Below are 52,272 nucleotides of genomic sequence, written 5' to 3'. Positions count from 1 at the left end.
GTGTTCTGCCCCCGGCTCGCGGACTTGGGCCGCACCCCTTGGCAGGGAAAATCCTTCGGGAGATTTTCGTGAAAGGGATGCGACACGCCCGACCGCGTGGGTCGGAGCAGGACGCGAACCTACCGGGTTCCAGAGCGTTACGAGAGACAGGACTACGAAGCAGCCATGGCGGGACAGAAGATCCGCATCCGGCTCAAGGCCTACGACCACGAAGTCATCGACTCCTCGGCGAAGAAGATCGTCGAGACGGTGACGCGTACTGGTGCGTCGGTCGCGGGCCCGGTGCCGCTGCCCACTGAGAAGAACGTGTACTGCGTCATCAAGTCGCCGCACAAGTACAAGGACTCGCGCGAGCACTTCGAGATGCGCACGCACAAGCGCCTGATCGACATCCTCGACCCGACGCCCAAGACCGTTGACTCGTTGATGCGCCTGGACCTTCCGGCCGGCGTTGACATCGAGATCAAGCTCTGAGAGGCGCGGAAGAGATGGCAAAGCAGATCAAGGGTGTCCTGGGCGAGAAGCTCGGCATGACCCAGGTCTGGGACGAGAACAACCGTGTCGTCCCGGTGACCGTCGTCAAGGCCGGGCCCTGTGTTGTTACCCAGGTCCGTACGAATGACTCCGACGGCTACGAGTCGGTCCAGATCGCCTTCGGCGAGATCGACCCTCGCAAGGTGAACAAGCCCCTCAAGGGCCACTTCGCCAAGGCCGACGTGACCCCGCGCCGCCACCTGGTGGAGCTCCGCACCTCCGACGCGAGCGAGTACACGCTCGGCCAGGAGGTCACTGCCGAGGTGTTCGAGTCCGGCGTCAAGGTTGACGTCACGGGCAAGAGCAAGGGCAAGGGCTTCGCCGGTGTCATGAAGCGTCACAACTTCAAGGGCCTCGGCGCCGGTCACGGCACCCAGCGCAAGCACCGCTCGCCTGGCTCCATCGGTGGCTGCGCCACCCCGGGTCGTGTGTTCAAGGGCATGCGGATGGCCGGTCGCATGGGCAACGAGCGGGTCACCACCCAGAACCTGACCGTTTATGCCGTTGACGCGGAGAAGGGCCTGCTCCTGATCAAGGGCGCGGTTCCTGGTCCGAACGGCGGCCTCGTCCTGGTCCGTACCGCGGCCAAGGGGGCCTGAGGTAACTGATGAGCACCGTTGACATCCTTTCGCCGGCAGGCGACAAGGCCGGGACCGTCGAACTCCCCGCGGAGATCTTCGACGCCAAGGTCAGCATTCCGCTGATCCACCAGGTCGTTGTCGCCCAGCTGGCCGCTGCCCGACAGGGCACGCACAAGACCAAGACCCGCGGCGAAGTCCGTGGTGGTGGCAAGAAGCCGTACCGCCAGAAGGGCACCGGCCGCGCCCGTCAGGGTTCGACCCGTGCGCCGCAGTTCGCCGGCGGTGGCGTCGTCCACGGCCCGCAGCCGCGTGACTACTCGCAGCGGACCCCCAAGAAGATGAAGGCCGCCGCCCTGCGCGGTGCCCTCACCGACCGGGCCCGTCACTCTCGTATCCACGTCGTTTCCGGCCTGGTCGAGGACGCGGTGTCCACCAAGGCCGCGAAGACCCTGATCGGCAAGATCAGCGAGCGCAAGAACGTGCTCCTGGTCGTCGAGAGGGCCGACGAGGCCGCGTGGCTGTCCGCCCGCAACCTGCCCCAGGTGCACATCCTGGCGCCGGGCCAGCTGAACACGTATGACGTGCTCGTCTCCGACGACGTGGTCTTCACCAAGGCCGCCTTCGAGTCCTTCGTGTCTGGCCCTTCCAAGGCCGCTGACGACGAGGGGAGCGAAGCCTGATGGCCGAGATCACCAGCAAGACCTTCACGGACCCGCGCGACATTCTTGTCAAGCCCGTGGTCTCCGAGAAGAGCTACGCGCTGCTCGACGAGAACAAGTACACGTTCATCGTGGCGCCCACGGCCAACAAGACCCAGATCAAGCAGGCCGTGGAAGCGGTCTTCTCGGTCAAGGTCGCCGGGGTGAACACGATCAACCGTCAGGGCAAGCGCAAGCGCACCCGCACCGGTTTCGGTAAGCGCGCGAACACCAAGCGCGCCATCGTGACCCTCGCTGAGGGCGACCGTATCGACATCTTCGGCGGCCCGGCCTCCTGACGGAGGTCGAGTCGTCCAGGATCCGGAATTCTTCCGAGGACTGAGAGACAATGGGTATCCGCAAGTACAAGCCGACGACCCCGGGCCGTCGTGGCTCCAGCGTCGCCGACTTTGTCGAGATCACGCGGTCCACGCCGGAGAAGTCGCTGGTCCGCCCGCTGCACAGCAAGGGCGGCCGTAACAACGCCGGTCGTGTGACCGTTCGCCACCAGGGTGGTGGCCACAAGCGCGCCTACCGCGTGATCGACTTCCGTCGTCACGACAAGGACGGCGTGCCGGCCAAGGTCGCGCACATCGAGTACGACCCCAACCGCACCGCCCGCATCGCGCTGCTGCACTACGCAGACGGCGAGAAGCGTTACATCATCGCGCCGCGTGGCCTGTCGCAGGGCGCTCATGTCGAGAACGGTCCGGCCGCCGACATCAAGCCCGGCAACAACCTGGCGCTGCGCAACATCCCGGTCGGTACGACCATCCACGCCATCGAGCTGCGGCCCGGCGGCGGCGCGAAGTTCGCCCGCTCCGCGGGTGCCTCCGTGCAGCTGCTGGCGAAGGAGGGCTCCATGGCCCACCTTCGTATGCCGTCCGGTGAGATCCGTCTGGTCGACGTCCGCTGCCGCGCCACCATCGGCGAGGTCGGCAACGCCGAGCAGTCGAACATCAACTGGGGCAAGGCCGGCCGTATGCGCTGGAAGGGCGTTCGCCCGACCGTCCGCGGTGTCGCGATGAACCCGGTCGACCACCCGCACGGTGGTGGTGAGGGCAAGACCTCCGGTGGTCGCCACCCGGTCAGCCCGTGGGGTCAGAAGGAGGGTCGTACTCGCTCGCCGAAGAAGGCAAGCAGCAAGTACATCGTCCGCCGCCGCAAGACGAACAAGAAGCGCTAGGAGCGGGTTTAGATGCCGCGCAGTCTCAAGAAGGGGCCCTTCGTCGACGACCACCTGATCAAGAAGGTGGACGTCCAGAACGAAGCAGGCACCAAGAACGTCATCAAGACCTGGTCCCGTCGCTCGATGATCGTCCCGGCCATGCTGGGCCACACGATCGCGGTGCACAACGGCAAGATCCATGTCCCGGTGTTCGTCACCGAGTCCATGGTCGGCCACAAGCTCGGCGAGTTCTCGCCGACTCGCACCTTCCGCGGCCACGTCAAGGACGACCGGAAGTCGAAGCGCCGCTAACGCGGGGTGGAACTGACTATGACTCACACCGAAGGGACAACCATGGAAGCCAGGGCCCAGGCGCGGTACATCCGCGTCACGCCCATGAAGGCCCGCCGAGTGGTGGACCTCATCCGTGGCATGGATGCCACGGAGGCTCAGGCGGTCCTGCGCTTCGCCCCGCAGGCCGCGAGCGTGCCGGTAGGCAAGGTGCTTGACAGCGCCATTGCCAACGCCGCGCACAACTACGACCACTCCGACGCCTCTTCGCTGGTCATCAGCGAGGCGTATGTGGACGAGGGTCCGACCCTGAAGCGGTTCCGGCCGCGTGCCCAGGGACGTGCCTACCGGATCCGTAAGCGGACCAGCCACATCACCGTGGTCGTCAGCAGCAAGGAAGGAACCCGGTAATGGGCCAGAAGGTTAACCCGCATGGGTTCCGGCTCGGTATCACCACGGACTTCAAGTCCCGTTGGTACGCCGACAAGCTGTACAAGGACTACGTCAAGGAAGACGTTGCCATTCGTCGCATGATGACGAAGGGCATGGAGCGGGCCGGCATCTCGAAGGTTGAGATCGAGCGCACCCGTGACCGCGTCCGCGTGGACATCCACACCGCACGTCCGGGCATCGTCATCGGCCGCCGCGGCGCCGAGGCCGACCGTATCCGCGGCGAGCTGGAGAAGCTGACCGGCAAGCAGGTCCAGCTGAATATCCTCGAGGTCAAGAACCCCGAGGTGGACGCTCAGCTGGTGGCCCAGGCCGTCGCCGAGCAGCTGTCCTCCCGCGTCTCCTTCCGTCGCGCCATGCGTAAGAGCATGCAGTCGACGATGAAGGCCGGCGCCAAGGGCATCAAGATCCAGTGCGGTGGCCGTCTCGGCGGCGCCGAGATGTCCCGCTCGGAGTTCTACCGCGAGGGCCGCGTGCCCCTGCACACGCTCCGTGCGAACGTCGACTACGGCTTCTTCGAGGCCAAGACGACCTTCGGCCGTATCGGCGTGAAGGTCTGGATCTACAAGGGCGACGTCAAGAACATCGCCGAGGTGCGTGCCGAGAACGCCGCGGCCCGTGCCGGCAACCGTCCGGCCCGTGGTGGTGGCAACGACCGTCCCGCCGGCCGTGGTGGCCGCGGTGGCGAGCGTGGCGGCCGTGGCCGCAAGCCGCAGCAGAGCCCGGCTGCCGAGGCCCCCAAGGCCGACGCCGCCGCCGCTGCTCCGGCCGCTGAGGCGACGTCCTCTTCTACCGGCGGAACGGAGGCCTGACCGAAATGCTGATCCCCCGTAGGGTCAAGCACCGCAAGCAGCACCACCCGAAGCGCAGCGGAATGTCCAAGGGTGGCACGCAGGTTGCGTTCGGCGAATACGGTATCCAGGCGCTGACGCCCGCGTACGTGACGAACCGCCAGATCGAGGCCGCTCGTATCGCGATGACCCGTCACATCAAGCGTGGCGGCAAGGTCTGGATCAACATTTACCCGGACCGTCCGCTCACCAAGAAGCCTGCCGAGACCCGCATGGGTTCCGGTAAGGGTTCCCCCGAGTGGTGGATCGCGAACGTCAAGCCCGGTCGGGTGATGTTCGAGCTGTCCTACCCGAACGAGAAGATTGCGCGTGAGGCGCTTACCCGCGCTGCTCACAAGCTTCCGATGAAGTGCCGGATCGTTCGGCGCGAGGCAGGTGAGTCGTGATGGCGGCCGTTACCAAGGCGTCCGAACTGCGCGAGCTGGGCGGCGAGGAGCTTGTCGCCAAGCTTCGCGAGGCCAAGGAAGAGCTGTTCAATCTCCGCTTCCAGGCGGCGACCGGTCAGCTCGAGAACCACGGGCGGCTGAAGCTCGTCCGCAAGGACATCGCGCGGATCTACACCCTGATGCGTGAGCGCGAGCTGGGCATCGAGACGGTGGAGAGCGCCTGATGACTGAGAGCAACGTGACCGAGACGAACACCGACCGCGGATTCCGCAAGACCCGTGAGGGCCTGGTCGTCAGCGACAAGATGGACAAGACCGTCGTCGTCGCTGTCGAGGACCGTGTGAAGCACGCGCTGTACGGCAAGGTCATCCGCCGTACGAACAAGCTCAAGGCGCACGACGAGCAGAACGCCGCCGGCATCGGCGACCGCGTCCTCCTGATGGAGACCCGGCCGCTGTCCGCCACGAAGCGGTGGCGCATCGTCGAGATCCTCGAGAAGGCCAAGTAAATCCCTCCGAGGGGATTCCCTCGGAATAGTTCCGCCAGGCTCGGTGGGGCTCCGTGAGTGACTCGCGGAGCCCCACCGGGAACCGGCAGACGATCAGGAGATAGACGTGATCCAGCAGGAGTCGCGACTTCGTATCGCCGACAACACTGGTGCAAAGGAGATCCTTTGCATCCGTGTTCTCGGTGGTTCGGGTCGCCGCTACGCGGGTATCGGTGACGTCATCGTCGCCACCGTCAAGGACGCGATCCCCGGTGGCAACGTGAAGAAGGGTGACGTCATCAAGGCGGTCATCGTTCGCACCGTCAAGGAGCGCCGCCGCCAGGACGGCTCGTACATCCGCTTCGACGAGAACGCCGCCGTCATTCTGAAGAACGACGGCGACCCTCGCGGCACCCGTATCTTCGGCCCGGTGGGCCGTGAGCTGCGCGAGAAGAAGTTCATGAAGATCATCTCGCTCGCGCCGGAGGTGCTGTAAGCATGAAGATCAAGAAGGGCGACCTGGTTCAGGTCATCACCGGTAAGGACAAGGGCAAGCAGGGCAAGGTCATTGTGGCCTACCCCACGCAGGACCGTGTTCTCGTCGAGGGTGTCAACCGGGTCAAGAAGCACACCAAGGCCGGTCAGACGGCTCGTGGTTCGCAGACCGGTGGCATCGTGACCACCGAGGCCCCGATCCACATCAGCAACGTTCAGCTGGTGGTGGAGAAGGACGGCAAGAAGGTCGTCACCCGCGTTGGCTACCGCTTTGACGACGAGGGCAACAAGATCCGCGTTGCCAAGCGGACCGGTGAGGACATCTGATGACTGCCACCACCAACGCGCCGCGTCTGAAGCTGCGCTACCGCGAGGAGATCGCCGGCAAGCTGCGTGAGGAGTTCTCCTTCGAGAACGTCATGCAGATCCCCGGCCTCGTCAAGATCGTGGTCAACATGGGTGTGGGCGACGCCGCCCGCGACTCCAAGCTGATCGAGGGCGCCATCCGCGACCTCACCACGATCACCGGGCAGAAGCCGTCCGTCACCAAGGCCCGGAAGTCCATCGCGCAGTTCAAGCTGCGCGAGGGTCAGCCGATCGGCTGCCACGTCACCCTCCGCGGTGACCGCATGTGGGAGTTCCTGGACCGTACGCTGTCGCTCGCGCTGCCGCGTATCCGTGACTTCCGCGGCCTGTCCCCGAAGCAGTTCGACGGCCGTGGCAACTACACCTTCGGTCTCACGGAGCAGGTCATGTTCCACGAGATCGACCAGGACAAGATCGACCGGGTCCGGGGCATGGACATCACCGTGGTCACCACGGCGACCAACGACGACGAGGGTCGTGCCCTCCTTCGTCACCTCGGCTTCCCGTTCAAGGAGAACTGACCGTGGCGAAGAAGGCTCTGATCGCTAAGGCCGCCCGCAAGCCGAAGTTCGGTGTGCGCGGTTACACCCGCTGCCAGCGCTGCGGCCGTCCCCACTCCGTCTACCGCAAGTTCGGCCTGTGCCGCGTGTGCCTTCGTGAGATGGCCCACCGTGGCGAGCTGCCGGGCGTGACCAAGAGCTCCTGGTAATTCCCTTTCTGGGAATTACCCGAAGCTCTCGGTAAGCAACTGGTTGGCGGGAGCCCTCCCCCACATGCCGTAGGCTTGTGGGGTTGGGCGCCTGCCGTCCATTACGTCCGCGGGCAAAGCCCGCTCAACGACGCTTACTACGCCGTAGGTCCCCGCACCGCACCCGTCCCGGCTCTGATCGGGGAGAGGGATGGCGCATACAGGAAACCCCGGCGAGAGAGGCCGAAGGCCAATTCATGACCATGACTGATCCCATCGCAGACATGCTCACGCGTCTGCGTAACGCGAACTCGGCATACCACGACGACGTCGTGATGCCGCACAGCAAGATCAAGTCGCACATCGCGGAGATCCTCCAGCAGGAGGGCTTCATCACCGGCTGGAAGGTCGAGGACGCCGAAGTCGGCAAGAACCTCGTCCTGGAGCTGAAGTTCGGCCCGAACCGCGAGCGTTCGATCGCCGGCATCAAGCGCATCTCCAAGCCGGGTCTGCGCGTGTACGCGAAGTCCACCAACCTGCCGAAGGTCCTCGGCGGCCTGGGCGTGGCGATCATCTCCACGTCCTACGGTCTCCTGACCGGCCAGCAGGCAGGCAAGAAGGGCGTAGGTGGGGAAGTCCTCGCCTACGTCTGGTAGTCGGGAACGGAGGAAAAGCTCATGTCGCGAATCGGCAAGCTCCCCATCCAGGTTCCCGCCGGTGTGGACGTCACCATCGATGGCCGTACGGTCGCGGTGAAGGGCCCCAAGGGCACCCTCTCGCACACCGTTGCCGCGCCGATCGAGGTCACCAAGGGCGAGGACGGCATCCTTCAGGTGCTGCGCCCCAACGACGAGCGTCAGAACAAGGCCCTGCACGGCCTGTCCCGCACGCTGGTGGCGAACATGATCACCGGCGTGACCCAGGGATACATCAAGGCGCTCGAGATCAGCGGTGTCGGTTACCGCGTCCAGGCGAAGGGCTCCAATCTGGAGTTCGCCCTGGGCTACAGCCACCCCATCCTGATCGAGGCCCCCGAAGGCATCACCTTCAAGGTCGAGACGCCCACGAAGTTCTCCGTCGAGGGCATCGACAAGCAGAAGGTCGGCGAGGTCGCCGCGAAGATCCGCAAGCTGCGGAAGCCCGACCCGTACAAGGCCAAGGGCGTCAAGTACGCCGGCGAGGTTATCCGCCGCAAGGTCGGAAAGGCGGGTAAGTAAGCCATGGCATACGGTGTAAAGATCGCCAAGGGTGACGCGTACAAGCGCGCCGCCATCAAGCGTCGCCACATCCGCGTCCGTAAGCACGTCTCCGGTACGCCGGAGCGTCCTCGTCTGGTCGTGACGCGCTCCAATCGCAACATCGTCGCGCAGGTCATCGACGACATCGCGGGCCACACGCTCGCGTCGGCGTCGACCCTGGACACCTCGATCCGCGGTGGCGAGGGCGACAAGAGCGCCCAGGCCACGCAGGTCGGCGCCCTGGTCGCCGAGCGTGCCAAGGCCGCCGGTGTCGAGGCCGTCGTGTTCGACCGTGGTGGCAACAGGTACGCCGGGCGCATTGCCGCTCTGGCTGACGCCGCCCGCGAAGCCGGGCTGAAGTTCTAAGCCCCGGTTCCGGGACTAACGGACGTAACAGAGAGAGGTAAATCCAATGGCTGGACCCCAGCGCCGCGGAAGCGGTGCCGGTGGCGGCGAGCGGCGGGACCGGAAGGGTCGCGACGGTGGCCCTGCCGCCGAGAAGACCGCTTACGTTGAGCGCGTTGTCGCGATCAACCGCGTTGCCAAGGTTGTGAAGGGTGGTCGTCGCTTCAGCTTCACCGCGCTGGTCGTGGTGGGCGACGGTGACGGCACCGTAGGTGTCGGTTACGGCAAGGCCAAGGAGGTGCCGGCCGCCATCGCCAAGGGTGTTGAGGAAGCGAAGAAGAACTTCTTTAAGGTTCCCCGTATCCAGGGCACCATCCCGCACCCGATCCAGGGCGAGAAGGCCGCGGGCGTCGTCCTGCTCAAGCCGGCTTCCCCCGGTACCGGCGTTATCGCCGGTGGCCCGGTGCGTGCCGTGCTCGAGTGCGCGGGCGTCCACGACATCCTGTCGAAGTCGCTCGGCTCGGACAACGCGATCAACATCGTGCACGCGACCGTGGCGGCCCTCAAGGGCCTGCAGCGTCCCGAGGAGATCGCGGCCCGCCGCGGTCTGCCCCTCGAGGACGTCGCCCCCGCGGCTCTGCTGCGTGCGCGTGCGGGAGCGGGTGCGTAATGGCTCGCCTCAAGATCACGCAGACGAAGTCGTACATCGGCAGCAAGCAGAACCACCGCGAGACCCTGCGTTCGCTCGGGCTCAAGCGCCTTCACGACGTGGTGGTCAAGGATGACCGTCCCGAGTTCCGCGGCATGGTGCAGACCGTCCGCCACCTCGTGACGGTTGAGGAGGTCGACTGACATGGCGGAGCAGAAGCCGCTGAAGGTCCACAACCTCCGTCCTGCCCCGGGCGCCAAGACCGCCAAGACCCGTGTGGGTCGTGGTGAGGCGTCCAAGGGTAAGACCGCAGGTCGTGGTACCAAGGGCACCAAGGCCCGTTACCAGGTTCCGGAGCGCTTCGAGGGTGGGCAGATGCCCCTCCACATGCGTCTCCCGAAGCTCAAGGGCTTCAAGAACCCGTTCCGCACCGAGTACCAGGTCGTGAACCTGGACAAGCTCGACGCTCTCTACCCCGAGGGCGGCGAGGTCACGGTGGCCGATCTGGTCGCCAAGGGTGCGGTCCGCAAGAACAGCCTCGTCAAGGTCCTGGGCCAGGGCGAGATCTCCGTGGCGCTGCAGGTTTCGGTTGACGCCGTCTCCGGCTCCGCCAAGGAGAAGATTGCCGCCGCCGGCGGCACCGTCACCGAGCTCGTCTGAGACAACTCGATGACCTGAACACCCGACCGGGGATGCCTCTCAAAAGGGGCATCCCCGGTTGGTCGTTCCACGGTGGGCACTGTCGCCGGTAAGGTGGCGTGCATTGTTGGTGTATTGAAGCCGGGGGCTCGCCCCCGGACCCCCGCCGCGCGGTGTGTCCGCAGGGGTTCCCCGCGCGGTTTCGCTTGTCCCTTATCCGTCGATCCTCAATACCGTCACCTCTGACGCAGTAGCGCGGGGGTCGCAGGAGGCACCGTGCTCACCGCGTTCGCCCGGGCGTTCAAGACGCCCGACCTGCGCAAGAAGCTGCTCTTCACACTCGCCATTATCGTGCTGTACCGGCTCGGGGCACATATCCCCGTACCGGGTGTCAGTTACGAGAATGTCCAGACTTGTGTTGACGCGGCCCAGAAGGGCAACAACAGCCTGTTCGGTCTGGTGAACATGTTCAGCGGCGGGGCGCTGCTGCAGATCACGATCTTCGCGCTCGGCATCATGCCGTACATCACCGCGAGCATCATTCTGCAGCTGCTGACCGTGGTCATCCCCAGGCTGGAGGCCCTCAAGAAGGAGGGTCAGTCCGGCCAGTCGAAGATCACTCAGTACACCCGTTATCTGACGGTCGCCCTCGCCGTGCTGCAGGGCACCGGCCTGGTCGCGACCGCGCGCAGCGGCGCGCTGTTCAGTGGCTGCCCAGTAGCCACAGAGATCGTTCCCGACCGGTCGATCTTCGTCACCGTCACGATGGTGATCACCATGACCGCGGGTACCGCGGCGGTCATGTGGCTCGGTGAGCTCATCACCGACCGCGGCATCGGCAACGGCATGTCCATTCTGATGTTCATCTCGATCGCCGCCGGGTTCCCCGGTGCGCTGTGGGCCATCAAGCAGAGCGGCACGCTCGCCAAGGGCTGGATCGAGTTCGGCACGGTCATTCTGATCGGCTTCGTGATGGTGGGCCTGGTCGTCTTCGTCGAACAGGCGCAGCGCCGGATCCCCGTGCAGTACGCGAAGCGCATGATCGGCCGCAGGTCCTACGGGGGTACGTCGACGTACATCCCGTTGAAGGTGAACCAGGCGGGTGTGATCCCCGTCATCTTCGCGTCGTCGCTCCTCTACATCCCGGCGCTGGTGGCGCAGTTCTCCAACTCGAGCTCGGGCTGGAAGACATGGATCGAGGCGCACTTCGTCAAGGGTGACCACCCGTACTACATCGCGACGTACTTCCTGCTGATCGTGTTCTTCGCCTTCTTCTACGTGGCGATCTCGTTCAACCCCGAAGAAGTCGCCGACAACATGAAGAAGTATGGTGGCTTCATCCCGGGTATCCGGGCAGGTCGACCTACTGCCGAGTATCTGAGCTACGTGCTCAACAGGATCACTTGGCCGGGCTCGCTGTACCTGGGGCTGATCGCTCTTGTCCCGACGATGGCGTTGGCAGGCTTCGGCGGTGCGAACCAGAACTTCCCGTTCGGCGGGACAAGCATCCTGATCATCGTGGGTGTGGGTCTGGAAACCGTGAAGCAGATCGAGAGCCAGCTTCAGCAGCGTAATTACGAAGGGTTCCTCCGCTGATGCGAATCGTCCTCGTCGGACCGCCCGGTGCCGGCAAGGGAACGCAGGCTGCGTACCTCGCCAAAAACCTGTCGATCCCGCACATCTCCACGGGTGACCTGTTCCGCGCCAACATCAGCCAGGGCACCGCCCTCGGCAAACAGGCGAAGGCATACATGGACGCCGGGAACCTTGTGCCCGACGAGGTAACCATCGCGATGGCGCTGGACCGCATGGCCCAGCCGGACGCCCAGAAGGGTTTCCTGCTGGACGGCTTCCCGCGCAATGTGTCGCAGGCGGTGGCGCTGGACGAGGCGCTGGCGGCGGATGGTGTGACGCTGGACGCGGTCCTGGACCTGGAGGTCCCGGACGAAGAGGTCGTGAAGCGGATCGCCGGCCGGCGTATCTGCCGCAATGACAGCGCGCACGTCTTCCACGAGACGTACAGCCCGCCGGAGCGCGAGGGTGTCTGCGACGAGTGCGGCGGCGAGCTGTACCAGCGGGACGACGACTCCGAGGAGACGGTGCGGACCCGGCTGGAGGTCTACCACACGCAGACCGAGCCGATCATCGACCACTACCGGGCCCAGGGCCTCGTGGTCACGATCTCGGCGCTCGGTACGGTCACCGATGTGACCAAGCGTGCGATGGAGGCGCTTCAGCGGGACCGGGCCGCGCAGTCCTGAAGCAAGGTGTGACCAGTACGGCCGTGGCGTCCCTCGGGCACCACGGCCGTACTGTTGAACGGGGCACAATCAGTTGTAAGAACGTCACCAAGAGTCATTGAGAGTCAGGCGGAAGGCGCAGTCATGGTGGAGATCAAGACTCCCGAGCAGATCGCGAAGATGCGCGAGGCGGGACTGGTCGTCGCCGCCGTGCACGCGGCCACGAGCGAGGCCGCGGTGCCCGGCGCCACCACAAAGGATCTGGACCAGGTGGCCCGCAAGGTGCTCGCCGACCACGGCGCGAAGCCGAACTTCCTCGGGTACGGCGGGTTCCCCGCGACGATCTGCACCTCGGTGAACGATGTCGTGGTGCATGGCATCCCCGACGAGAAGACCGTCCTCAAGGACGGCGACATCATCTCCATCGACGCCGGCGCGATCATCGACGGCTGGCACGGTGACGCGGCCTTCACGGCGTTCGTCGGCACCGGTCACGCCCCGGAGCTGATCGAGCTCTCCCGGGTGACCGAGGAGTCGATGTGGGCCGGTATCGCGGCGATGCGCAACGGCGGCCGGCTGGTCGACGTGTCCCGGGCGATCGAGACGTACATCCGCCGCCAGCCCCGTCCGGGCGGCGGCAAGTACGGGATCATCGAGGAGTACGGCGGCCACGGCATCGGTACGGAGATGCACATGGACCCGCACCTGCTGAACTACGTCTCCCGCAAGCGCGGCAAGGGCCCGAAGCTGATCCCCGGCTTCTGCCTGGCGATCGAGCCCATGGTGTCGCTCGGTACCCCCCGCACGGAGGTGCTGGAGGACCAGTGGACGGTCATCACGACCGATGGCACCTGGTCTTCGCACTGGGAGCACTCGGTGGCTCTCACGGAGGAAGGCCCGCTGGTCCTGACGGCCCCGGACGGCGGCAAGGCCAAGCTGGCGGAGCTCGGCGTGACGGCGGCGCCCGACCCGCTGGCTTAAAAATCTCCGCCGGTGGGCAAACTCCACGGATTCGTCTTTTCAGATGTGCTGCCGTAGACTGACGCGTCGGCTCTGGTGTACCCGTGTGTCCGCATGCGGCTGTTGGAGTCGATCAAGGTAGCCGATTCGAAGGGCGAAGCGTGGCCAAGAAGCAAGGTGCCATCGAAATTGAGGGCACCGTGATCGAGTCCCTCCCGAACGCCATGTTCAAGGTGGAACTCCAGAACGGTCACAAGGTCCTCGCGCACATCAGCGGCAAGATGCGGATGCACTACATCCGAATCCTTCCCGATGACCGGGTCGTGGTGGAGCTGTCTCCGTACGACCTGACGCGTGGCCGGATCGTCTACCGATACAAGTAGATCTTGCTGACACCCCTTAGTCGGGGTGCCGGCACTGACCCGGAGAACCTCAATCCCATGAAGGTCAAGCCGAGCGTCAAGAAGATCTGCGACAAGTGCAAGGTGATCCGCCGTCACGGTCGGGTCATGGTCATCTGCGACAACCTGCGCCACAAGCAGCGCCAGGGCTGACGCACGACCGCCTGCCTCTCGCAGTACTTCGCGCGACGCGAGCAACTCGTTAATACGCAGTGTCCGACCCCCCTGCGGGTGTCGACACCTCCGGCGGAGGCCGGAGACCCGGACTCGTCCCTGCCCAGGTGCGGGGACGGTCATGTCCGGGACAGACACTGTGGAAGACCTCCGACATCAACAGGAGCCATGAATGGCACGCCTCGCAGGCGTTGACCTCCCGCGCGAAAAGCGCGTCGAGGTCGCCCTCACCTATGTCTTCGGCATCGGGCGCACCCGGTCCAAGGAGACGCTCGCCGCCGTCGGCGTCGACGCGAACGTCCGCGTTCGCGATCTGGCCGAGGAAGACCTCGTCAAGATCCGCGAGTACGTCGACGCCAACCTCAAGACCGAGGGTGACCTTCGTCGCGAGATCGCCGCCGACATCCGCCGCAAGGTCGAGATCGGCTGCTACCAGGGTCTGCGTCACCGCCGCGGCCTGCCGGTGCACGGTCAGCGCACCAGCACGAACGCTCGTACCCGCAAGGGTCCGCGTCGCGCCATCGCCGGCAAGAAGAAGCCGGGCAAGAAGTAGTCCTCAGCGGACGCTCACCAGCGGTCTTCGCTGTAGGACCGACCACCTCCACGCAGGAGTAAAGACATGCCTCCTAAGGGCCGTCAGGGCGCAGCCAAGAAGGTGCGCCGCAAGGAAAAGAAGAACGTCGCTCATGGGCACGCCCACATCAAGAGCACGTTCAACAACACGATCGTCTCGATCACGGACCCCTCGGGCAATGTGATCTCCTGGGCCTCCGCCGGCCATGTCGGCTTCAAGGGCTCGCGTAAGTCCACTCCCTTCGCCGCGCAGATGGCCGCCGAGTCGGCTGCCCGTCGCGCGCAGGAGCACGGCATGCGCAAGGTCGACGTCTTCGTCAAGGGCCCCGGCTCCGGCCGTGAGACCGCGATCCGCTCCCTCCAGGCCACCGGCCTCGAGGTGGGTTCGATCCAGGACGTCACCCCCACCCCGCACAACGGCTGCCGCCCTCCGAAGCGCCGCCGCGTCTGACCCTGTCCCCGTCACCGGGGCAGCAGGGGATTGGCCCGCCGGCGCAGCCGGCTGAAGGTCACGTACGGGCGGTACGGCGCTTCGGTGCCGTACCGCCCGTACCCTTGTTTCGTTGGCATCAAATAGTGGGTGCCAAGACTGGAGGCATTTCTCATGCTTATCGCTCAGCGTCCTTCGCTGACCGAAGAGGTCGTCGACGAATACCGCTCGCGGTTCGTCATCGAGCCGCTGGAGCCGGGCTTCGGCTACACGCTCGGTAACTCTCTGCGTCGTACGCTCCTCTCCTCGATCCCCGGTGCCGCTGTCACCAGCATCCGGGTCGACGGTGTCCTGCACGAGTTCACCACCGTGCCGGGCGTCAAGGAGGACGTCACCGACCTCATCCTCAACATCAAGCAGCTGGTCGTCTCCTCGGAGCACGACGAGCCGGTCGTGATGTACCTGCGCAAGCAGGGCCCCGGCCTGGTCACCGCTGCTGACATCGCCCCGCCGGCCGGTGTCGAGGTCCACAACCCGGACCTCGTGCTGGCGACGCTGAACGGCAAGGGCAAGCTGGAGATGGAGCTGACCGTCGAGCGCGGTCGCGGCTATGTCTCCGCCGTACAGAACAAGCAGGTGGGCCAGGAGATCGGCCGTATTCCGGTCGACTCCATCTACTCCCCGGTGCTCAAGGTCACGTACAAGGTCGAGGCGACCCGTGTCGAGCAGCGCACCGACTTCGACAAGCTGATCGTCGATGTCGAGACCAAGCAGGCCATGCGGCCGCGCGACGCCATGGCGTCCGCCGGTAAGACGCTGGTCGAGCTGTTCGGTCTGGCCCGCGAGCTCAACATCGACGCCGAGGGCATCGACATGGGCCCGTCCCCGACGGACGCCGCGCTCGCCGCCGATCTCGCCCTGCCGATCGAGGAGCTGGAGCTCACCGTTCGGTCGTACAACTGCCTCAAGCGCGAGGGCATCCACTCCGTGGGTGAGCTCGTGGCGCGTTCCGAGGCCGACCTGCTCGACATCCGTAACTTCGGTGCGAAGTCGATCGACGAGGTCAAGGCGAAGCTGGCCGGCATGGGCCTGGCGCTCAAGGACAGCCCGCCCGGATTCGACCCGACCGCCGCGGCGGACGCCTTCGGCGCGGACGACGACGCGGACGCCGGTTTCGTGGAGACCGAGCAGTACTGAGCCCCGTGTCCGGCACCGCCGGGACCGGCTTGATTTCTCTTCCGCGGGGCGGCCGCCTCGCGGGAACTGACATCGGTACCTGACACGGCCGGTGCAGATATGAAGGAGTAACACCATGCCGAAGCCCGCCAAGGGCGCCCGTCTGGGCGGCAGCGCTGCGCACGAGAAGCTGCTTCTCGCGAACCTCGCGAAGTCGCTCTTCGAGCACGGCCGCATCACCACGACCGAGGCCAAGGCCCGCCGCCTGCGCCCGATCGCGGAGCGCTTCATCACCAAGGCGAAGAAGGGCGACATCCACAACCGTCGCCAGGTGCTGCAGTCGATCACGGACAAGAGCGTCATCCACACGCTCTTCACCGAGATCGCCCCGCGGTACGAGAACCGCCCCGGTGGTTACACGCGCATCACCAAGATCGGCAACCGTCGTGGCGACAACGCCCCGATGGCGGTCATCGAGCTGGTCGAGGCCCTGACCGTGGCGCAGGAAGCCACCGGTGAGGCCGAGGCGGCGACGAAGCGCGCGGTCAAGGAAGACGCCCTCAAGAAGGACGAGGCTCCGGCCGAGACCGTCGAGGACGCCAAGCCGGCCGCCGAGGCCGAGTCCAAGGACGCCTGAGCGTTCTGACGGCTGACGGACGGGCCCGCTCCCTCACGGGGGCGGGCCCGTTCCGCTTTGAGAGGATCGACAGGTGAGCGAGGACATCGAGGGCCCCGCGCCCGGACACGTACGGGTGCGGCTGGATCTCTCGTACGACGGCAGGGACTTCTCCGGCTGGGCGAAGCAGAAGACCCGGCGCACCGTCCAGGGGGAGATCGAGGACGCGCTGCGTACGGTGACACGGTCCTCGCGGACGTACGACCTGACGGTCGCCGGGCGCACGGACGCGGGGGTGCACGCGCGGGGGCAGGTCGCGCATGTGGATCTGCCCGACGAGGTGTGGGCCGAGCACCAGGAGCGGCTGCTGCGGCGGCTCGCGGGGCGGCTGGGGCACGACGTACGGGTCTGGCGGGTGGCGGAGGCCCCGGCGGGCTTCAACGCGCGGTTCTCGGCGAGCTGGCGGCGTTACGCGTACCGGGTGGTGGACCACCCCGGCGGCGTGGATCCGCTGCTGCGTGGTCATGTGCTGTGGCACGACTGGCCGTTGGACGTGGCGGCGATGAACGCGGCGTCGGCCGGGCTGCTGGGCGAGCACGACTTCGCGGCGTACTGCAAGCGGCGCGAGGGCGCGACGACGATCCGTACGCTCCAGAAGCTGGAGTGGCAGCGGGACGCGCACGGAGTGATTACCGCGACCGTGAGGGCGGACGCCTTCTGCCACAACATGGTGCGCTCGCTGGTGGGCGCGCTGCTGTTCGTGGGGGACGGGCACCGGCCCGTGGAGTGGCCGGCGAAGGTGCTGGCCGCGGGGGTGCGCGACTCGGCGGTGCATGTCGTACGGCCGCACGGGCTGACGCTGGAGGAAGTCGGCTATCCGGCCGACGCGTTGCTGGGCGCGCGCAATCGCGAGGCCCGCAACAAGCGGACGCTGGGCGGCGGGGCCGGCTGCTGCTGAGCCCAGGCGCGCCGTCGGTGCGCAGGACGGCGGTGTCGGTGGGGCCGGCCGCGGCCGGCCCTACTGCTCGACCGGGGCCGTCGCCGCGGCCGAGGCCTGGGTCTTGCCGCGCTGGTGGATCTGACGGAAGGTGAACTCCGCTATGTCGTCACCGGTGGTGAAGACGTCCTTGCTCGCCTTCGTGACGTTCTTCCCGTCGGTGAAGCCGCCGACCGTGAAGTAGACGTACCTGCCGTACGAGTTGGTGGTCTTGCGGCAGACCGAGGGGGCCCGGCAGAACGTCCCGACGCCGGTCCCGGAGAGCGAGGCCAGACCGCCCTTGCGCTGGTCCACCTCGTTCTTGGCCTTCAGCGCCTGCGCCTCCTTCTCGAAGACCGCGACACCGATGGTGACGGCGACGCCGTCCTTGCTGTACGTGGCGCGGATGACCCGGTCGCAGCTGTTGGAGGCGAGGACGGAGCCGAGCGTGCCCTGCGTCGCCGCGGCGCAGTTGGTGGTGCTGCTCGTGGCGCCCTTCTGGTAGACGCGGCTGCCCATCGTGAGCTTCCGGCCCGGGAAGAGGGTGTCGGCGCTCAGCGGCGCCTTGTCCTTGTCGGCGCTGGAGACGAAGTCCTTGGGGTTCGGCGGCGGCAGCGGCGCGACCGAGGAGAAGGACGGCTCGGGCTCGGCGGACTCGCTCGGCAACTCGGTGGGAGCGGCCGGTTCCGTCGCGTTCTTGTCCGAGGCGCGGTCGTCACTGCCGCCGTCCATGAAGACGACGGCGGTCGCCACGATCGCGGCGACCGTCACGGTCGCGAGCACACCGCCGCCGATCAGCGTCCAGCGCTTGCGGCGGGTGCGTGAGGCGGAGGCGTCCGCCAGTGCCGCCCAGTCGGGTGTCTGCGATCCGTACGGGTCCGGTGATCCATGCGGGTTCTGGGATCCGTACGGGTCCTGCGGTCCCTGCTGCGATCCGTACGGATCCTGCCCCGGTGAACCGGAGCCGCCCCAGGGTGGTCCCCCTTGCCCAAAGCTCATGCCGCGCAGTTTACGGCGGGGGTGGACGGGCCTGTACCGGGGTGCGGGAGAAAACGTTTGGGCGTTGGCGCCGCCTGCACCGACAATGCCGGACATGGGACATCTAGAGGCCGCGCACCTGGAGTACTACCTCCCCGACGGACGGGTGCTGCTCGGCGACGCCTCGTTCCGGGTGGGAGAAGGCGCCGTCGTCGCCCTGGTCGGGGGCAACGGCGCGGGCAAGACGACGCTGCTGCGGCTGATCGCGGGGGAGCTGCAGCCGCACGGCGGCACGGTGAGGGTCAGCGGCGGGCTCGGCGTGATGTCGCAGTTCGTGGGATCGGTGCGCGACGAGCGTACGGTCCGTGACCTGCTGGTCTCCGTCGCACAGCCACGGATCCGGCAGGCGGCGGCCGCCGTCGACGAGGCCGAGCAGGGGATCATGACCGTCGACGACGAGGCCGCGCAGATGCGGTACGCGCAGGCGCTGAGCGACTGGGCGGAGGCGCGCGGGTACGAGGCCGAGACGGTCTGGGACATGTGCACGACGGCGGCGCTGGGTGTCCCGTACGAGAAGGCGCAGTGGCGCGAGCTGCGCACGCTCAGCGGCGGCGAGCAGAAGCGGCTGGTGCTGGAGGCGCTGCTGCGCGGGCCCGACGAGGTGCTGCTGCTCGACGAGCCGGACAACTATCTGGACGTGCCCGGCAAGCGCTGGCTGGAGGAGCGGCTGAAGGAGACCCGTAAGACGGTCCTCTTCGTCTCCCACGACCGGGAGCTGCTGGCCAGGGCGGCCGAGAAGATCGTGAGCGTCGAGCCGGGTCCGGCCGGCTCCGACGTATGGGTGCACGGCGCCGGGTTCGATACGTACCACGCGGCGCGCAAGGAGCGCTTCGCGCGCTTCGAGGAGCTGAAGCGGCGCTGGGACGAGGAGCACGCCCGGCTGAAGGCGCTGGTGCTGCGGCTGCGGCAGCAGGCGGCGATCAGCCCCGACATGGCCTCGCGCTACCGGGCGATGCAGACGCGCTTCAAGAAGTTCGAGGAGGCGGGGCCGCCGCCGGAGCCGCCGCGCGAGCAGGAGATCACCATGCGGCTGCGTGGCGGGCGCACCGGGGTGCGGGCCGTGACCTGCAAGGACCTGGAGCTGACCGGCCTGATGAAGCCGTTCTCGCTGGAGATCTACTACGGCGAGCGCGTGGCCGTCCTCGGGTCGAACGGCTCCGGGAAGTCCCACTTCCTGCGGCTGCTGGCCGGGGAGGACGTCCGGCACGGCGGAGAGTGGAAGCTGGGCGCGCGGGTCGTCCCCGGGCACTTCGCGCAGACACACGCCCACCCCGAGCTGCTGGGGCGGACGCTCGTCGACATCCTGTGGACGGAGCACGCCAAGGACCGGGGCGGCGCGATGAGCGTGCTGCGCCGGTACGAGCTGGAGCGCCAGGGCGACCAGCCCTTCGAGAAGCTCTCGGGCGGGCAGCAGGCGCGCTTCCAGATCCTGCTGCTGGAGCTGCGGGGCACGACGGCGCTGCTGCTGGACGAGCCGACGGACAACCTCGACCTGGAGTCCGCGGAGGCCCTTCAGGAGGGGCTGGAGGTGTACGAGGGCACGGTGCTGGCGGTCACCCACGACCGCTGGTTCGCCCGCACCTTCGACCGGTATCTTGTGTTCGGCTCGGACGGAGTCGTACGGGAGACGCCGGAGCCGGTCTGGGACGAGCGACGCGTGGTGCGCGCCCGCTAGGGCGTGTTGCGAAAGTCCCGCCTGGCTCGCGACGCCCGGCACGCACGCTCGCCGCGTTGTCGGAGCCGTCCAAGTACGTCCGGTACGAGGACGATCCTCCGCCTTGCGATCGCACGCACCGGACGCCGCGAGCCCCGCCCTGGGGCGGGCGGGCGGCGCTACTTTCGCAACACGCCCTAGGCCCTGTCCGGCCGGTGTGTGCCCAGAACCCCGCCCGGCTCCCGCACGCCCTGGAGGGGCGCCTCAACGGCCCTTAAAGTGGTGGTAGTTGACGTGTGGTGCGACCGGGGGCGGGGCGTGCATGCAGCAGGACGGAACGACGGACGAGCCGGGGCCCGGCCGCCGGTTCGGGCAGTTCACCGTGGTGGCCGAGCTGGCCAGCGGCGGCATGGGGCGGGTCTATCTGGCCCGCTCGCCCGGCGGGCGGACCGTGGCCGTCAAGACGCTGCTCGCCGAGGACGCCAGCGGCGCGGTCGCCTCGGCCGACCGGCGCCGTTTCGCTCGTGAGGTCGCGCTGGCCCAGCGGGTGAAGGGCGTGTTCACGGCGAGCGTCGTCGACGCGGACGCCCGGGCGCCGATGCCGTGGATGGCGACGGAGTACATCGCGGCGCCGTCCCTGCGGGATCTGGTGGAGCGCTGCGGGACGCTGGACGGGCCCGCCCTCCACTGGGTCGCGGCCGGGGTCGCGGAGGCGCTGGTCAGCGTGCACGCGGCGGGACTGGTGCACCGGGACGTCAAGCCGTCGAACGTACTGCTGCCCGTCGAGGGCCCCCGGGTGATCGACTTCGGCATCTCCCAGGCCAGTGATGTCACGCGCACCCACGCCGTGCTCGGTACGGTCGCCTACGCGGCGCCCGAGCAGGCCAGGGGCGAGGTGACCACCCCGGCCTCGGACGTCTTCTCGCTGGGCGCGACGCTCTTCTTTCTCGCGGTCGGGCGCGCACCGTACCGGGACGGCGGCTCAGGACCCGCCCTGGAGCAGCTGGTCAGGGCCGCCCATGGCGATCTGGATGTCACCGGTCTGCCGCCCGGGCTGGAGTCGCTCGTACTGCCCTGTCTGGCCCTGGACCCCGCCGACCGGCCCACCCCCGCCCGGCTGCTGGAGAGCTGTGCGGCCCGGCTGGGGGACCGTCCGGATGCCCGGGGCGGGGCGGACTGGCTCAGCCCCGGCTGGGTCTCGGCGATCGAGCGGCACCGCGAGCGCAGGACCCGTGAGGTGGAGGAGGCGCGGCAGCGGTCCGATCCAGCCGCTCCGACCGGCCCGGTGTCCCTGCCGGGACGGACCTCCCGGCTGCCCCCGCCGCCGGCCGGCCCGGGGGACGTGTCCGGTCCGCCGGGCGTGCCGTGGCTCCGGACGGCCCGCGGCCGGCTCTGGGGCGTGGCGGGGCTGCTGGCAGTGGTGGCGGCGGCCGGACTGGCCGTTCTGCGGCCCTGGGAGTCCGGGGGCCCTACGGTGGCCGCGCCCGACAAGCCGATGGAGATCTACCCGGTGGAGCAGAGCGCCCAGGGGATCTGCCCTTCGGCGGGGGTGCTGGAGACGCGGGTTCCGGAGGGGAGATCCTTCACGGCCGACGACCGGCAGAGCTGTGTCACGATCTCCACCGAGGGAAGTATGAAGATCAGCGCACTGAAAGCCGTGCGCGCGGTCGACAACGCGTCGACCGGTCAGGGCTGGATCGTCGAGATGGCCTTCAAGCCCGAGGACGCCACGCGGTTCGCCGAGCTGTCCGGGCGGGTGGCGGCGCTGGACGCGCCGCGCAACCAGCTGGCGATCGTCCAGGGCGACCGGCTCCTCAGCGCCCCCGCCGTCATGGACCGGCTGACCGACGGCCGGATGCAGATCGCCGGCGGCCTCAACCAGTGGCAGGCCGAGCAGCTGGCGAGCGCCCTGGGCGCCCGCTGAGAGCTATGGTTGTCCGGCTCGCCGGCCATCGGCCGGGGCCGCCGGGGGAGCGGGCCGGAGGCATTTTGACCCAGGTGGGGGAGCCCGGGTATTCTGCTGGTTCGTTATGCGTATTGGCTTGTTCATTCTCACGTGATGGGCCCTTACGCCGGTCCGCCGGGCCGATGACCAGCGGCAGGCAGCGGGTTGCGTCCCCGTATGCCAGCCAGGGCTGTCGTGATCGTCCAGGTGGCCTTGTCAGGACCCATTCACTGAAGAAGCGAAGGCATACGACCGTGCGTACGTACAGCCCCAAGCCCGGCGATGTGACGCGCCAGTGGCACATCATCGACGCGCAGGACATCGTCCTGGGCCGTCTGGCGACCACTGCCGCATCCCTTCTCCGGGGTAAGCACAAGCCGATCTATGCACCCCACGTCGACACTGGTGACTTCGTCATCATCATCAACGCGGAGAAGGTGCACCTGTCCGGCAACAAGCGGACCCAGAAGATGGCGTACCGCCACTCGGGTTACCCGGGTGGTCTGCGTTCCGTCCGCTACGACGAGCTGCTGGCCAAGAACCCCGAGAAGGCTGTGGAAAAGGCCATCAAGGGAATGATCCCGAAGAACACCCTGGGTCGTCAGATGCTCTCGAAGCTGAAGATCTACGCGGGCGACCAGCACCCGCACGCTGCTCAGCAGCCGGTCCCGTTCGAGATCACCCAGGTCGCGCAGTAGTTCCGGCCACCCCCTAAGACGAAAAGAAATCTGAGGAGCATCGTGGCCGAGTCCACTGTTGAGAACCCCGTCGAAGGCGCCGAGGTCGAAGAGACCTTCGCCGAGGTGACGACCTTCGAGTCGGAGACCCCCGTCGAGGGTGAGTACACCTCCGAGTCCCTGGCGTCCCGCTTCGGCGACCCCCAGCCGGCCGCCGGCCTGGGCCGCCGCAAGAACGCCATCGCCCGCGTCCGGATCGTCCCGGGCACCGGCAAGTGGAAGATCAACGGTCGCACCCTTGAGGAGTACTTCCCCAACAAGGTGCACCAGCAGGCTGTCAACGAGCCCTTCAAGGTGCTCGAGCTCGACAACCGCTACGACGTCATCGCCCGTATCTCGGGTGGCGGCGTCTCCGGCCAGGCCGGCGCGCTGCGCCTCGGCGTGGCCCGTTCGCTGAACGAGGCGGACGTGGACAACAACCGCGCCCCGCTGAAGAAGGCCGGCTTCCTGAGCCGCGACGACCGCGCGGTCGAGCGCAAGAAGGCCGGTCTCAAGAAGGCCCGTAAGGCCCCGCAGTACAGCAAGCGCTAGTCGCTCGCTGGCCGGTACAGGCTCTCAACGCCTCTACGGCACCCGAACGCCCCGGCGGCACTCCGTGCTGCCGGGGCGTTCGTTTATCGGTCGACTCGGGCGTATAACAGCATCAGGCGCTCAAGAGTTTGCATTTTCGGAGCATTTTCGTTCGGAGCGGTTCAGCTCTGGGCGTTTTCGGAGGGAGAGCTGTGGGACGACTCTTCGGCACGGACGGTGTGCGCGGTGTCGCCAACGCTGATCTGACGGCAGAGCTGGCGCTCGGTCTGTCGGTCGCGGCGGCGCATGTGCTCGCCGAGGTGGGGACGTTCGAGGGGCATCGGCCCACGGCGGTGGTCGGGCGTGATCCCCGGGCCTCCGGCGAATTCCTGGAGGCCGCCGTGGTGGCGGGTCTCGCGAGCGCGGGCGTGGACGTCCTGCGCGTCGGTGTGCTGCCCACCCCCGCGGTGGCGTATCTCACCGGGGTGCTGGGCGCCGACCTCGGCGTGATGCTGTCCGCGAGCCACAACGCCATGCCCGACAACGGCATCAAGTTCTTCGCCCGGGGCGGGCACAAGCTCGCCGACGAGCTGGAGGACCGGATCGAGGCCGCGTACCTGGAGAACACGGTGCACCGCACCGGGGCCCCCTGGACCAGGCCGACCGGGGCGGGCGTCGGCCGGGTCCGCTTGTACGACGAAGGTTTCGATCAATATGTGGCACATCTGATCGGTGTGCTGCCGAACCGGCTCGACGGGCTCACGGTCGTCCTGGACGAGGCGCACGGCGCTGCCGCCCGGGTCTCGCCCGAGGCCTTCGCACGGGCCGGCGCCGAGGTCATCACGATCGGCGCTGAGCCGGACGGGTTGAATATCAACGACGGATGCGGCTCCACGCATCTGGGCCAGCTGAAGGCCGCGGTCGTCGAGCACGGCGCGCACTTCGGCATCGCCCACGACGGCGACGCGGACCGCTGCCTGGCCGTGGACGCGGCGGGCGAGGAGGTCGACGGCGACCAGATCCTCGCCGTGCTGGCCCTGGCGATGCGCGAGGCGGGCACGCTGCGCGGCGACGCGGTGGTCGGGACGGTCATGTCCAACCTCGGCTTCAAGATCGCGATGGAGCGCGAGGGCATTCACCTCGTCGAGACCGCGGTCGGCGACCGGTACGTACTGGAGTCGATGAAGGAGCACGGCTACGCCCTCGGCGGTGAGCAGTCGGGCCATGTCATCGTCCTCGACCACGCGACGACCGGCGACGGCACGCTGACCGGCCTGATGCTGGCGGCCCGGGTCGCCGCGACCGGCCGTACGCTGGCCGACCTCGCGGCCGTCATGGAGCGGCTGCCCCAGGTGCTGATCAATGTGCCCGACGTCGACAAGTCGCGGGTGAAGACGTCCGCGGAACTGGCCGCGGCGGTCGCCGAGTCCGAACGCGAACTGGGCTCCACGGGCCGGGTCCTGCTGCGCCCGTCGGGTACGGAGCCGCTGGTACGGGTCATGGTCGAGGCGGCGGACATCGACCAGGCGAGGTCGGTGGCGAGCCGGCTGGCGGACGCCGTCAAGTCGGCGCTGGGCTGACCGGCGCGGGAGCGCTGAGCTGACCCGCGCGTTGAAGCGCCGGGCTGAACCGCGAGCGGGAGCGCCCCGGCCGGACAGGACCTAAAATCTCTTGGACGCCGGGGTGCCGTCGCGGCGTATACGGCCCCGCTGGGTCGCCCAGAGCGCCTTCTGTACGAGCAGGGTGAGCGTCCCGGCGACCACGATGCCCGCGAGGTTCAGCAGCAGCTGGCTGGTGGAGCCCCAGACCTGGGCGAACTCGCCGTAGCCGAGCGCGACCGCCGCGTTGGCGGCCGCCGGGACCGTCGTCACCGAGATGGCGACCCCCACCAGCAGGCCCGACTTCGCCGAGGTCAGCGAGAGCATCCCGGCCACGCCCGCGAGCCCCGCGACCACGACCGAGAACATGTCCGGGTTCCAGATGAACGCGGTGTTCGGCCGGTCGGCCTCCAGCATCGACTCCGTGAAGAGCCCGAAGGCGTCCATCAGCAGGCTGAAGCCGGTCGTCAGCGCTATCGCCAGGGCGAACCCGGCGATCAGCGCGACCAGCGAGCGCCACACCAGCAGCGGGGCGCGCCGCACCACCGCCGTACAGACCCCGGCCAGCGGGCCGAACTCCGGTCCCACGGCCATCGCGCCCACGATCAGGATCGCGTTGTCCATCACCACACCGCAGGCCGCGATCATCGTCGCGAGGGTGAGGAACGCCAGATAGGTGAAGGAGAGCGTGGACTCCTCGTGGGTCGCCTCCGCCAGCTGCTCCCAGAGCACGGCGTCGGCGCCCTCGCCCGGAGCCTCTTCCTCCGCTTTGTCGGCCCGCTGGGACAGCGACAGATCGATGTTCTCCACGGCGATCGACCCGGACTCGTCGATCCCGAGGGCGCGCAGCTCGGCGATCAGCTCGTCGCCCGCCTCGCGCGCCACGTCGCACATGACCAGATCGCCCCGCGGATCGCGCGAGGCGCCGGGCACGACGGCGAGATGCGCGGTGCCGACGGTCCGCTCCACCGCCCGCAGGACCTCGTCGGTGCGGTCGGCGGGTACGAGCAGACGCAGATGCAGCACGCCGACGGCTCCTCGAAGTGCGAAGTGTGCGGGATTCAGAGTTTGCGCAGGGACAGCCGCTGGACCTTGTGGTCCGGGCCCTTGCGCAGGACCAGGGTGGCGCGGCCCCGCGTCGGGGCCACATTTTCCAGCAGATTGGGCTTGTTGATGGTCCGCCACATCGTACGGGCGTAGTCCAGGGCCTCTTCCTCGGAGACCTGGGTGTACTTCCTGAAGTACGAGAAGGGGTTCTGGAAGGCCGTCTCGCGCAGCCTGCGGAACCGGTTGAGATACCAGGTCTCGATGTCCTCGGCGCGGGCGTCCACGTACACACTGAAGTCGAAGTAGTCGGCGAGCCCGACCCGCGTCCTGCCGTCCTTGCCCGGCAGCGCGGGCTGGAGGACGTTGAGCCCTTCGACGATGAGGATGTCCGGCCGCCGTACGGTGAGCAGTTCGCCGGGCACGATGTCGTAGATCAGATGCGAGTAGACGGGCGCGGTGACCTCGTCCTTGCCGGCCTTGATGTCGGCGACGAACCGGGTCAGGGCCCGCCGGTCGTACGACTCCGGGAAGCCCTTGCGCGACATCAGTCCGCGCGACTCCAGCTCCTTCATCGGGAGCAGGAAGCCGTCGGTGGTGACGAGTTCGACCCGGGGATGCTCGGGCCAGCGCGCCAGCAGCGCCTGCAACAGCCGCGCGACAGTGGACTTCCCGACGGCCACACTGCCCGCGACCCCTATGACGAAGGGCGTACCGCGCTGGGCGCCGTGCCCGTTGCCCGCGTCCCCGAGGAAGGTGTTCAGCGCGCCCCGCAGCCCGGCCGTGGCCTGGACATAGAGATTGAGCAGCCGGGAGAGCGGCAGATAGACGTCCCGTACCTCGTCGAGGTCGATGACATCGCCGAGCCCGCGCAGCTGTTCGACCTCCTCGGCGGTCAGCGGCAGCGGAGTCTTGTCCCGCAGCGCGCTCCACTCGGCGCGGGTGAGGTCGACGTACGGGGTCGGCCCGTGCTCGCCCCGGCGCTGGGGGTTTCGTAGCGGCAAACTGATCACGCAGCCATTGTCGGGGCTACGAGGCGGTTGTGGATGGTGTGCTGGGTCACGTGGCCGAGCCTGCGGCGGCGGCCGGCCGGTCCCGCTGCCGCCAGGCCCTGGTGAGTTGGGACGTCAGCCAGAGCGTGGCGATCGTGGTCAGTGCGGAGCGGAGCAGCCCGATGTCGGGGGACCACCAGGCGTAGACCGTGGCGGGGAGGAAGACCAGCAGGCCCAGGACGCGCGGGAGCCACCAGCGGCGGGGGCGGGGGAAGACCGGCTGTGGCGGGGGCGGGGGATGGCCCGGTTCTGTGGAGAGGGTGTCCCTGATGCCGGCCAGTACCCCGCGCCGGGCGAGGACCTGGGCGCCCGGCAGCGCGGTGAGGATCTCGTCGCGTTCGCCGAAGCCCGGTGGGAGCGGAGGCAGGCCGAGGGCCGCCACCAGCGCGCTCTGCCGGCGGGCGGGGTCGTCCGAGCCGCGGAGCAGCCGGGTGAGCGGGCGCGGGTCGGCGATGGAGTAGACCGTGGCGAGCGTACGGGCGGTGGCGGCGGCCGTCGCGAGGTCGGGGACCGGCGCCGCCGGATCCCACTCGTGGTCGGCGACCGTCCGGCCCTTGTGGAGCAGGGTGAAGCCGTGGCGGTCCGCGGTTCTGCGCAGGACGAGCGCGGGCCAGCGCTCGCCGGTGGTGAAGCTGTCGGCCGCGGCGGTGAGGCGTTCCTCGCCGAGGAGCGTCGCGCGTTTGCCGGGGGAGGCGTCGGCGGCCAGCTCGACGTACGACGTGCTGCCTGCCGCCGGGGCGATCCGCAGCCGCACGCCGCACAGCAGCGCCGCCTCCGCGACCTTGTGGGGCGGTGCGCCGACCAGGGCCAGGGAGCGCGGGGTGTGGTGGCGGTAGGGGACCTGGGCCGGTACGTCCGGGGTCTTCGGTGTCGAGAAGAACGGGATCCGCGACGCCACATGCATCCGTACGCCGGTACGGAAGTCCAGGAACTCCTGCCGCGCGTCACCGAAATACGCCCACGGAAGCTCGGTCGCCTGCACGCCCACCGCCCGGAACTGCTCCAGCGCCTCGTCGTGCCGGCCCGCGAGGATCAGCATCAGGGCGAGGTGGTTGCGTACGCCCGCCGCCTCCGGATCGCCCGGCGGAGAGCCGGCGGACAGCGTCAGCGCCCGTTCGATCGCCGTGTCGATACGGGCCCGTCCGATCGGCCCGTCCGCCGTGCCCCGCCCGGCGCGGTCGGCCACCACCTCGTACTCGACGGCCGCGAGCAGCGGCAGGGCGTGCAGCTTCGATCCCGGCAGCGCCCCCTGCGCGGCGCGTTCCGCGAAGTCGAACATCTCCTCGTGCGAGCCGTACCACTTGTCGCACAGGTACTGCATCGCCGCCAGATGGCAGCCGTAGTGGTGCGGGGCGCGGAGCGTGGCCTCCGTCCAGTACGCGTCGAAGACCTCGCGCGGCGCCTGGCTGCCCCGCGCATGCGTCAGCGCCACCTGCCACGGCACCGGATCGGCCGGATTCAGCTCGGCCGCGGCCCCGATCACCGGCGCCGCGTCGTCCAGCAGCGCGAAGAACGCCTGGAACTGATCCTTCGGCACATCCTTCGCGCGGGCGCCGGTCCGTATCTCCCACGCCTGCTTGACGCGGAGATCGGCCTTGACCAGTACGGCGTCGGGGTCGTCGGGGTCCTGGGCCAGCCAGCCGTCCAGCCAGCCGGGGTTGTGCAGCGCGCTCTCGGCGAGGCGGGGCACCCAGCTGCCGCGGCGCTCCCACTCGGCGCCCAGCCGGGTGGCGGCGAGCAGTTCCCTGGCCGGTCCGTGATCGCCGGCGGAGGCCGCGGTGAGGGCGGCGCGCAGCTCGGGGGCGGCCGGATCGAGGACCACGGCCGCGTCGGGCGGCAGGTCCGCGCCGACGGCTGCGCCGTGGCGGAGCATGCGGGGCAGGGTGAGCAGCGTGCGGAGTGTCACGAAGCCCCATTGAATGCGGTCGGTGGTGGCCGCCACCAGAGGATTTCGATGACGATTTCGACGGTGACCCCGAGGAGGATTCCGACGGCGAAACCCTGCCACAGGATGAGTTACGGGGGGCGCGGGGCAGTGCACCGTAGGCTGCCGACATGTGCGGAATCGTGGGTTACGTCGGCGGACAGTCGGCGCTTGATGTGGTCATCGCGGGCCTCAAGCGGCTCGAGTACCGGGGTTACGACTCCGCCGGAGTCGCGGTGCTCGCGGACGGCGGGCTGGCCTCGGCGAAGAAGGCGGGCAAGCTCGTCAACCTGGAGAAGGCGCTGGTGGAACGGCCGTTGCCGAGCGGCGTCACCGCGATCGGGCATACCCGGTGGGCCACCCACGGCGGCCCGACCGACGTCAACGCCCACCCGCATCTGGACAACGCAGGGCGCGTGGCCGTCGTACACAACGGGATCATTGAGAACTTCGCGGCGCTGCGGGCCGAGCTGGCCGAGCGCGGCCATGACCTGGAGTCGGAGACCGACACCGAGGTCGTGGCGCATCTGCTCGCCGAGACCTTCTCGTCGTGCGGCGATCTCGCCGAGTCGATGCGGCAGGTGTGCCGGCGCCTCGACGGGGCGTTCACGCTCGTCGCCGTGCACGCGGACGAGCCGGACGTGGTCGTCGGCGCGCGCCGCAACTCCCCGCTCGTGGTCGGCGTCGGCCAGGGCGAGTCCTTCCTCGCGTCGGACGTCGCCGCGTTCATCGCCCATACGCGCTCCGCGATCGAGCTGGGCCAGGACCAGGTGGTCGAGCTGCGCAGGGACGGGGTGACCGTCACCGACTTCGACGGCGCGCCGGCCGAGGTCCACTCGTACCACGTGGACTGGGACGCCTCGGCCGCCGAGAAGGGCGGTTACGACTACTTCATGCTCAAGGAGATCGCCGAGCAGCCGAAGGCGGTCGCGGACACGCTGCTCGGGCGGATCGACGCCGAGGGCTCGCTGAGGCTCGACGAGGTGCGCATCCCGGCGTCGGTGCTGCGGGAGGCGGACAAGGTCGTGATCGTGGCGTGCGGGACGGCTTTCCACGCCGGGCTCATCGCGAAGTACGCCATCGAGCACTGGACCCGGATGCCGTGCGAGGTGGAGCTCGCGAGCGAGTTCCGCTACCGCGATCCGATCCTGGACCCGCGCACGCTGGTGATCGCGATCTCGCAGTCCGGCGAGACCATGGACACGCTGATGGCGCTGCGGCACGCCCGTGAGCAGGGCGCGAAGGTGCTGGCCATCTGCAATACGAACGGTTCGACGATCCCGCGCGAGTCGGACGCGGTCCTGTACACGCACGCCGGTCCCGAGGTCGCCGTCGCCTCCACCAAGGCGTTTCTGACCCAGTTGGTGGCGTGCTACCTGGTCGCGCTGTATCTGGGGCAGCTGCGCGGCACCAAGTGGGGTGACGAGATCCGGGCCGTCATCCGGGACCTGTCGCGGATCTCCGGCGCGGTGGACCGCGTCCTGGAGACGATGAAGCCGGTACGGGAGCTGGCGCGCTCGCTCGCGGACAAGAAGACGGTGCTGTTCCTGGGCCGCCATGTGGGCTATCCGGTGGCCCTGGAGGGTGCGCTCAAGCTCAAGGAGCTGGCGTACATGCACGCCGAGGGGTTCGCGGCGGGCGAGCTGAAGCACGGTCCCATCGCGCTGATCGAGGAGGACCTGCCGGTGGTGGTGGTCGTACCGTCGCCGCGTGGCCGCTCGGTGCTGCACGACAAGATCGTGTCGAACATCCAGGAGATCAGGGCCAGGGGCGCGCGGACGATCGTGATCGCGGAGGAGGGGGACGAGGCGGTGGTGCCGTACGCGGACCATCTGATCCGTATCCCGGCGACGCCTACGCTGCTCCAGCCGCTGGTCGCGACGGTGCCGTTGCAGGTGTTCGCGTGCGAGCTGGCGACGGCGCGGGGCAACGAGGTGGACCAGCCGAGGAACTTGGCGAAGTCCGTGACGGTGGAGTGAGATACGGAGCGGGGCCGACATGAGGGCGGGAGTGAGGCTGGGGTGAGGGTGGCTGCCGGGTGATTATCGGGGTGGGGATCGACGTGGCGGAGATCGCCCGGTTCGCGGAGTCGTTGCGACGTACGCCGCAGCTGGCCCAACGGCTCTTCGCGGAGAAGGAGTTGCTGCTGCCGAGCGGGGAGCGGCGCGGGGTGGCCTCGCTGGCGGCGCGGTTCGCCGCCAAGGAGGCCGTGGCCAAGGCACTGGGTGCGCCCGGCGGGCTGCACTGGACCGATGCCGAGGTGTACGTGGAGGAGAGCGGGCAGCCGCGGCTGCGGGTACGCGGGACGGTGGCGGCGCGCGCGGCCGAGCTGGGCGTACGGAGCTGGCATGTCTCGCTCAGCCACGACGCGGGGGTGGCGTCCGCCGTAGTGATCGCCGAGGGTTGAACGGAGGAGGGCTGACCGCATGCGTACTGCGTACAGCGTGGAGACGGTAAGGAACGCCGAGCGGGAACTGATGGCACGGCTGCCGGAGGGCGCGCTCATGCAGCGCGCCGCCGCCGGTCTCGCCACGGTCTGCGCCGGCCTGCTGCGGCGGGTGTACGGGGCGCGGGTCGTCCTGCTCGCCGGCAGCGGGGACAACGGAGGTGACGCCCTGTACGCCGGGGCCCGGCTGGCCCGCAGGGGCGCCGGGGTGACGGCGGTGCTGCTCGCCCCCGACCGCGCCCATCCGGCCGGGCTGGCGGCGCTGCTCGGCGCGGGCGGGCGGGTCGCCGATGACCCGTTCGCGGCGCTGGCCGCCGCCGATCTGGTGCTGGACGGCATCACCGGCATCGGCGGACACGGCGGACTGCGCCCGGACGCCGTGCCGGTGGCACGGGCCGCGCACGGCTCCGGGGCGGTGATCGTCGCCGTCGACCTGCCGAGCGGGGTGGAGGCGGGCAGCGGCCAGGTGGCGGGAGAGGCGGTATGCGCGGATGTGACGGTGACGTTCGGTACGTACAAGCCGGGCCTGCTGATCGATCCGGCGCGGGAGTACGCGGGGGCGGTACGGCTCGTGGACATCGGGCTCGCACCGCATCTGCCGTCCGTGCCCGAGCTGGAGGCGCTCCAGCACGCGGATGTGGCGCGGCTGCTGCCGGTGCCGACGGGCGAGAGCGACAAGTACCGGCGGGGCGTGGTCGGCATCGTCGCCGGATCCGCGCGCTATCCGGGCGCGGCGGTGCTCGCGGTGGCGGGCGCGCTGCGGGGCGGCGCCGGGGCGGTCCGGTACACCGGGCCGGGGAGCGAGGCGGTGATCGCGCGCTTCCCGGAGACGCTGGTGCACGAAGGCCCGCCGTCGAAGGCGGGCCGCGTCCAGGCCTGGGCGGCGGGGCCGGGCCTCGGCGACGGCTCGGAGGCGGAGTCCGCCGTGGCGGACGTGCTGGCCTCGGACGTCCCGGTGCTGGTGGACGCCGACGGGCTGCGGCTGCTGGACGCGGCGACGGTACGCAGCCGTACGGCCCCGACCCTGCTCACCCCGCACGCGGGAGAGGCGGCGGCGCTGCTGGGCGTCCCCCGCGAGGAGGTCGAGTCGGGCCGGCTGACGGCCGTACGGGAACTGGCGGCACGGTACGGCGCGACGGTGCTGCTGAAGGGCTCGACGACGCTGGTCGCCGACCCGGACCCGGGTGTCCCGGTCCGGGTGAACCCCACGGGCACGCCCTGGCTGGCGACGGCGGGCAGCGGCGACATCCTCTCGGGCCTGGCGGGCTCGCTGCTGGCCTCGGGCCTGGCGGCCCGCGACGCGGCTTCGGTGGCGGCCTATCTGCACGGCCTGGCGGCACGTCTGGCGTCAGGGGGAGCGCCGGTGGCGGCGCACGACGTGGCGGAGAAGCTGCCGGAGGCGTGGGCGAACGTGGCGGGGTGAGCCGGCGCCACGGAGGGGGCGGGCACGCTCCCCCCGGTCGTCGGGTGAGCGCGCACGCGGACACCCGGAGGGTCCTGACTCTCCGGGTGTCGCTGGTGGTGCGGTCGGTCAGAGGGCTCGTACCTGCGCGGCCGTCGGACCCTTGGGGCCTTGCGCGACCTCGAACTCGACCCGCTGATTCTCGTCCAGGCTCCGGTATCCATTGCCGATGATCTCGGAGAAATGGACGAACACGTCCGGGGCGCCGCCATCCTGCTGGATGAACCCGAAGCCCTTCTCACCGTTGAACCACTTCACTGTGCCTTGTGCCATCGTCGGTCTCCTCCGAGCAGCATCTGTCAACGCCGCCAGAGATACCCGATACAGGTATCACCCCAAACCCCACTAACCCGGGCGAACGTCCAGATAGACCCCTGCCGCCGCGTCGTCGGCCCCCGGGGGCGGCTCTGAGAGACTGGGCGCGATGACCGAAATGACGCAGACCTCGGCCGGCCTCCGGGCGCGCGCCGAAGTCGATCTCGCCGCCCTGCGGGGCAATGTGCGTGCGCTGCGTGCGCGCGTGGGGCCCGGCACCGCGCTGATGGCTGTCGTGAAGTCCGACGCGTACGGCCACGGCATGGTGCCCGTCGCCCGCGCCGCCCTCGACGCCGGGGCCACCTGGTTGGGAACCGCCACCCCGCACGAGGCGCTCGCCCTGCGGGCCGCGGGCATCCGCAGCCGGGTGCTGTGCTGGCTCTGGACGCCCGGCGACCCCTGGCGGGAGGGCATCGAGGCCGACCTCGACATGTCCGTCAGCGCGATGTGGGCGCTGCGCGAGGTGACCGCCGCCGCGCGCGAGGCGGGCCGCCCGGCCCGGATCCAGCTCAAGGCCGACACCGGCCTCGGCCGCAACGGCTGCCAGCCCGCGGACTGGCCCGGACTGGTCGCGGCCGCCCTCGCCGCCCAGGCCGCCGGCGAGGTCCAGGTCACCGGCCTCTGGTCGCACTTCGCGTGCGCCGACGAACCCGGTCATCCCTCCGTCGCCGCCCAGCTCGACGTGTTCCACGAGATGATCGCGTACGCCGAGAAGGAGGGCGTCGAGCCCGAGGTCCGGCACATCGCCAACTCGCCGGCGACCCTCACCGTCCCCGAGTCGCACTTCGATCTCGTACGGACCGGGATCGCCATGTACGGCATCTCGCCCAGCCCGGAGCTGGGCACCCCTCAGGACTTCGGCCTGCGGCCCGTGATGACGCTCTCCGCCTCCGTCGCCCTCGTCAAGCGGGTTCCGGAAGGCCATGGCGTCAGCTACGGGCATCACTACCTCACGCCCAGGGAGACCACCCTCGGCCTCATCCCCCTCGGGTACGCCGACGGCATCCCCCGCCATGCCTCGGGCCGTGGGCCCGTCCTGGTCGGCGGGGTCCGGCGGCGGGTGGCCGGGCGGGTGGCCATGGACCAGTTCGTCGTCGACCTCGGCGGCGACACCCCGGAGCCGGGCAGCCCCGCCCTCCTCTTCGGCCCCGGCGACCACGGCGAGCCGAGCGTCGAGGACTGGGCCGAGGCCGCGGACACCATCGCGTACGAGATCGTCACCCGCATCGGCTCCCGCGTCCCGCGCGTCCATCTGAACGAACTCCACCAGCAGACCGGGCCGGCCGAGCCGATCGAGCCGATCGAGCGGCCCGAATGAAGAGCCCGAGTGCCCTCTCTCGGGTGAAGCCCAGCACCACGGGGAAGAGGCAAGCCAGGACGACGAGGAGCGCAGGGTGAGCGAGAACAGCGCGGCGGGGAACGTGGCGTCCACAGCGGCCGTCAGGGTGGCCGCGGCCACCGCCACGGCGGCCGCCAACGGCACCTGGCGCCGGGCAGGGGTCGCCGGCGCCGCGATAGGCGTGATCGCCGCCGGTGCGGCCGCCGGCGTCGCGATCGAGAGGATGACCGTCGGCCGCGGCATGCGCAGGAAGGCACGGCTCGCGCTCGACTCGTCGGGGCCGTACGGCGGACTGCGCGGCACCCCGGGCAAGGCCCTCGCCGACGACGGCACCGAGCTGTACTACGAGATCGACGACCTCGACCCGGAGACCGGGACCACGGCCGGGACCGGGGCCGGAAACGGGAGCGGGAGCGGGCCCAAGGCGGCGTCCGCGCCCCGCCGCCGGCGCCTCTTCGGCCGCAAGACCCCCGCCCCAGTCACCGTCGTCTTCAGCCACGGCTACTGCCTCAACCAGGACTCCTGGCACTTCCAGCGCGCCGCCCTGCGCGGACTCGTCCGCACCGTCCACTGGGACCAGCGCAGCCACGGCCGCTCCGCCCGTGGCGTCGCGCAGCACGGCGAGGGCGCCGTCCCGGTCACCATCGACCAGCTCGGCCGCGACCTCAAGGCCGTCATCGACGCGGCCGCGCCCGAGGGAGCGCTCGTGCTCGTCGGCCACTCCATGGGCGGGATGACGATGATGGCCCTCGCCGACCAGTTCCCCGAGCTGATACGGGAACGGGTCGCCGGTGTCGTCTTCGTCGGCACGTCGTGCGGAAAGCTCGGCGAGGTCAACTACGGGCTGCCGGTCGCGGGCGTGAACGCCGTACGCCGTGTGCTCCCCGGCGTCCTCAAGGCGCTCGGCTCGCAGGCCGACCTGGTCGAGCGCGGCCGGCGGGCCACCGCCGACCTCTTCGCGGGACTGATCAAGCGGTACTCGTTCAGCTCGAAGGACGTGGACCCCGCGGTCGTACGGTTCGCCGAGCGGCTCATCGAGGGCACCCCGATCGATGTCGTCGCGGAGTTCTACCCGGCCTTCACCGACCACGACAAGGCGCAGGCGCTCTCGGTCTTCCTGGAGATCCCGGCGCTCGTGCTGGCCGGGGAGAGCGATCTGGTGACACCCAGCTCGCACAGCGAGGCCATCGCTGATCTGCTGCCGGACGCGGAGCTGGTGCTCGTACCCGACGCCGGGCATCTGGTGATGCTGGAGCACCCGGAGGCGGTCACGGACCGGCTCGCCGACCTGCTGGCACGGGTCGGCGCGGTGCCGGCCGACGCTAACGTTGGCCGGTATGGAAGCAGCGCACAGCCCGGCGGCTGACGCCGGTGTCACGATCACCATCGACTCTCCCGAGCGGATGCGGGAGCTGGGCCGCAGGCTCGCGGAGCTGCTCCGCCCCGGCGACCTGGTGATGCTCGCCGGTGAACTCGGCGCGGGCAAGACCACCCTGACCCGGGGCCTCGGCGAAGGACTCGGGGTCCGTGGCGCCGTCACGTCCCCCACCTTCGTGATCGCCCGCGTACATCCCTCCCTGGTCAGCGGTCCCGCGCTGGTCCATGTCGACGCGTACCGGCTCGGCGGGGGACTGGACGAGATGGAGGACCTCGACCTCGATGTCTCGCTGCCGGACTCCGTCGTGGTCGTGGAGTGGGGCGACGGCAAGGTCGAGGAGCTGTCGGACGACCGGCTGCATGTGGTGATCCACCGGGTCGTGGGCACCGTGGACATCGACGCGGGCGAGGACGACCGGCGCACCGTCACCCTGACCGGGCTCGGCAGCCGCTGGGCGGACGCGGATCTGGGGCCGCTGACTCGCTGACCGGGCGGGTCGTTCCGTGCTTTCCGACAAGACGTCGGCAAAATGTTGCGCCTGCCGTGCCGGGCGTGGTCACATGGTATCGAGACGCGGTTAGGTCTACCTAACCACGCCTGCCCCCGGAGCCCCAGGAGGCATCCATGTCGACGCCAGAGCGCGAAGCGCGTCCGCAGCAGTCACCGTCCCCGTCGTCCATGTCCATGAGGGATCTGCTGGCGTCCTGTGTGGCGGCCGCGGCGGTCTCCACACCGCCCCGGGAGCCCTCGGCGGTGGCGGTCGCACAAGCGGCAGCGGCGGCTGCCGCTGCGGAGCGGCAACACGCCGCCTGAGGCGAAGAGCCGCAGGGGAGAAGACCCGGCTACGGAACGACGACGATCTTTGTGTTGACCGTGGCGAACGACCACATCGCGTTGCCGTCCGCGCGCTTCATCCTGACCCCGCCCGTCTTCAGGGTGGGGTCGGGGCTGGACAGCGAGCCGTCCACCGCCGAGCTGAATCCGATCACCACGTCGTTGACGGACGTGAACCGCACGACGTGCTCGATCCGCACCCCGTCCGAGCCCGTGACCGCACCGGACCGCGAGGTCACCAGGTACGAACCGGGCGGCGGGCTGATCTTGCTCGGCATGACCGGGAAGGTCCGGGTCGCCTGGTCCTTCTCGTTCACCAGCCACACCCGCCGGTCGCCCAGCCCGTAGACGACCCGCAGCCCCTTGCCCGACTCTGCCGGGAGGGTCAGCGGGTTCCGCCGCTTCTGCGCCGGGGCGCCGGCCGAGCCGGCGGGAGAGGCGCTCGGTGTCTTCGGCTTCGAGAGGTTGGCGGGGACGTTCGCCGACGCCTGGTAAGCGAGGAAGCCGACCGCGGCGATGGCCGCCGCGGTGAGCCCGGCCACGATTCCCGAGCTGCTCCTGGACACCTTGATCCACCTCTCGTACGTATGACTCCGTGGTGACGTTAGCAGCAGCGGGCTGACGGGACGGGGCGCCGTGCCCCGGGCGTCGGAGCCGTAGGCTGTTTGCGTGCTTCTGCTCGCCGTTGATACCGCCACGCCCGCCGTCACCGTCGCCCTCCACGACGGTTCCTCCGTCCTGGCCACCGAGAGTCAGGTCGACGCGCGCCGCCACGGGGAGCTGTTGCTTCCCGCCGTCGACCGCGTTCTCGCCGGGGCCGGGGTGAAACTGGACGCCGTGACGGAGGTGGTCGTCGGGGTGGGGCCAGGTCCGTACACCGGTCTGCGGGTCGGGCTGGTGACGGCCCTGACCTTCGGCTCCGCGCTCGGGGTGCCGGTGCGCGGCCTGTGCACGCTGGACGGGCTCGCGTACGCGTCCGAGGCCGAGGGACCGGTCGACGGGCCGTTCGTGGTCGCCACGGACGCGCGCCGCAAGGAGGTCTACTGGGCGCGGTACGCGGACGCCCGTACGCGCCTGACCGAGCCGGCCGTCGACCGGCCGGCCGATATCGCCGGCCAGGTCGCGGGCCTGCCCGCCGTCGGCGCCGGCGCGCTGCTCTACCCGGACACCTTCCCGGACGCCCGTGGCCCGCAGTACCAGTCGGCCGCCGCGCTCGCCTCGCTGGCCGTCGAGCGGCTCGGGACCGGCGGGGAGTTCCTGCCGCCGCTGCCCCTCTATCTGCGCCGCCCCGACGCGCAGGTGCCCAAGAACTACAAGGTGGTCACCCCGAAGTGACCGACACGACCGAAGCGACCGACGTGGCGTCCGCCGCCACGGTGCTGCGTGAGATGCGCTGGTGGGACATCGAGCCCGTCCTCGCCCTCGAACACCAGCTCTTCCCCGAGGACGCCTGGTCACCGGGGATGTTCTGGTCCGAGCTGGCCCATGCGCGCGGTCCGCGGGCGACCCGCCGCTATGTGGTCGCCGAGACGGCGGGAGGCGGGATCGTCGGTTACGCCGGACTCGCGGCCGCCGGCGGGCTCGGTGACGTACAGACCATCGCCGCCGCCCGCGACCAGTGGGGGACGGGCCTGGGTTCCCGGCTCCTCGGCGATCTGCTCCACCATGCCACCGCCTTCGAATGCGAGGAGGTGCTGCTCGAAGTGCGGGTCGACAACACCCGGGCGCAGAAGCTGTACGAGCGGTTCGGCTTCGAGCCCATCGGCTTCCGCCGCGGCTATTACCAGCCGGGCAACGTCGACGCGCTCGTCATGCGCCTCCACGTGCAAGGACTTCACGTACAAGGAACGGGAACCCATGGCTGACGAACCTCTCGTCCTCGGTATCGAGACCTCCTGCGACGAGACGGGCGTGGGCGTCGTCCGCGGGACGACCCTGCTCGCCGATGCCATCGCGTCGAGCGTCGACGAGCACGCGCGCTTCGGCGGTGTGGTGCCGGAGGTCGCGTCCCGCGCGCATCTGGAGGCGATGGTGCCGACGATCGAGCGGGCGCTGAAGGAGGCGGGGGTCTCCGCCCGCGACCTCGACGGGATCGCGGTGACGGCGGGGCCCGGACTCGCCGGCGCGCTGCTGGTGGGAGTCTCGGCGGCGAAGGCGTACGCGTACGCGCTCGGCAAGCCGCTGTACGGCGTGAACCACCTGGCCTCCCACATCTGCGTCGACCAGCTGGAACACGGGCCGCTGCCCGAGCCGACGATGGCGCTGCTGGTGAGCGGCGGCCACTCGTCGCTCCTGCTGGCGCCCGACATCACGGCCGACGTACGGCCCATGGGGGCGACGATCGACGACGCGGCGGGCGAGGCGTTCGACAAGATCGCGCGGGTCCTGCAGCTGGGCTTCCCCGGCGGCCCGGTGATCGACCGGCTGGCGCGGGAGGGCGACCCGTCCGCGATCACGTTCCCCCGGGGGCTGACGGGCCCGCGCGACGCGCCGTACGACTTCTCCTTCTCCGGTCTGAAGACGTCCGTGGCCCGCTGGATCGAGGCGAAGCGGAGCGCGGGCGAGGAGGTGCCGGTCCGGGATGTGGCGGCCTCCTTCCAGGAGGCGGTGGTCGACGTCCTGACGCGCAAGGCGGTCCGCGCCTGCAAGGACGAGGGCGTGGATCATCTGATGATCGGCGGCGGTGTCGCGGCGAACTCACGGCTGCGCGCGCTCGCGGCGGAGCGCTGTGAACGGGCGGGCATCCGGCTGCGTGTGCCGCGCCCGGGGCTGTGCACGGACAACGGCGCGATGGTCGCGGCACTGGGCGCGGAAATGGTGGCGCGCAACCGCCCGGCCTCGGACTGGGAGCTGTCGGCGGACTCGTCCCTGCCGGTCACGGAACCGCATGTGCCGGGCAGCGACCACGGCCATGACGGCGACGACCACAGCCACAACCACGGCCACGATCACGACCATCTGCACGAGCTGAGCAAGGACAACCTGTACTCATGAGGCAGTCATGACGGTCGCGCTGATGTGGGAGGCCAAGGCGGTGCCCGGCCGGGGCGCGGAACTGCTGGAGTGGGCGCGCGCGCAGACCCTGGCGCCCGCCCCCCTGCGCCGCGAACTCCTGCGCGCCCCGCAGGACCGCGTCCTGGTCATCACCTGGTGGGACGGCCCGTACGAAGCCGACGTACCCGAACTCCCGGACCCCGACCCCGACGCGATCACCCGCCCGGTCCACCGCTGGCGCTTCGAGTCCCTCGGCGCGGAAACCCGGCCCACGCAGGGCTGATCCGCTCGCACGGCGGTGCGGGGAAAAGAAAGATCCCGGCGTGTGTCGCTTCGGGTGTCTCCCGTTCGACGTAAGGGTGAGGCGGGCGGACAGCCCGGCCCACCAGCCCGATCCGTCAGGGTCGGCACACCGAGGAGCCACCGTGCCACGCTTTCTTTCGCTGATCATGATCGACGAGCAGAACACGCCCGACGACGGACCCAGCCCCGAGCTGATGGAGCGCATGGGCAAGCTGATCGAGGAGATGACCGAGGCCGGAGTGCTGCTCGACACCTCCGGGCTGACGCCGACCTCCGGTGGCGTGCGGTTCAAGCTGAGCGGCGGGAAGCTCACCGTCACCGACGGGCCGTTCACCGAGACCAAGGAGGTCGTCGGCGGGTACGCGATGATCCGGACCACGGACAAGGAGCAGGCCGTCGAGTGGACCCGGCGCTTCGTGGAGCTCCACGAGGAGGAGTTCAACATGACTGTCGAGCTCCGGGAGATCGCCGAACAGTAGACCGCGCGTGCGCCGAGGGACCGAGGAGAGCGCGCGAGCCGTCCCGTTCCGCTGTCGCGGCCGCCATTCGTACACCTGCCCGACGGCCCCAACTCGCGTGCCACACACCCGAGATGGCCGCCGGGGCTGGCGGCCGGCGGCGGGGGACCGCGGTCTATCGTGGGCGCCATGTCCGCTCCTGAGCTGATCCGCATCGTGTCCCGTGACTCGCCCATGGCCCTGGCCCAGGTCGAGCGTGTCCGTACCGAACTGGCCGCGCTCCACCCCGGCATGAGGACCGAGGTGCTGCCGGTCAGGACGACGGGCGACAAGTGGATGGGTGACCTGTCCCTGGTGGAGGGAAAGGGAGCGTTCACCAAGGAAGTCGACGCCGCCCTGCTCGCCGGGGAAGCGGACCTCGCGGTGCACTGCGTCAAGGACGTGCCCGCCGACCGGCCGCTCCCGGCCGGCACCCTGTTCGCCGCGTTCCTCGAACGGGACGACATCCGCGACGCCCTGATCCATCCGGGCGGGCTCACCCTCGACGAGCTTCCGGACGGGGCCAGGATCGGCACCTCCTCCGTCCGCCGTATCGCCCAGCTCGCCGCCTCCCACCCGCATCTGGAGTGCGTCCCGTTCCGGGGCAACGCCAACCGCCGGCTGGAAAAGCTGGCGGCGGGCGAAGCGGACGCGCTGCTGCTGGCGGTGGCCGGGCTGGAGCGCATCGGCCGCCCGGACGTGATCACGGAGATCCTGTCGCCCGAGGTGATGATGCCGCCGATCGGCGCGGGCATCCTGGCCCTTCAGTGCCGCGAGGACGACTCGGCCACCATCGACGCCGTCAGCCCCCTGGGCGACCCCGGCACCTTCCGCGAGGCCACCGCGGAGCGCATGTTCCTCCACGTCCTCCAGGGACACTGCAACTCCCCGATCGCCGGCCACGCGAAGGCGGGGCGCAACGGCGATCTGTCGCTGCGGGCCTGCGTGTTCACCCCCGACGGCAAGACGGTCCTCAACGCGCACGAGTGGGCGGGTCCGCTCGACCCGGCCACCCTCGGCACGTCCGTCGCCGTCACCCTGCTGCGCCAGGGCGCGCGAGAACTGATCGACGGCATCGCTCACTAGGCCGTGTCCGACCTAGGGCGGGTCCGGGTGGATCGACTGATCGGAGTGCACCGTGGCACAGACCGTCCGCGTATCCCCCACGGCGGCGGGGGCCTTTCCCACGATTGTCGCCGCCCTTGAGGGCACGGCGCTCGGGGAACGCGTACGCATCCTCCTCGACGCCGGGACCTACACCGAGAAGCTGTCGATCCGCGGCATGGTCGAGCTCGCTCCCGTCGACCCCGGCGCCGAGGTGACGATCACCGCGTCCGGGAGCACCACCCTGGAGTGTTCGGGCGCCGTGACCTTGGAGGGCATCCGCCTGGTCAGCTACGGGGCCACGGCGCTGTGGTGCACCAAGGGGACGGTGACCCTGCGGGACTGCGAGGTGCTGGGGCAGGGAGCCGACGGGGTCTGCGTCCGCGGCGACCGCGGGACCGAGCTGGCCATGCGGGGCACGGTCGCCCGGGGCGGAGAGGTCCTGCTCGCCGGTGCGAAGGCCACCATCGAGGACTGCCGCTTCCATGACTCCGTCGGAAACGCCATCGCGGTGGTGGAGGGCGGAGCGGTGACGGTCAAGGACTGCACGATCACCAAACCGGCTGTCCACGGCGTCCGGGTCAACGGATCCACCGCACTGATCGAGAGATGCGACGTCAGCGGCACGGGCAATACGGCCCTGTCCGTCGCCTACGACGCCGAGATGACCGTCGCCGACTGCGCGGTGCACGACGTGTCCACGTCGGGCATCGCGTTCCTGGGGCACGCGACCGGCGCCGTCCACCGGACCAGCGTCGACCGCGCCGAGCACGGCATCAGCGTGTTCGACGACGGCGAAGCCACCCTGAAGGATGTGCGCATCAGCGAGTGCCGGAGCGCGGGCGTGCTGATGACCACCCGCGGCACGAGCGAGATCACCGACTGCGTGATCAACTCCGCGGCGCGGTACGGGATCCACGTCGCGGGCGACAGCGCGACCACCGTGCACGGGCTCACGGTGGACGGCGGCGAGGAAGGCGTCTGGATGTCGGGGGGACGCGGCCGCTTCACCGGGGTGACCCTGAAGGGGAACGATGTCGCGGTGCGGCTGGAGGAACGCTCGTACGCGCACTTCGAGGACCTGACGATCGAGCGCTGCGGAGTCGGGGTGGAGGCCAGGGAGAAGGACATGTCGGTCGAGCTGACCGGCGCGACGATCAGCGGAGCCCGGCGCGGCGGCATCGTTCTCGCCGGCAAGGCGCGGGCGACGCTGTCGGACTGCTCGGTGACCGGCGGGGACGCGCACGGGGTGACGGTCGACGGCCAGGCCCGTATCGACGCGACGCGGCTGACCGTGCGCGGCTGCGGCGGAACCGGGGTCTGGGGCAAGGGCTCGGCCCGCGTCATCCTCAACGGTTCCACGGTGTCCGGCAACGCCCGGGGGGACCTGCGGATCGAGGACAGCTGTGAGGAGGACGTCACCGACTCGGCGATCGGATCGGGGCCTTCCTCCACGCGTCGGCCGGGAGGACCGCGGGGCGCCGCCGCCGTCTCCGCCGCTGCCTCGTCCGGCGGCGAAGGAGCGCGGGACGGGCGGAGCGGCCGTACCACCGCACCGCCCGCGGACCACGAGTCCCTGACCGAACTCACCCGGCTCGTCGGGCTGGCTCCGGTGAAGCGGCAGGTTCGTACCCAGATCAACATGATCAAGCTCGCGCAGCACCGCGAGGCCGCCGGGCTGCCGACGCCGGCGCTCAGCCGGCATCTGGTCTTCTCCGGGCCGCCCGGCACCGGAAAGACGACGGTGGCGCGGCTGTACGGGCAGATCCTCGCGGCGCTGGGCGTCCTCACGAACGGTGAGGTCCACGAGGTGAGCCGGAGCGAGCTGGTCGGCCAGTACCTCGGCTCGACGGCTCAGAAGACCCGGGATGTGTTCACCAAGGCCACCGGCGGAGTGCTGTTCATCGACGAGGCGTACGCGCTGTCGAGGAAGTTCGGCGTCAACGCCGACTTCGGGCAGGAGTCGATCGACGAACTCGTCACCCTGATGGAGAACCGGCGCGAGGACGTGGTGGTGATCGTCGCGGGCTATACGGCGGAGATGAACGACTTCCTGGACGCGAACCCGGGACTGCGGTCGCGCTTCTCGCGGACCATCGAGTTCCCGCCGTACAGCGTGGAAGAACTGGTGGAGATCACCGAACTCATCGCCGACACGAACCAGTACGTTCTCGACGAGGCCGTCCCGCCGCTGCTCCGGGGGCATTTCGGACGGCTGGCCGCAGAGGGCGGCGAGTCGAGCAACGCGCGTGAGGCCAGGAAGCTCTTCGAGCGGATGGTGGAGCAGCACGCGGAGCGCCTGTCGACGGTGGACCGGCCGGGCCTTGAGCAGTTGATGCTGCTGATGGCCGCCGATCTGCCGCTGCCGACGTAGCGCCGCCTAGGGCGTGTTGCGAAAGTAGCGCCGTCCGCCTGCAGGGCGGGGCTCGCGGCGTCCGGTGCGTGCGATCGCAAGGCGGAGGATCGTCCTCGTACTGGACGTACTTGGACGACTCCGACAACGCGGCGAGCGTGCGTGCCGGGCGTCGCGAGCCAGGCGGGACTTTCGCAACACGCCCTAGTTCTGGGCCGGGGGTCCGCCGGGGTTCTTGATCAGGTGTTCGAGCCGATCGAACCGGTCGTGGACGGCGCGCATCTCGTCGGAGGCGCCGGCCTTCCCCTCCCGCTCGGCGTGCTCGAAGGCCAGGGCCAGCCGGCGCGCGTCGCGGGCCGCGCCGCCGACGAACCAGGTGGCGATGGACGCGGTGACGATGCTGAAGACGGAAATCCCGGCCAGCATCACCACCGTGGCGATGACACGCCCCGGCGCGGTGACGGGATACAGGTCCCCGTATCCGACGGTGGTGGCGGTTTCGACGGACCACCACAGGGCGAGGGGGAACGAGGTGATGGTCGCGTGGGGCGCGGACACCTCGAACGGCACGATGGCCCAGGAGCCGGCCAACAGGACCACCACGACGGCCAGGGTGGCCCACACGGCGGCCCGTACGTGCAGCCGCTGCCAGCGGTCATTGCCCAGCAGCCTTCTCAGCAGGTACACGAGGGACAGCGGCGGCATGGGCGGACCCTCGGTCGGCAGCGGTCGTTCTGCCACGAAACTACTCGCGGACGGCCGGGCAGCCGCGTCCGACACACACCCTCACGCCCCGAACTCCAGCGGAGCCGAGGTCAGTGAGCCGAGCAGGCGCAGGGACCGGTCCGAGGGGGAGTTCGGCTCCACGGTGAGGAGGTTGATCATCTGGTCGGGGTCGTCGGGGAAGACCAGCGTCTCGCAGTCGAGGACCAGCTCACCGACGGCGGGGTGGCGGACATGCTTGACGCGATGGGTGGCGTACCGCACGTCGTAATCGGCCCACCAGCGGCGGAAGTCCGCGTCCTGGACGGACAACTCGCCGATCAGGTCGGCCAGTCGGGGATCGTGCGGGAAACGGCTGCTGTAGCGGCGCAGGTTGGCGACGCTGTCCGCGGCCATCTCGTCCCACTCCACGAAGCGTTCGCGCGCGGTGGGGTCGAGGAAGAGGTAGCGGGCGAAGTTGCGTTCGCGGGCGGGCAGCGCGTCGAAGTCGGTGAGCAGGGCGTGCGCCAGCCGGTTGGACGCGAGGATGTCCATCCGGTGACCGATCATGAACATCGGCAGATGGTCGAGGCCCGCCAGCAGATGGAGCACTCCTGGCCGGATCCGCTGCGCGGCCGGTGACCGGCGGCGCGAGCGGCCGTGGGGCGGGCGGGCCAGGGCGAAGAGGTGATCGCGTTCGGTCGCGTTCAGGCGCAGGGCGCGCGCGACGGCGTCCAGGACGCTGTCGGAGATGTTGAGGTTACGTCCCTGCTCCAGGCGCGCGTAGTAGTCCGCGCTGACTCCGGCGAGGTACGCCACTTCCTCACGCCGCAGACCGGGCACCCTGCGCGGGCCCGGATGAGGCCGGACGCCGGCCTGCTCGGGGCTGATCCTGGCACGCCGGGTGCGGAGGAACTCCCGCAGTTCGGTGTTGTGCTCCACGCCGTCGACTGTAGCCGGGCGGCGGCGCGTCCGGCCTGCTCAGGGTAGGTCTGCCAGACCTGGGCAGGCCGGAACCCGGACCACCGGATCCAGGTCCGGGCAGGGTGTGGCTGAGGTGGTGCGGGCGGGGCCGCGCGGTGGTTGTGTGGAAGGGCGGCCGGGGGACGAGCCTGTCCGGCGCTCCCGGTTCCCCGGACCCTCCCCGGCCTTCTTCGACTTCTAAGGAACACCGCCCATGACGCACGTCCCCACCACCCTCCTCGGCGACGGACTCGTGGTCAGCGCGCTCGGTTATGGCGCGATGGGCCTGTCCGACGTCTATGGACCCGCCGAGGAACGGGAGTCCCTGGCCACCCTGCACCACGCCGTCGACCACGGGGTGACGCTCATCGACACGGCCGACGTGTACGGCGCCGGGGGGAACGAGCGGCTCGTCGGGCGGCTGCTGGCCGAGCGCAGGGACGAGGTGACCGTGGCGAGCAAGTTCGGCATCGTGCTCGGCGGGTCCGATTCCGGCACGGATGCCATGACGACGCGCGGTGACGCCGGCTACGTACGCTCCGCGGCCGACGCGAGCCTGAAGCGGCTCGGCATCGACACCATCGATCTGTACTACCTGCACCGCCGCGATGTGTCCGTTCCCGTCGAGGAGACGGTCGGAGCCATGGCGGAGCTGGTCCGGCAGGGCAAGGTCAGGCACCTGGGGCTGTCCGAGGTGACCGCCGACGAGCTGCGGCGCGCGTACGCCGTGCACCCGATCGCGGCCGTACAGAGCGAGTGGTCGCTGTGGAGTCGTGATGTGGAGCGCGCGGTGGTGCCGGCGGCCGCCGAGCTGGGCGTGGGCTTTGTGCCGTACTCACCGCTGGGCCGCGGCTTCCTCACGGGCACGCTCGCGGACCGGTCCGCCGTCAGCAGCGACTGGCGTTCGGGGCTGCCGCGGTTCTCCGGCGACGCCTTCGACCGCAATCAGGCCGTCGTACGGGCCATCCAGGGCATCGCGGCCGAGCTGGACGCCACGCCGGCCCAGGTGGCACTGGCGTGGCTGCGGGTCCAGGGGGAGCGGCTGGGGCTGCCGGTGGTGCCGATCCCGGGGACACGGCGGGCGGCTCGCGTCGACGAGAACATCCGCTCCCTGGAGATCACTCCCGACGCCGAGCAGCTCGGGCTGCTGAGCGAGCTGGCCGAGGGCGTGGTCGGGAGCCGCTCGGACCACGACGACCCGGACTGGGTGTCGGAGACCCGCGAGGACCGGGTGTAGCCGAGGCACCTGCCCCACGGCGACCCGCGTTGATCACAGAGCGAAGGTGGAGAAGAACATGACCGGACGGTTGGACGGAACGGTCGCGCTGGTGACCGGCGCGAGCAGTGGGATCGGTGAGGCGGCCGCGCTGTCGCTGGCCGCGGAGGGCGCGTCGGTCGCGGTCGTGGCCCGGCGCAAGGACCGGCTCGACGATCTCGTGGCCCGTATCCAGGACGCGGGCGGCAGCGCGCACGCCTTCGCCGTCGACATCACCGCACGGGGAGAGGCGGAGGCGCTGGTCGCCCGGGTGGTGGAGGGGTCGGGCCGGCTGGACATCCTCGTGAACAACGCGGGGGTGATGCTGATCGGCCCGGCGCTGGAGACCCCCGTCGAGGAGTGGCAGCGGATGGTCGATCTCAACCTGTCGGCCCTGCTGCGGGTGACGCATGCCGCGCTGCCGCATCTGGTGGCGGCGGCTGCCGACGGGCAGCGCGGGGTCGCCGACCTGGTGAACATCAGCTCGGTGGCCGGACGGGTGGCCCACGCCGGCTCCGCCGTCTACAACCTGACGAAGTTCGGGGTCACGGCGGTGAGCGAGGCGCTGCGCCAGGAGCTCGCCGGCCAGCATGTACGGGTGAGCGCGGTGGAGCCCGGCGCGGTGACCACCGAGCTGACGCAGCACATCCGGGAAGGCGTTCGCGAGAACATCGAGGCATGGTACGACTCGATGGAGAGCCTGCGGGCCGAGGACATCGCGGACGCGATCCACTACATCGTGACCCGGCCGCGCCGGATGGCGGTCAACGAGATGCTGATCCGCCCGACGGAACAGGTCTGAGCCCGTCCGGTGATTCAGGCTCCGACCGTGCCGTCGATCGCCTCCCGGAGGAAATCGGCGTGGCCGTTGTGGCGGGCGTACTCGTGGATCAGGTGCAGCATCACCATCCGCAGCGACACGTCCTCCTCCCACTTGGCCGCGTAGGCGGTCACGTCGAGCGATGCAGCCTCCCGCTCGATCCGGCGCGCGTGCTCCACCTCGGTCCGCCAGGCGGCGAACGCCTCCGCGCGGGTGGCCGTACGCGCGTCGTACGCCACCTGGAAGTCGCCCTGGTCGGACCAGACGAGCGGGATGTCCTCGCCGTTGATCACCCGGCGGAACCAGGCGCGCTCCACCTCGGCCATGTGCCGGACCAGGCCCAGCAGGGACAGCGTCGAGGGGGGCATCGACCGGCGGCGGAGGTCCTCGTCGGAGAGGCCGTCGGTCTTCAGGGCGAGGGTCGCGCGGTGGTAGTCGAGGAAGGCACGCAGCATCTCGCGCTCGCCTGCGACGGCCGGCGGGCCGATACGTTCGGTGGTCACTGCGGATTCCTTCTGCTCGACGGGGTGGTTCGGAGCCGGCCGGGGACGATCGGCACGGATCGATGGCACGGATCGGTGGGTGACGTTACCTCCGAACGGCGGTACCACCCTGCCGAATATCAGGGCCCGCCCGCACCGTTACCCTCAGCCGAATGATCAGCCGCACGCCGCTGCCACCGCCCCCTCCACCCGAGGAGATCCGTTCCTGGCCCGACCGCGAGGCGCTGCTGGCCGACCGGGCCGCGGCCATGACCGTACTGACCGGGCGTGGACTCGCGATCGGGAGGCTGCTGCTGCTCTGGCTGCTGGCGGCGGTCGCCGTGATCGGCTGGGCGGCCGTGGGGCTGGCGATCCAGAGCTTCGAGGAAGGCGGTCTGGCCCAGGCGACCGGGCTGGCGGCGCTGGTCCTCGCGGCGGTGTTCCTGGTGCCGGCGGGGGTCGGGCTCGGCTTCTGGCTGCGCGGAGGCCATGACGTACGGCAGCGGCTGGACGCCTGGGCGGCACTCGGCCAGGACCCCGCGACGGATGTGCGGCTGCGGGCGCCCGCGCGGTGTGTCGCCTGGCTGCTGCCGTCGGTGCTGCTGTGTCTGCTGGGGGCGTGGGGGGTCGGTCACGGCTGGACGGCGGCGGGGAACGGGCCGGAGCCGGTCACCGTGGGCGACGCGGTGTACGCGCTGGGCCTGGAGGCCACGGTCCTGCTGACCGGCCTGCTGGGCATCGCCCGGTCGGTCGCGCATCAGCGCTGGTCGGCCCGGCTGCTGAGCCCGGTGCCGGTCCGCAGGGGCGGGGGAGCGCACCGCTGAGGCGGTTTCCGCCGGGTCCGTCCTATGCTGAATAAGGAACACATGCCTCATTCAGGGTAAGGGGCGGCGGATGACCTGGCTCTGGTGGATTTTCATCTTTTTCCTCGTGGGCGGCTTCGGGTGGATGGCCGATACGGGCCGTACCGCGCTCCGGACCCGGCACGAGCGGAGAATCGAACGCTTCAAGCTGGTGGAGCGGGAGCGGCGGGCCCTGGAAGAGGCCCACAAGCCGCCGGTGCCGGTCTGCGGCTGCACGCACCATCTGGCGAAGCACGACCGGCGGGGCAAGTGCCACGAGGACGTGGAGGTCCCGACGGAGTGGGGCGAGGACAAGAAGCCGCTGCGGTACGAACTGCGCCAGTGCAACTGCCAGCAGTACGTCGGCCCGCAGCCGCTGTCGCAGATCTACCCGGACGAACTGACGGACCTGGGGTAGGCCCTGTCCGGCGTGCGGCTACGCCGTGGCCGGGTGGCCGATCAGCATCGTCGGGGCGCCCGCGACGCGGGTGAGGAAGACCGTTGAGGCGTGCGGTCCCTTGAGCTTCATTCGCCGGCGCAGCTCCTCCGGTTCCACCGCGGAGCCGCGCTTCTTCACTGTCAGGACGCCGACTTCGCGTGCGCGCAGCAGGGCCTTCAGTTTCTTGAGGTTGAAGGGGAGTTCGTCGGTGATCTCGTAGGCGGTGGCGTACGGGGTGGGACGGAGCTCGTCGGCCGTGATGTACGCGATCGTCTCGTCGATCAGGCCGCCGTCCAGCTCTTCGGCCACCTCCGCGACCAGATGCGCGCGGATGACGGCGCCGTCGGGCTCGTACAGGAACCGGCCGGTCTTACGGACGTGCGGGTCCGGCAGGCCGCGGCCGGTGAGGGTGGTGGCGGACGGGAGAAGGGTGGCGCGGCGGGCGCCGGGGACCACGGCCCCCGGCCCGGTGGCGTTGTGCGGCCCGGCGCCGTGGTGCCAGAGCACCGCCTCCTTGACGTCGCCGCCGTCCGAGATCCACTCGGCCTCGAAGTCGGCCGGGATCAGTTCGTGCGGAATGCCCGGCGCGATCTTGACCGCGCCGGCGCCGGCCCGGCGTACCGCGTCGAGGGCCCAGGAGAGCGGGGGTGAGTACGCCTCCGGGTCGAAGATCCTGCCCCGGCCGCCGCGTCGCGCGGGGTCGATGAAGAGGGCCTGGGCACCGGTGAGGTCGTACTCCAGGACGTCCGCGCGGGTGACCGTCACGGGCGGTCCGCCGGGGGCCAGCGTCCGCACATTCGTCAGGGCGATCTCGCAGGTCAGCGGGTCGAGGTCGACGGCTGACACGGCGAAGCCCGCGCGGGCCAGCTCGATCGCGTCGCCGCCGATGCCGCAGCAGAGGTCGGTGACGCGGACGGACTCCGCGCCGGAGCCCGGGGCGAGGTCGCCGGCGAGATCACGGAACCGGGCGGCCCGGTGGGCGGCGACGCTGCCACGGGTGGCCTGCTCGACGCCGTTCGGCGTGAAGTACATGCGGTACGCGTCGTCCGCGCCGAACTTCGCCACCCCCCGCTGCCGCAGTCGCGCCTGCGCCATGGCCGCCGAGACCAGCTCGGCCGGGTGCTCGCGGCGCAGCCGGGTGGCGAGGGTGAGCTCCCGCGCCGGGTCGTGGTCGCGCAGCTCGGCGAGGAGGGCCTGGCCCTCGGCGGAGAGCAGCGGTGCGAGGAGGGGGAAGGGAACGCGGTCGGTCACCCGGCCCATTGTGGGCCAGCCGGGGGACGGTGCGCGCCGGGGCGGCGGTGTCGGCCGGGCGGGGGCGCGGTGCGCTGACAGGATGCCACTAAATACGACTAGTACGACAAAAGGAAGAAAAGATGGCAGAGGGGATGATGAAGGGAGGCCGGCGGAGCCGGGCAGTGCTGGCGGCGCTCCTGTTCGCCGCAATCGCTTCCGGATGCGGCCTGGAGTCCGGGCCGGCCGGACCCGCGCCCGCCAAGGGCGACGCCGCGAAGCACGGTCGGCCGGGCGCGCAGGCCGAGGCGCTGAAGCCCGGCACGCCCGCGTACGCCGAGAGCGTCCGCCGCGCGCAGGCCGAGCGCGCCGTCGCGGCCAAGAAGTGGGGGCTCGCCACCACCCCCCTGGCCGCGCCTCCGCCGCCCGCCGTCAAGCCGACGATCGTCACCCGCCAGGGCTTCGAGGTGGAGGGCGGCGAGGACCTGCCGCCGATCTTCACCACCGTCCCGGTCAAGGACCGGGTCGTCTTCCTGACGATGGACGACGGCGCGGAGAAGGACCCCGAGCTGCTGCGGATGATGTCCGAGCTGAAGATCCCGTACAGCGCCTTCCTCAGTGACTACGTCATCACCGACAACTACGACTACTTCAAGCAGATGCAGGACCGCGGCGTCACCCTCAACAACCACACCATCAACCACCGCTACATGCCCGGTCTGTCGTACGACGAGCAGAGGCGGGAGATCTGCGACCAGCAGGACAAGATCGAACAGCGGTACGGGAAGCGGCCCACGCTCTTCCGTCCGCCGTACGGCAACTACAACGGCGACACGCTGCGCGCCGCCAAGGAGTGCGGCGTGAAGGCCGCGCCGATCTGGGCGTCCGAGGCGTATCCCGACCACATGGAGTGGCGGGAGTGGGACGAGGACCTGCACCCCGGCGACATCATCCTCACGCACTTCCGCGGGCCCAATGACTGGAAGGGCACCATGCCCGACATGATCAGGAACGTGATGAAGACGATCACGGACAGGGGTTACGCCGTGGCCAAGCTGGAGGACTACGTATGAGCACCGCGCACCGGCTGCTGGCCGGAGCGCTGGCAGCCGGTGCGCTTCTCACCGGCTGTGCGCAGTCGGTGGACCCGATCGAACGGCTGGGCCGCAAGGCGGCGCAGAAAGTCGGCCCGCACGAGCCGGCCCGCGCCTCGGTGCTGGGCCGGACGGTCAGGGCCAGGCTGCCGAACGGGGGACAGCCGCGGGAGATCTGCGACCGGCAGGAACTGCTGCTGAGTCACCGTCAGGAACGCGATTCCGCGGTGGCGCATATGGACGACGCGCAGTAATCGCCCCTGCCGGGAAGGGCGGCGGGACCGGGATCCGAGGTACGCCACGCCGACGCGCATTGGCACTCCGCTTGACCGAGTGCTAATCGCGGTCATAGTCTCAGGTCTGGCACTCCCCACTGGAGAGTGCCAAACGCGCGACTGGCGGATCCGGCACCCGCGACGACGGATCCACCTGGTCGCCACTCAGACAGTTAACCCCGTGAGATCTCCGAAGGGGGAGGTCGGATCGTGACGACCGCCAGCACCAAG

The 52,272-nt window shown here is 69.8% G+C and carries 66 protein-coding genes and 1 pseudogene (1 of these 67 cut by a window edge); 57 read left to right on the top strand and 10 right to left on the bottom strand.

Annotated elements, in window-relative coordinates:
* Positions 1-165 precede the first annotated feature (165 nt).
* From rpsJ to truA, 31 genes are all read left to right on the top strand, one after another.
* The gene (gene rpsJ, locus ACFVWW_RS25225; RefSeq protein ID WP_003948644.1) at positions 166-474 is read left to right on the top strand and encodes a 30S ribosomal protein S10; all 309 of its coding nucleotides are present in this window, start codon (positions 166-168) and stop codon (positions 472-474) included.
* 14 nt (positions 475-488) lie between these two features.
* Positions 489-1,133: a 50S ribosomal protein L3 gene (gene rplC / locus ACFVWW_RS25220; RefSeq protein WP_384188885.1), complete on the top strand. Its 645-nt coding sequence runs from the start codon at positions 489-491 to the stop codon at positions 1,131-1,133.
* Positions 1,134-1,141: 8 nt separating this feature from the next.
* A complete protein-coding gene (rplD, locus tag ACFVWW_RS25215; protein WP_384188883.1) occupies positions 1,142-1,795 on the top strand; it encodes a 50S ribosomal protein L4 in 654 nt (217 codons plus the stop codon).
* Entirely contained in the window at positions 1,795-2,112 is a 318-nt protein-coding gene (gene rplW, locus ACFVWW_RS25210) for a 50S ribosomal protein L23 (protein ID WP_384188882.1), read from the top strand. The genes rplD and rplW overlap by 1 nt, the downstream gene beginning before the upstream one ends.
* 50 nt (positions 2,113-2,162) lie before the next feature.
* Complete coding sequence (gene rplB, locus ACFVWW_RS25205) at positions 2,163-2,999, top strand: 50S ribosomal protein L2 (protein ID WP_384188880.1); 837 nt, start codon at positions 2,163-2,165, stop codon at positions 2,997-2,999.
* Positions 3,000-3,011: 12 nt separating this feature from the next.
* Positions 3,012-3,293 carry a 30S ribosomal protein S19 gene (gene rpsS / locus ACFVWW_RS25200; protein WP_030351437.1) on the top strand — a complete coding sequence of 94 codons (282 nt, stop codon included), beginning with the start codon at positions 3,012-3,014 and terminating at the stop codon, positions 3,291-3,293.
* 42 nt (positions 3,294-3,335) lie between these two features.
* Complete coding sequence (gene rplV, locus ACFVWW_RS25195; protein WP_016645177.1) at positions 3,336-3,683, top strand: 50S ribosomal protein L22; 348 nt, start codon at positions 3,336-3,338, stop codon at positions 3,681-3,683.
* Positions 3,683-4,534, top strand: a complete 852-nt coding sequence (rpsC, locus tag ACFVWW_RS25190) for a 30S ribosomal protein S3 (RefSeq protein ID WP_319680015.1) — start codon at positions 3,683-3,685, stop codon at positions 4,532-4,534. The genes rplV and rpsC overlap by 1 nt, the downstream gene beginning before the upstream one ends.
* Before the next feature lie 5 nt (positions 4,535-4,539).
* Positions 4,540-4,959 (top strand): 50S ribosomal protein L16, encoded by a 420-nt coding sequence (gene rplP, locus ACFVWW_RS25185; protein ID WP_014047785.1) that lies wholly within the window; start codon positions 4,540-4,542, stop codon positions 4,957-4,959.
* The gene (rpmC, locus tag ACFVWW_RS25180; protein ID WP_078075545.1) at positions 4,959-5,183 is read left to right on the top strand and encodes a 50S ribosomal protein L29; all 225 of its coding nucleotides are present in this window, start codon (positions 4,959-4,961) and stop codon (positions 5,181-5,183) included. Before rplP ends, rpmC begins: the two co-directional genes overlap by 1 nt.
* Positions 5,183-5,467 carry a 30S ribosomal protein S17 gene (gene rpsQ, locus ACFVWW_RS25175; protein ID WP_383042246.1) on the top strand — a complete coding sequence of 95 codons (285 nt, stop codon included), beginning with the start codon at positions 5,183-5,185 and terminating at the stop codon, positions 5,465-5,467. Before rpmC ends, rpsQ begins: the two co-directional genes overlap by 1 nt.
* 106 nt (positions 5,468-5,573) lie before the next feature.
* Positions 5,574-5,942, top strand: a complete 369-nt coding sequence (gene rplN / locus ACFVWW_RS25170) for a 50S ribosomal protein L14 (protein WP_384188878.1) — start codon at positions 5,574-5,576, stop codon at positions 5,940-5,942.
* A 2-nt stretch (positions 5,943-5,944) separates the two neighbouring features.
* Positions 5,945-6,268 (top strand): 50S ribosomal protein L24, encoded by a 324-nt coding sequence (gene rplX / locus ACFVWW_RS25165; protein WP_030351442.1) that lies wholly within the window; start codon positions 5,945-5,947, stop codon positions 6,266-6,268.
* The gene (gene rplE / locus ACFVWW_RS25160; RefSeq protein ID WP_384188876.1) at positions 6,268-6,828 is read left to right on the top strand and encodes a 50S ribosomal protein L5; all 561 of its coding nucleotides are present in this window, start codon (positions 6,268-6,270) and stop codon (positions 6,826-6,828) included. Before rplX ends, rplE begins: the two co-directional genes overlap by 1 nt.
* A gap of 2 nt (positions 6,829-6,830) precedes the next feature.
* Positions 6,831-7,016, top strand: a complete 186-nt coding sequence (locus ACFVWW_RS25155) for a type Z 30S ribosomal protein S14 (protein WP_003948630.1) — start codon at positions 6,831-6,833, stop codon at positions 7,014-7,016.
* Positions 7,017-7,252: 236 nt separating this feature from the next.
* Positions 7,253-7,651 carry a 30S ribosomal protein S8 gene (rpsH, locus tag ACFVWW_RS25150; protein WP_384188874.1) on the top strand — a complete coding sequence of 133 codons (399 nt, stop codon included), beginning with the start codon at positions 7,253-7,255 and terminating at the stop codon, positions 7,649-7,651.
* Between the two features lie 21 nt (positions 7,652-7,672).
* The gene (gene rplF / locus ACFVWW_RS25145) at positions 7,673-8,212 is read left to right on the top strand and encodes a 50S ribosomal protein L6 (RefSeq protein ID WP_384188872.1); all 540 of its coding nucleotides are present in this window, start codon (positions 7,673-7,675) and stop codon (positions 8,210-8,212) included.
* Positions 8,213-8,215: 3 nt separating this feature from the next.
* A complete protein-coding gene (gene rplR, locus ACFVWW_RS25140) occupies positions 8,216-8,599 on the top strand; it encodes a 50S ribosomal protein L18 (protein ID WP_384188870.1) in 384 nt (127 codons plus the stop codon).
* A gap of 46 nt (positions 8,600-8,645) precedes the next feature.
* A complete protein-coding gene (gene rpsE, locus ACFVWW_RS25135) occupies positions 8,646-9,248 on the top strand; it encodes a 30S ribosomal protein S5 (protein WP_254372698.1) in 603 nt (200 codons plus the stop codon).
* A complete protein-coding gene (gene rpmD, locus ACFVWW_RS25130; protein WP_384188868.1) occupies positions 9,248-9,430 on the top strand; it encodes a 50S ribosomal protein L30 in 183 nt (60 codons plus the stop codon). Before rpsE ends, rpmD begins: the two co-directional genes overlap by 1 nt.
* 1 nt (position 9,431) lies before the next feature.
* Entirely contained in the window at positions 9,432-9,887 is a 456-nt protein-coding gene (gene rplO / locus ACFVWW_RS25125; protein ID WP_384188866.1) for a 50S ribosomal protein L15, read from the top strand.
* A 255-nt stretch (positions 9,888-10,142) separates the two neighbouring features.
* The gene (gene secY, locus ACFVWW_RS25120) at positions 10,143-11,462 is read left to right on the top strand and encodes a preprotein translocase subunit SecY (protein ID WP_384188864.1); all 1,320 of its coding nucleotides are present in this window, start codon (positions 10,143-10,145) and stop codon (positions 11,460-11,462) included.
* Positions 11,462-12,127, top strand: coding sequence for an adenylate kinase (locus ACFVWW_RS25115; protein WP_384188862.1), 666 nt, complete (start codon positions 11,462-11,464; stop codon positions 12,125-12,127). The genes secY and ACFVWW_RS25115 overlap by 1 nt, the downstream gene beginning before the upstream one ends.
* 123 nt (positions 12,128-12,250) lie before the next feature.
* Positions 12,251-13,087 (top strand): type I methionyl aminopeptidase, encoded by an 837-nt coding sequence (map, locus tag ACFVWW_RS25110; RefSeq protein ID WP_384188860.1) that lies wholly within the window; start codon positions 12,251-12,253, stop codon positions 13,085-13,087.
* A gap of 140 nt (positions 13,088-13,227) precedes the next feature.
* The gene (gene infA, locus ACFVWW_RS25105; protein WP_003956442.1) at positions 13,228-13,449 is read left to right on the top strand and encodes a translation initiation factor IF-1; all 222 of its coding nucleotides are present in this window, start codon (positions 13,228-13,230) and stop codon (positions 13,447-13,449) included.
* 57 nt (positions 13,450-13,506) lie between these two features.
* Complete coding sequence (gene rpmJ / locus ACFVWW_RS25100) at positions 13,507-13,620, top strand: 50S ribosomal protein L36 (RefSeq protein ID WP_003956441.1); 114 nt, start codon at positions 13,507-13,509, stop codon at positions 13,618-13,620.
* Positions 13,621-13,813: 193 nt separating this feature from the next.
* Positions 13,814-14,194 carry a 30S ribosomal protein S13 gene (gene rpsM, locus ACFVWW_RS25095; protein ID WP_366393636.1) on the top strand — a complete coding sequence of 127 codons (381 nt, stop codon included), beginning with the start codon at positions 13,814-13,816 and terminating at the stop codon, positions 14,192-14,194.
* Between the two features lie 66 nt (positions 14,195-14,260).
* Complete coding sequence (gene rpsK / locus ACFVWW_RS25090; RefSeq protein ID WP_003956432.1) at positions 14,261-14,665, top strand: 30S ribosomal protein S11; 405 nt, start codon at positions 14,261-14,263, stop codon at positions 14,663-14,665.
* Positions 14,666-14,818: 153 nt separating this feature from the next.
* On the top strand, positions 14,819-15,841 hold the full coding sequence (locus tag ACFVWW_RS25085) for a DNA-directed RNA polymerase subunit alpha (RefSeq protein ID WP_146481858.1): 1,023 nt from the start codon (positions 14,819-14,821) through the stop codon (positions 15,839-15,841).
* A 115-nt stretch (positions 15,842-15,956) separates the two neighbouring features.
* Positions 15,957-16,457: a 50S ribosomal protein L17 gene (rplQ, locus tag ACFVWW_RS25080; protein WP_384188858.1), complete on the top strand. Its 501-nt coding sequence runs from the start codon at positions 15,957-15,959 to the stop codon at positions 16,455-16,457.
* Between the two features lie 73 nt (positions 16,458-16,530).
* Positions 16,531-17,394 (top strand): tRNA pseudouridine(38-40) synthase TruA, encoded by an 864-nt coding sequence (gene truA, locus ACFVWW_RS25075; protein WP_384336258.1) that lies wholly within the window; start codon positions 16,531-16,533, stop codon positions 17,392-17,394.
* Between the two features lie 60 nt (positions 17,395-17,454).
* Here truA and ACFVWW_RS25070 read toward each other — a convergent pair whose 3' ends face one another.
* Positions 17,455-18,411, bottom strand: a complete 957-nt coding sequence (locus tag ACFVWW_RS25070; RefSeq protein ID WP_386879127.1) for a hypothetical protein — start codon at positions 18,409-18,411, stop codon at positions 17,455-17,457.
* Positions 18,412-18,505: 94 nt separating this feature from the next.
* Between ACFVWW_RS25070 and ACFVWW_RS25065 the strand changes: the two genes are divergently transcribed.
* From ACFVWW_RS25065 to glmM, 5 genes are all read left to right on the top strand, one after another.
* Entirely contained in the window at positions 18,506-20,125 is a 1,620-nt protein-coding gene (locus ACFVWW_RS25065; protein WP_384188853.1) for an ABC-F family ATP-binding cassette domain-containing protein, read from the top strand.
* A gap of 301 nt (positions 20,126-20,426) precedes the next feature.
* Positions 20,427-22,028 carry a protein kinase gene (locus ACFVWW_RS25060; RefSeq protein ID WP_384188851.1) on the top strand — a complete coding sequence of 534 codons (1,602 nt, stop codon included), beginning with the start codon at positions 20,427-20,429 and terminating at the stop codon, positions 22,026-22,028.
* Between the two features lie 275 nt (positions 22,029-22,303).
* The gene (gene rplM, locus ACFVWW_RS25055; RefSeq protein ID WP_384188850.1) at positions 22,304-22,747 is read left to right on the top strand and encodes a 50S ribosomal protein L13; all 444 of its coding nucleotides are present in this window, start codon (positions 22,304-22,306) and stop codon (positions 22,745-22,747) included.
* A 42-nt stretch (positions 22,748-22,789) separates the two neighbouring features.
* Positions 22,790-23,317, top strand: coding sequence for a 30S ribosomal protein S9 (rpsI, locus tag ACFVWW_RS25050; protein WP_384188848.1), 528 nt, complete (start codon positions 22,790-22,792; stop codon positions 23,315-23,317).
* Positions 23,318-23,508: 191 nt separating this feature from the next.
* The gene (gene glmM, locus ACFVWW_RS25045; protein WP_384188846.1) at positions 23,509-24,876 is read left to right on the top strand and encodes a phosphoglucosamine mutase; all 1,368 of its coding nucleotides are present in this window, start codon (positions 23,509-23,511) and stop codon (positions 24,874-24,876) included.
* Between the two features lie 81 nt (positions 24,877-24,957).
* Here the strand turns inward: glmM and ACFVWW_RS25040 are convergent, their stop codons facing one another.
* Genes ACFVWW_RS25040 through ACFVWW_RS25030 form a run of 3 tightly spaced genes read right to left on the bottom strand, consistent with a single transcriptional unit; the run spans position 24,958 to position 28,896 of the window.
* Positions 24,958-25,920, bottom strand: a complete 963-nt coding sequence (locus tag ACFVWW_RS25040; protein WP_386879128.1) for a DUF389 domain-containing protein — start codon at positions 25,918-25,920, stop codon at positions 24,958-24,960.
* Positions 25,921-25,955: 35 nt separating this feature from the next.
* The gene (gene coaA, locus ACFVWW_RS25035) at positions 25,956-26,951 is read right to left on the bottom strand and encodes a type I pantothenate kinase (protein ID WP_384188843.1); all 996 of its coding nucleotides are present in this window, start codon (positions 26,949-26,951) and stop codon (positions 25,956-25,958) included.
* A gap of 46 nt (positions 26,952-26,997) precedes the next feature.
* Entirely contained in the window at positions 26,998-28,896 is a 1,899-nt protein-coding gene (locus ACFVWW_RS25030; RefSeq protein ID WP_386879130.1) for a hypothetical protein, read from the bottom strand.
* Between the two features lie 149 nt (positions 28,897-29,045).
* Between ACFVWW_RS25030 and glmS the strand changes: the two genes are divergently transcribed.
* Genes glmS through ACFVWW_RS25015 form a run of 3 tightly spaced genes read left to right on the top strand, consistent with a single transcriptional unit; the run spans position 29,046 to position 32,783 of the window.
* Entirely contained in the window at positions 29,046-30,893 is a 1,848-nt protein-coding gene (gene glmS, locus ACFVWW_RS25025; RefSeq protein ID WP_384336268.1) for a glutamine--fructose-6-phosphate transaminase (isomerizing), read from the top strand.
* Between the two features lie 59 nt (positions 30,894-30,952).
* A complete protein-coding gene (locus ACFVWW_RS25020) occupies positions 30,953-31,321 on the top strand; it encodes a holo-ACP synthase (RefSeq protein WP_384188837.1) in 369 nt (122 codons plus the stop codon).
* A gap of 19 nt (positions 31,322-31,340) precedes the next feature.
* A complete protein-coding gene (locus ACFVWW_RS25015) occupies positions 31,341-32,783 on the top strand; it encodes an NAD(P)H-hydrate dehydratase (RefSeq protein ID WP_386879131.1) in 1,443 nt (480 codons plus the stop codon).
* 108 nt (positions 32,784-32,891) lie between these two features.
* On the opposite strand, the gene ACFVWW_RS25010 is transcribed toward ACFVWW_RS25015, so the two are convergent.
* Complete coding sequence (locus ACFVWW_RS25010; protein ID WP_384188833.1) at positions 32,892-33,095, bottom strand: cold-shock protein; 204 nt, start codon at positions 33,093-33,095, stop codon at positions 32,892-32,894.
* A gap of 160 nt (positions 33,096-33,255) precedes the next feature.
* On the opposite strand from ACFVWW_RS25010, the gene alr reads away from it, so the two are divergent.
* The 4 genes from alr (at position 33,256) to ACFVWW_RS24990 (ending at position 36,667) form a co-directional block, all read left to right on the top strand.
* Positions 33,256-34,455, top strand: coding sequence for an alanine racemase (gene alr, locus ACFVWW_RS25005; RefSeq protein ID WP_386879151.1), 1,200 nt, complete (start codon positions 33,256-33,258; stop codon positions 34,453-34,455).
* A 76-nt stretch (positions 34,456-34,531) separates the two neighbouring features.
* Entirely contained in the window at positions 34,532-35,842 is a 1,311-nt protein-coding gene (locus ACFVWW_RS25000; RefSeq protein WP_384188831.1) for an alpha/beta fold hydrolase, read from the top strand.
* Entirely contained in the window at positions 35,814-36,341 is a 528-nt protein-coding gene (gene tsaE, locus ACFVWW_RS24995; protein WP_384188829.1) for a tRNA (adenosine(37)-N6)-threonylcarbamoyltransferase complex ATPase subunit type 1 TsaE, read from the top strand. The genes ACFVWW_RS25000 and tsaE overlap by 29 nt, the downstream gene beginning before the upstream one ends.
* Before the next feature lie 137 nt (positions 36,342-36,478).
* On the top strand, positions 36,479-36,667 hold the full coding sequence (locus ACFVWW_RS24990) for a hypothetical protein (protein ID WP_384188827.1): 189 nt from the start codon (positions 36,479-36,481) through the stop codon (positions 36,665-36,667).
* Between the two features lie 29 nt (positions 36,668-36,696).
* On the opposite strand, the gene ACFVWW_RS24985 is transcribed toward ACFVWW_RS24990, so the two are convergent.
* Complete coding sequence (locus tag ACFVWW_RS24985) at positions 36,697-37,230, bottom strand: hypothetical protein (RefSeq protein ID WP_384188909.1); 534 nt, start codon at positions 37,228-37,230, stop codon at positions 36,697-36,699.
* Between the two features lie 127 nt (positions 37,231-37,357).
* On the opposite strand from ACFVWW_RS24985, the gene tsaB reads away from it, so the two are divergent.
* The 7 genes from tsaB (at position 37,358) to ACFVWW_RS24950 (ending at position 43,960) form a co-directional block, all read left to right on the top strand.
* Positions 37,358-38,023, top strand: a complete 666-nt coding sequence (tsaB, locus tag ACFVWW_RS24980) for a tRNA (adenosine(37)-N6)-threonylcarbamoyltransferase complex dimerization subunit type 1 TsaB (protein WP_384336276.1) — start codon at positions 37,358-37,360, stop codon at positions 38,021-38,023.
* A 53-nt stretch (positions 38,024-38,076) separates the two neighbouring features.
* Positions 38,077-38,553 (top strand): ribosomal protein S18-alanine N-acetyltransferase, encoded by a 477-nt coding sequence (gene rimI / locus ACFVWW_RS24975; protein ID WP_386879152.1) that lies wholly within the window; start codon positions 38,077-38,079, stop codon positions 38,551-38,553.
* Positions 38,546-39,682 carry a tRNA (adenosine(37)-N6)-threonylcarbamoyltransferase complex transferase subunit TsaD gene (tsaD, locus tag ACFVWW_RS24970; RefSeq protein ID WP_386879132.1) on the top strand — a complete coding sequence of 379 codons (1,137 nt, stop codon included), beginning with the start codon at positions 38,546-38,548 and terminating at the stop codon, positions 39,680-39,682. Before rimI ends, tsaD begins: the two co-directional genes overlap by 8 nt.
* Before the next feature lie 7 nt (positions 39,683-39,689).
* Positions 39,690-39,965, top strand: coding sequence for a hypothetical protein (locus tag ACFVWW_RS24965; RefSeq protein ID WP_386879133.1), 276 nt, complete (start codon positions 39,690-39,692; stop codon positions 39,963-39,965).
* 142 nt (positions 39,966-40,107) lie between these two features.
* Positions 40,108-40,464, top strand: a complete 357-nt coding sequence (locus ACFVWW_RS24960; RefSeq protein WP_386879134.1) for a YciI family protein — start codon at positions 40,108-40,110, stop codon at positions 40,462-40,464.
* Positions 40,465-40,632: 168 nt separating this feature from the next.
* Positions 40,633-41,568 carry a hydroxymethylbilane synthase gene (gene hemC / locus ACFVWW_RS24955; RefSeq protein WP_386879135.1) on the top strand — a complete coding sequence of 312 codons (936 nt, stop codon included), beginning with the start codon at positions 40,633-40,635 and terminating at the stop codon, positions 41,566-41,568.
* A gap of 52 nt (positions 41,569-41,620) precedes the next feature.
* Positions 41,621-43,960 (top strand): right-handed parallel beta-helix repeat-containing protein, encoded by a 2,340-nt coding sequence (locus tag ACFVWW_RS24950; protein ID WP_384188819.1) that lies wholly within the window; start codon positions 41,621-41,623, stop codon positions 43,958-43,960.
* 183 nt (positions 43,961-44,143) lie between these two features.
* On the opposite strand, the gene ACFVWW_RS24945 is transcribed toward ACFVWW_RS24950, so the two are convergent.
* On the bottom strand, positions 44,144-44,680 hold the full coding sequence (locus ACFVWW_RS24945; RefSeq protein WP_384188817.1) for a potassium channel family protein: 537 nt from the start codon (positions 44,678-44,680) through the stop codon (positions 44,144-44,146).
* Positions 44,681-44,725: 45 nt separating this feature from the next.
* Positions 44,726-45,583 carry a helix-turn-helix transcriptional regulator gene (locus tag ACFVWW_RS24940; RefSeq protein WP_384188815.1) on the bottom strand — a complete coding sequence of 286 codons (858 nt, stop codon included), beginning with the start codon at positions 45,581-45,583 and terminating at the stop codon, positions 44,726-44,728.
* Between the two features lie 235 nt (positions 45,584-45,818).
* On the opposite strand from ACFVWW_RS24940, the gene ACFVWW_RS24935 reads away from it, so the two are divergent.
* Together ACFVWW_RS24935 and ACFVWW_RS24930 are read left to right on the top strand one after the other, a co-directional pair.
* Positions 45,819-46,841 carry an aldo/keto reductase gene (locus ACFVWW_RS24935; RefSeq protein WP_386879136.1) on the top strand — a complete coding sequence of 341 codons (1,023 nt, stop codon included), beginning with the start codon at positions 45,819-45,821 and terminating at the stop codon, positions 46,839-46,841.
* A 58-nt stretch (positions 46,842-46,899) separates the two neighbouring features.
* The gene (locus tag ACFVWW_RS24930) at positions 46,900-47,661 is read left to right on the top strand and encodes an SDR family NAD(P)-dependent oxidoreductase (protein ID WP_386879137.1); all 762 of its coding nucleotides are present in this window, start codon (positions 46,900-46,902) and stop codon (positions 47,659-47,661) included.
* Between the two features lie 14 nt (positions 47,662-47,675).
* On the opposite strand, the gene ACFVWW_RS24925 is transcribed toward ACFVWW_RS24930, so the two are convergent.
* Complete coding sequence (locus ACFVWW_RS24925; RefSeq protein ID WP_384336289.1) at positions 47,676-48,182, bottom strand: DinB family protein; 507 nt, start codon at positions 48,180-48,182, stop codon at positions 47,676-47,678.
* A gap of 152 nt (positions 48,183-48,334) precedes the next feature.
* Between ACFVWW_RS24925 and ACFVWW_RS24920 the strand changes: the two genes are divergently transcribed.
* Together ACFVWW_RS24920 and ACFVWW_RS24915 are read left to right on the top strand one after the other, a co-directional pair.
* Positions 48,335-48,985 carry a hypothetical protein gene (locus tag ACFVWW_RS24920; protein ID WP_384188807.1) on the top strand — a complete coding sequence of 217 codons (651 nt, stop codon included), beginning with the start codon at positions 48,335-48,337 and terminating at the stop codon, positions 48,983-48,985.
* 70 nt (positions 48,986-49,055) lie between these two features.
* The gene (locus ACFVWW_RS24915; protein ID WP_384188805.1) at positions 49,056-49,421 is read left to right on the top strand and encodes a hypothetical protein; all 366 of its coding nucleotides are present in this window, start codon (positions 49,056-49,058) and stop codon (positions 49,419-49,421) included.
* Between the two features lie 18 nt (positions 49,422-49,439).
* On the opposite strand, the gene ACFVWW_RS24910 is transcribed toward ACFVWW_RS24915, so the two are convergent.
* Positions 49,440-50,702 carry an SAM-dependent methyltransferase gene (locus ACFVWW_RS24910; RefSeq protein ID WP_386879138.1) on the bottom strand — a complete coding sequence of 421 codons (1,263 nt, stop codon included), beginning with the start codon at positions 50,700-50,702 and terminating at the stop codon, positions 49,440-49,442.
* A gap of 128 nt (positions 50,703-50,830) precedes the next feature.
* Here ACFVWW_RS24910 and ACFVWW_RS24905 point away from each other — a divergent pair, with 128 nt between their 5' ends.
* From ACFVWW_RS24905 to groES, 3 genes and pseudogenes are all read left to right on the top strand, one after another.
* Complete coding sequence (locus ACFVWW_RS24905; RefSeq protein ID WP_384188906.1) at positions 50,831-51,745, top strand: polysaccharide deacetylase family protein; 915 nt, start codon at positions 50,831-50,833, stop codon at positions 51,743-51,745.
* Positions 51,742-51,876 (top strand): annotated as a pseudogene (locus tag ACFVWW_RS24900) (polysaccharide deacetylase); the annotation flags it as partial. The gene ACFVWW_RS24905 and the pseudogene ACFVWW_RS24900, both read left to right, overlap by 4 nt.
* Before the next feature lie 375 nt (positions 51,877-52,251).
* Positions 52,252-52,272 carry the 5' end (the start) of a co-chaperone GroES gene (gene groES, locus ACFVWW_RS24895; protein ID WP_384188802.1) on the top strand. It continues 288 nt past the right edge of the window, so the window shows 21 of its 309 coding nt (coding positions 1-21); it begins with the start codon at positions 52,252-52,254; the stop codon falls past the right edge of the window.

This window comes from Streptomyces sp. NPDC058198, assembly GCF_042882605.1.
In the GTDB taxonomy this organism is placed as follows: Bacteria; Actinomycetota; Actinomycetes; order Streptomycetales; family Streptomycetaceae; genus Streptomyces.
This window is presented reverse-complemented; position numbering and strand designations above follow the sequence as displayed.

What these genes read in the sequence shown, in the direction of transcription:
- rpsJ (WP_003948644.1), top strand. Translation starts at nt 166, where the DNA reads ATGGCGGGACAGAAGATCCGCATCCGGCTCAAGGCCTACGACCACGAA.
- rplC (WP_384188885.1), top strand. Translation starts at nt 489, where the DNA reads ATGGCAAAGCAGATCAAGGGTGTCCTGGGCGAGAAGCTCGGCATGACC.
- rplD (WP_384188883.1), top strand. Translation starts at nt 1,142, where the DNA reads ATGAGCACCGTTGACATCCTTTCGCCGGCAGGCGACAAGGCCGGGACC.
- rplW (WP_384188882.1), top strand. Translation starts at nt 1,795, where the DNA reads ATGGCCGAGATCACCAGCAAGACCTTCACGGACCCGCGCGACATTCTT.
- rplB (WP_384188880.1), top strand. Translation starts at nt 2,163, where the DNA reads ATGGGTATCCGCAAGTACAAGCCGACGACCCCGGGCCGTCGTGGCTCC.
- rpsS (WP_030351437.1), top strand. Translation starts at nt 3,012, where the DNA reads ATGCCGCGCAGTCTCAAGAAGGGGCCCTTCGTCGACGACCACCTGATC.
- rplV (WP_016645177.1), top strand. Translation starts at nt 3,336, where the DNA reads ATGGAAGCCAGGGCCCAGGCGCGGTACATCCGCGTCACGCCCATGAAG.
- rpsC (WP_319680015.1), top strand. Translation starts at nt 3,683, where the DNA reads ATGGGCCAGAAGGTTAACCCGCATGGGTTCCGGCTCGGTATCACCACG.
- rplP (WP_014047785.1), top strand. Translation starts at nt 4,540, where the DNA reads ATGCTGATCCCCCGTAGGGTCAAGCACCGCAAGCAGCACCACCCGAAG.
- rpmC (WP_078075545.1), top strand. Translation starts at nt 4,959, where the DNA reads ATGGCGGCCGTTACCAAGGCGTCCGAACTGCGCGAGCTGGGCGGCGAG.
- rpsQ (WP_383042246.1), top strand. Translation starts at nt 5,183, where the DNA reads ATGACTGAGAGCAACGTGACCGAGACGAACACCGACCGCGGATTCCGC.
- rplX (WP_030351442.1), top strand. Translation starts at nt 5,945, where the DNA reads ATGAAGATCAAGAAGGGCGACCTGGTTCAGGTCATCACCGGTAAGGAC.
- rplE (WP_384188876.1), top strand. Translation starts at nt 6,268, where the DNA reads ATGACTGCCACCACCAACGCGCCGCGTCTGAAGCTGCGCTACCGCGAG.
- rpsH (WP_384188874.1), top strand. Translation starts at nt 7,253, where the DNA reads ATGACCATGACTGATCCCATCGCAGACATGCTCACGCGTCTGCGTAAC.
- rplF (WP_384188872.1), top strand. Translation starts at nt 7,673, where the DNA reads ATGTCGCGAATCGGCAAGCTCCCCATCCAGGTTCCCGCCGGTGTGGAC.
- rplR (WP_384188870.1), top strand. Translation starts at nt 8,216, where the DNA reads ATGGCATACGGTGTAAAGATCGCCAAGGGTGACGCGTACAAGCGCGCC.
- rpsE (WP_254372698.1), top strand. Translation starts at nt 8,646, where the DNA reads ATGGCTGGACCCCAGCGCCGCGGAAGCGGTGCCGGTGGCGGCGAGCGG.
- rpmD (WP_384188868.1), top strand. Translation starts at nt 9,248, where the DNA reads ATGGCTCGCCTCAAGATCACGCAGACGAAGTCGTACATCGGCAGCAAG.
- rplO (WP_384188866.1), top strand. Translation starts at nt 9,432, where the DNA reads ATGGCGGAGCAGAAGCCGCTGAAGGTCCACAACCTCCGTCCTGCCCCG.
- ACFVWW_RS25115 (WP_384188862.1), top strand. Translation starts at nt 11,462, where the DNA reads ATGCGAATCGTCCTCGTCGGACCGCCCGGTGCCGGCAAGGGAACGCAG.
- map (WP_384188860.1), top strand. Translation starts at nt 12,251, where the DNA reads ATGGTGGAGATCAAGACTCCCGAGCAGATCGCGAAGATGCGCGAGGCG.
- rpmJ (WP_003956441.1), top strand. Translation starts at nt 13,507, where the DNA reads ATGAAGGTCAAGCCGAGCGTCAAGAAGATCTGCGACAAGTGCAAGGTG.
- rpsM (WP_366393636.1), top strand. Translation starts at nt 13,814, where the DNA reads ATGGCACGCCTCGCAGGCGTTGACCTCCCGCGCGAAAAGCGCGTCGAG.
- rpsK (WP_003956432.1), top strand. Translation starts at nt 14,261, where the DNA reads ATGCCTCCTAAGGGCCGTCAGGGCGCAGCCAAGAAGGTGCGCCGCAAG.
- ACFVWW_RS25085 (WP_146481858.1), top strand. Translation starts at nt 14,819, where the DNA reads ATGCTTATCGCTCAGCGTCCTTCGCTGACCGAAGAGGTCGTCGACGAA.
- rplQ (WP_384188858.1), top strand. Translation starts at nt 15,957, where the DNA reads ATGCCGAAGCCCGCCAAGGGCGCCCGTCTGGGCGGCAGCGCTGCGCAC.
- ACFVWW_RS25070 (WP_386879127.1), bottom strand. Translation starts at nt 18,411, where the DNA reads ATGAGCTTTGGGCAAGGGGGACCACCCTGGGGCGGCTCCGGTTCACCG.
- ACFVWW_RS25065 (WP_384188853.1), top strand. Translation starts at nt 18,506, where the DNA reads ATGGGACATCTAGAGGCCGCGCACCTGGAGTACTACCTCCCCGACGGA.
- ACFVWW_RS25060 (WP_384188851.1), top strand. Translation starts at nt 20,427, where the DNA reads ATGCAGCAGGACGGAACGACGGACGAGCCGGGGCCCGGCCGCCGGTTC.
- glmS (WP_384336268.1), top strand. Translation starts at nt 29,046, where the DNA reads ATGTGCGGAATCGTGGGTTACGTCGGCGGACAGTCGGCGCTTGATGTG.
- ACFVWW_RS25015 (WP_386879131.1), top strand. Translation starts at nt 31,341, where the DNA reads ATGCGTACTGCGTACAGCGTGGAGACGGTAAGGAACGCCGAGCGGGAA.
- ACFVWW_RS25010 (WP_384188833.1), bottom strand. Translation starts at nt 33,095, where the DNA reads ATGGCACAAGGCACAGTGAAGTGGTTCAACGGTGAGAAGGGCTTCGGG.
- alr (WP_386879151.1), top strand. Translation starts at nt 33,256, where the DNA reads ATGACGCAGACCTCGGCCGGCCTCCGGGCGCGCGCCGAAGTCGATCTC.
- tsaE (WP_384188829.1), top strand. Translation starts at nt 35,814, where the DNA reads ATGGAAGCAGCGCACAGCCCGGCGGCTGACGCCGGTGTCACGATCACC.
- ACFVWW_RS24990 (WP_384188827.1), top strand. Translation starts at nt 36,479, where the DNA reads ATGTCGACGCCAGAGCGCGAAGCGCGTCCGCAGCAGTCACCGTCCCCG.
- rimI (WP_386879152.1), top strand. Translation starts at nt 38,077, where the DNA reads ATGCGCTGGTGGGACATCGAGCCCGTCCTCGCCCTCGAACACCAGCTC.
- tsaD (WP_386879132.1), top strand. Translation starts at nt 38,546, where the DNA reads ATGGCTGACGAACCTCTCGTCCTCGGTATCGAGACCTCCTGCGACGAG.
- ACFVWW_RS24965 (WP_386879133.1), top strand. Translation starts at nt 39,690, where the DNA reads ATGACGGTCGCGCTGATGTGGGAGGCCAAGGCGGTGCCCGGCCGGGGC.
- hemC (WP_386879135.1), top strand. Translation starts at nt 40,633, where the DNA reads ATGTCCGCTCCTGAGCTGATCCGCATCGTGTCCCGTGACTCGCCCATG.
- ACFVWW_RS24935 (WP_386879136.1), top strand. Translation starts at nt 45,819, where the DNA reads ATGACGCACGTCCCCACCACCCTCCTCGGCGACGGACTCGTGGTCAGC.
- ACFVWW_RS24930 (WP_386879137.1), top strand. Translation starts at nt 46,900, where the DNA reads ATGACCGGACGGTTGGACGGAACGGTCGCGCTGGTGACCGGCGCGAGC.
- ACFVWW_RS24920 (WP_384188807.1), top strand. Translation starts at nt 48,335, where the DNA reads ATGATCAGCCGCACGCCGCTGCCACCGCCCCCTCCACCCGAGGAGATC.
- ACFVWW_RS24915 (WP_384188805.1), top strand. Translation starts at nt 49,056, where the DNA reads ATGACCTGGCTCTGGTGGATTTTCATCTTTTTCCTCGTGGGCGGCTTC.
- ACFVWW_RS24910 (WP_386879138.1), bottom strand. Translation starts at nt 50,702, where the DNA reads ATGGGCCGGGTGACCGACCGCGTTCCCTTCCCCCTCCTCGCACCGCTG.
- ACFVWW_RS24905 (WP_384188906.1), top strand. Translation starts at nt 50,831, where the DNA reads ATGAAGGGAGGCCGGCGGAGCCGGGCAGTGCTGGCGGCGCTCCTGTTC.